This window comes from Psychrobacillus sp. NPDC096623, assembly GCF_044762655.1.
Classification (GTDB): domain Bacteria; phylum Bacillota; class Bacilli; order Bacillales_A; family Planococcaceae; genus Psychrobacillus.
The window spans coordinates 115,343-173,013 of the sequence record NZ_JBIWER010000008.1 but is presented as its reverse complement, the minus strand read 5'-3'; the positions used below and the strand labels follow the sequence as shown (position 1 = coordinate 173,013).

The following is a 57,671-nucleotide window of genomic DNA, read 5'->3' as shown; positions in this document are numbered from 1 at the left end:
AATATAGCGAAGTGAAGGACGTTCGTATCGGAAAATTTTTAGAGCTTCAAATTGAAGAGGGAACTCGTGATATAGATACAGTAGTTAAGGAAATGTGTGAAAAACTTTTAGCAAATACGGTAATCGAAGACTATCGCTATGAAGTTGAGGAGGCTGTAAGCAAATGAAGTTTGCAGTAATCGTATTTCCAGGATCGAACTGTGATTTAGATATGTATCACGCGATTAAAGACGAGCTTGGGGAAGAAGTAGAATACGTTTGGCATGATGAGAAGGATTTAAGTGGATTTGATGGTATTTTATTGCCAGGAGGGTTTTCATACGGAGATTACCTACGCTGTGGAGCTATGGCTAAACAATCTAACGTAATGTCAGAGGTTGTAAAAGCTGCTGAAGCAGGTAAGCCGGTGCTTGGTATTTGTAACGGTTTCCAAGTGTTAACAGAGGCAGGATTACTACCGGGGGCACTACTACAAAATAAAAACTTGAAATTCATGTGCCGTACCGTCGATTTAAAAGTGGTGAACAATGAAACACAGTTTACGACTGGATATGAAAAAGACCAAGTAATACAAATTCCAATCGCACATGGTGAGGGAAATTATTATTGCGACGATGAAACTCTTGCTAGATTAAAAGAGAATAACCAAATCGTTTTTAAATATGCTTCAGAAGGCCCTAATGGAAGCATCGAAGATATTGCAGGTATTGTTAATGAAAAAGGAAATGTCCTTGGTATGATGCCTCATCCAGAGCGTGCTGTACATGAACTTATAGGTGGCTCGGATGGACTAGCGTTATTCAAATCAATAGTGAAACAGTGGAGGGAAACTCATGTCAGTCATGCTTGAACCAAATCCAACGCAAATTAAAGAACAAAAAATATATGCTCAAATGGGAATGTCAGATTCAGAATTTGAAATGGTAGAGAAAATACTAGGACGTCTTCCGAATTATACAGAGACTGGATTATTTTCAGTTATGTGGTCTGAGCATTGTTCTTATAAAAACTCTAAACCAGTATTACGTAAGTTTCCTACAAAAGGTGCGCATGTTTTACAAGGACCAGGTGAAGGTGCCGGAATCGTAGATATTGGCGATGGGCAAGCAGCTGTATTTAAAATGGAATCTCATAACCATCCTTCTGCAATCGAGCCTTATCAAGGTGCAGCAACGGGCGTAGGCGGAATTATTCGTGACGTTTTCTCAATGGGAGCTCGTCCAATTGCATTGCTGAATTCGCTTCGTTTTGGAGAGCTAAAGACTCCGCGTGTGAAATATTTATTTGAAGAGGTAGTAGCAGGTATTGCCGGCTATGGTAACTGTATCGGAATTCCAACAGTAGGCGGAGAAATTCAATTCGATGACTGCTACGAAGGAAATCCACTTGTTAATGCAATGTGTGTAGGGCTGATCAATCATGAGGATATTCAAAAAGGCATAGCAGCTGGTGAAGGTAACACAGTTATGTACGCTGGAGCAAAAACTGGTCGTGACGGTATTCACGGTGCAACATTCGCATCGGAAGAATTGACAGAAGCTTCAGAAGAAAAGCGTCCTGCTGTTCAAGTAGGGGATCCATTCATGGAAAAACTTCTATTAGAAGCTTGTTTAGAAGTGATCAAATCGGATGCATTAATCGGTATTCAAGATATGGGTGCAGCAGGATTAACTTCTTCATCGGCTGAGATGGCGTCAAAAGCTGGTTTTGGTGTAGAGATGAACTTAGATTTCGTGCCACAGCGTGAAACTGGCATGACTGCATATGAAATGATGCTTTCTGAATCACAGGAGCGTATGCTGATCGTTGTGAAAAAAGGCCGTGAGGATGAGATTGTTAAAATCTTTGAAAAATATGACTTAGATTGTGTAGCGGTTGGTAAAGTTACAGGCGATAAAATGCTTCGTTTAATCCATAACGGAGAGGTAGTTGCGAATGTTCCTGCAGACGCACTTGCAGAAGAAGCGCCAGTTTACTATAAACCTTCATCTGTACCTGCTTACTATACAGAATTTCAAGCGATGGAAAATGTAGAGCCTGCAGTTTCAGATTATAAGGAGACACTACTTAGCCTACTTCAACAACCTACAATAGCTTCTAAAGAATGGGTTTATGATCAATATGACTATCAAGTACGCACAAGTACAGTTGTAACGCCCGGTTCGGATGCCGCAGTAGTTCGAGTTCGTGGTACGAATAAAGGCTTAGCGATGACAACAGATTGTAATTCTCGTTATATCTATCTCGACCCAGTAACTGGCGGTAAAATTGCAGTTGCAGAGGCTGCTCGTAATGTCGTTTGTTCAGGTGCGAAACCACTTGCTATTACGGATTGCTTAAACTTTGGTAACCCAGAGAATCCAGAGATCTTCTGGCAAATTGAAAAATCTGCGGATGGTATTTCAGAAGCTTGTATAGCATTAGAATCACCAGTTATTGGTGGAAACGTTTCGTTATATAACGAGCGTAGCGGAACTGCGGTTTATCCTACACCAACAATTGGTCTAGTAGGGTTAGTAGAGGACCTTGCACATGTAACTACTCAATCAGTCAAACAAGCTGGAGATATCGTGTATGTGATTGGAGAAACAAAAACAGAATTTGGTGGCTCTGAGCTTCAAAAGTTAGTGGAGAAACGTATTTTTGGACAAGCACCGTCTATTGACCTAGAAGTAGAGGCTGCACGTCAAAAAGCTTTATTAACAGCGATCAAAGCTGGTGTTGTACAATCTGCACATGATATTGCAGAAGGCGGTTTTGCAGTAGCTTTAGCTGAAAAAGCATTCGGTGCAAGTGGTCTTGGAGTAGAAGTAACGATTACTGGTTCTGCTATTACAGCGTTATTCAGTGAATCTCAATCACGCTTTATCATAACGGTAAAACCAGAGCATGCTAGTAAGCTTGAAGAAATCGTAGCAGATGCTGTACAAATTGGTACGGTAACTGATTCAAATAATGTCATTATCTCACATGAAGACGGAACTCCATGGATTAGCGGTTCTGTCGATGAATTCCGTTCCGCTTGGAAAGGAGCAATATCATGCTTGCTGAACTCAGAGGCTTAAACGAAGAATGTGGTGTATTCGGAATTTGGGGACATCCAAATCCTGCAGCTATGAGTTATTACGGATTACATGCTCTTCAGCACAGAGGACAAGAAGGTGCTGGAATTATTGTTACGGATGGCAAGTACCTACGCGCAGTAAAAGGGGAAGGCCTAGTAAATGATGTATTCAGTAACGGAAAGTTAGAGAAATTAGAAGGTCATGCAGCAGTGGGGCATGTTCGCTATGCTACTTCTGGTGGTTCGGGAATTGAAAATGTCCAGCCGTTATTATTTAACTCGACAACTGGTGGTCTTGCGATTGCGCATAACGGGAATATCGTAAATGCAACGCGTTTAAGACGCAATTTAGAACAACAGGGGAGCATTTTCCAAACTACTTCTGATACAGAGGTTCTTGCACATTTACTGAAGAAGAGCAAATTTGCTTCATTTGAGGAGCGTGCAAAAGAAGCATTACGTTTGTTGGATGGTGCTTTTGCAGTTATTATCATGACCGAGCATGCGATGTATGTGGCACAGGATCCACAGGGCATGCGTCCGCTTTCTTTAGGAATGCTAGACGGCGCCTGGGTAGTTGCTTCTGAAACAAGTGCATTTGATTTAATAGGAGCGGAGCTAGTTCGTTCAATTGATCCTGGAGAGTTATTAATAATAAATGATGAAGGTTGCCGTTCAGAGCGTTATGTAGAAAAAAAAGATCGAGCTATTTGTACGATGGAATATGTGTATTTCTCTCGTCCAGATTCAGATATTGATGGCATTAATATCCACATGGCTAGAAAACGTCTTGGTAAGCAGCTTGCGAAAGAATTATCTATTGATGCAGATGTAGTGACAGGCGTTCCTGATTCTAGTATTTCTGCTGCAATTGGTTTTTCTGAAGCAACTGGAATTCCATATGAGCTTGGTCTTATTAAAAATCGTTATGTGGGAAGAACATTTATACAGCCATCACAGGACTTACGTGAGCGTGGAGTGAAGATGAAGCTCTCACCTGTTCGCCAGGTTGTCAATGGCAAGCGTGTAGTTATGGTAGATGATTCGATTGTTCGTGGAACTACTTCTCGTCGCATTGTGAAAATGTTGAAAGATGCTGGAGCGACAGAGGTTCATGTTGTGATTAGCTCCCCACCTTTGAAGAATCCTTGTTTTTACGGTATTGATATAAGTACAGATTCAGAGCTAATAGCTGCTAATAATACAGTGGATGAAATGCGTGAACTGATAGGAGCAGATTCGTTAACATTCTTATCAGTTGAAGGAATGGTAGAAGCAATTGGAAGATCCGATGCTGAAAAAAATTGTGGACAATGTTTAGCATGCTTTACTGGAGAATATCCGACAAGTATTTATGCAGATACGAAATTACCACATGAAAAAGAGCTTGTTCGATAGGAGGATTTTACATGTCAAAAGCATATGAAAAAGCAGGCGTGAATATTGAGGCAGGATATGAAGCCGTGCAGAGAATGAAATCACATGTCGAGCGTACAGCTAGAAAAGGAATCATGGGTACTTTTGGTGGTTTCGGTGGAATGTTCGATTTATCTTCATTGAATTATAAAGAGCCTGTTTTGATATCTGGAACAGATGGTGTTGGAACAAAATTGAAGCTTGCTTTTATGACTGACTCACACGATACAATCGGTGTGGACTGTGTTGCAATGTGTGTTAATGATATCGTAGCACAGGGTGCAGAGCCGTTATTTTTCTTAGATTATGTAGCTGTAGGTAAAGCTGTTCCTGAACGAATTGAACAAATCGTTAAAGGTGTGGCAGATGGCTGTGTACAATCTGGGGCAGCATTAATCGGTGGAGAAACAGCAGAAATGCCTGGTCTTTACGAGGAAGATGAGTATGATCTTGCTGGATTTGCAGTTGGAGCTTGCGAAAAATCGAAAATTGTAACAGGTGAGAATATTGCAGAAGGTGATGTGCTTGTAGGTATTGCTTCAAGTGGTGTTCACTCGAATGGATATTCACTTGTACGTAAAATTGTATTTGAAGAGCAAGGTTACTCTCCTAGTGATGTCGTCCAAGGATATGAAGCGTTAGGTGAAATTGGTAAGGCACTATTAACACCTACGAAAATTTATGCGAAGCCAGTAATGGAAATGCATCAAGAGCTTTCTATTCACGGGATGGCTCATGTGACGGGCGGAGGTTTTTATGAAAATCTACCACGCATGATGCCCGATGGTTTAGCTGTTGAAGTGGATTTAGGTTCATGGGAAGTACTTCCTGTATTTGATTTGTTAAAAGAAAAAGGCGAGCTAGCGGACCGTGATTTATATAACGTATTTAACATGGGAATAGGCTTTGTTCTTGCACTTTCTGCAGATGCAGCAGAGAAAGCAATTGCTATTGCAGAGGCACATGGTGAAAAAGCCTATACTATTGGCAGTGTTGTGAAGGGTGAAGGTGTTATCTTCAACGGAACACATGACGGGAGCCTAGTGTAATGACCGGAGTAACGAAATTTGCTGTGTTTGCATCAGGTAGTGGTACGAACTTCCAAGCCATTTATGATGCAGTACAGGTAGGGAATCTTGCTGGAGAAGCAGTGCTCGTAGTTTCTGATAAGCCTGGATCTTTCGTAGTCGAGCGTGCCGAGAAAGCGGGCATCGAGACACTTGTTATTAAACCAGCCAGTTTTCCCTCCAAAGCAGCTTACGAACAAGCAATTTTAGAAAAATTGAATGAACTAGACGTTGAATGGATTGTCCTTGCTGGTTATATGCGGCTAATCGGAGATGTACTATTAGAAGCTTTTTCGAATCGAATTATCAATATCCACCCTTCGTTACTACCTGCATTTCCGGGAAAAGACGCCATTGGACAAGCAATGGATCACGGTGTGAAGGTTACCGGAGTGACGGTTCACTATGTAGATGCTGGGATGGACACTGGTCCTATCATTGCACAGCAGGCAGTAGAAGTGATAGAAGGAAATAGAGAGAAAACCGAGGAACGTATCCATGCAGTAGAGCATGCATTATATACTCGGGCTTTACAACAGTTGTTTAGCCGATAATTCGGTGCCTTACTCTCGTTTGCGAGAGGAATATTCTCACTGACATTTATTTTACTCTCGTTCACTCTTTGTTTACTCTCGCTTAAGTTAAATTTACTCTTGAAACGGGAAAAATATCCATATATCACGCTGTGTAGCTGTCTTGCTCATCGGCACAGGCAGCACACATTAATTTTTAAATATATAAAACACAACTAGATCTACCAATCTAAGGAGGAATTATGGTGTCAAAACGTGCGTTAATTAGTCTTTCAGATAAATCAGGAATTCTCGAGTTTGCAAAAGAGCTGGAACTACTTGGCTATGAAATTTTATCAACTGGTGGAACAAAAGCATTTTTAGAACAAAATGGAGTGGCGATTACATCAGTAGACCAAGTAACAAACTTTCCAGAAATTTTGGATGGTCGAGTAAAAACATTAAATCCAATGATACATGGGGCTTTATTGGCAAAGCATGACGATCCTTCTCATCAAGCACAACTAGAAGAGCATCAAATAACTCCTATACAGGTAGTCTGTGTAAATTTATATCCTTTCCGAGAAACAATTTCTAAGCAAGATGTAACGTTTGAGGATGCTATTGAAAATATTGATATCGGTGGTCCATCTATGCTACGTTCTGCTGCGAAAAATCATCAATACGTAACAGTTGTAACAGATGCATCTGACTATGATGAAGTACTTGCTCAGTTAAAAGAGACTGGTGAGACGACACTTGAAACACGACGAAAACTTGCTGCAAAAGTATTCCGTCATACAGCTGCATACGATGCGTTAATCGCAGGGTATATGACTGATTTAGCTGGGGAAGAGTTCCCGGAATTATTAACACTTACATATGAACGTAAGCAATCTTTACGTTATGGTGAAAATCCACATCAACAAGCAGCTTTTTACAAACGACCACTTGGATCTGATTTCTCGATTGCCTCTGCCACTCAATTACATGGTAAAGAGCTATCCTATAATAATATCCAAGATGCCAATGCTGCTATTCAAATCGTAAAAGAATTCAACCTTCCAGCTGCAGTAGCTGTAAAACATATGAATCCATGTGGTGTTGGAACCGGCGAAACAATTTCGGATGCTTTCAACAAAGCGTATGAAGCAGATCCGACGTCTATTTTCGGTGGAATTGTAGCTTTAAATCGTGAAGTAGATGCAAAAACTGCAAAAGTATTAGCAGGTATTTTCTTAGAAATCATCATAGCTCCTTCATTCTCTGAAGAGGCAATTGCAATGCTAACAGCGAAGAAAAACATTCGCCTTCTAACTATTTCTTATGAGCAAACGAAAAAGGATGCTTGGAACACAGTATCTGTAGAAGGTGGATTACTCGTTCAATCCCCTGATGCATTCGGATTAAAAGATGCAGAGGTGAAAGTCGTTACTGACCGAGAGCCAACTGCTGAAGAATGGAAAGCATTAGAGCTTGGCTGGAGCGTAGTTAAACACGTAAAATCAAATGCAATTGTAGTAGCGACTGAGGATATGACGATCGGTGTTGGAGCAGGACAGATGAACCGCGTAGGCTCTGCTAAAATTGCTTTAGAGCAAGCTGGAGAGCGTGCACAAGGAGCAGGTCTTGCTTCAGATGCATTCTTCCCAATGAATGATACGGTGGAAGTGGCAGCAAAAGCAGGAATTACAGCTATTATTCAAACAGGTGGATCAGTGAAAGACCAGGATTCTATCGACAAAGCAAATGAGTATGGTATTGCAATGGTATTCACTGGCGTACGTCATTTCAAACATTAAGGAGGAAATTTCTAGATGAATATTCTCGTAATTGGTAGTGGCGGCCGTGAGCATGCAATCGCCAAGCAATTCATAGATTCACCTACAGTTGAAAATGTATTTGTAGCTCCGGGTAATGACGGAATGTCAGGAGGAATTAAGGTTGTTTCTATTAATGTAATGGCTTTTGAAGAGCTTGCAGCATTCGCAAAGAGTAACAAAATAGACCTAACATTTGTTGGACCTGAGCAACCTCTCGCAGCTGGCATTGTGGACTATTTTGAAGCAGAAGGATTACGTATATTTGGACCAACAAAAGCTGCTGCTCAGATTGAAGGTAGTAAGGCATTTGCTAAAGAAATTATGGAAAAATATAATATTCCAACTGCCACTTATGCAACGTTTACAGAAGTAGAAAAAGCAAAGGCGTATATTGAAAAGCTAGGAGCTCCAATCGTAGTGAAAGCAGATGGGCTTGCAGCAGGTAAAGGTGTCGTAGTTGCCATGACTGAGGAAGAAGCAAACCAAGCGGTGGAAGACATGATTGGCAATCAACTATACGGTGAATCGTCGTCTCGCGTAGTCATTGAGGAGTATTTAGACGGGGAAGAATTCTCCTTTATGTCATTTGTACATAAAGGTCAAATTTACCCAATGGTAATTGCGCAGGATCACAAGCGTGCCTATGATGGTGATAAAGGACCGAACACTGGCGGTATGGGTGCCTATTCACCTGTACCACAAATCTCCTCGGATATTGTAGATTTAGCATATGAAACAGTGGTTGTTCCAACAGTACAAGCAATGACAGCAGAAGGAATCCCCTTTACTGGTATACTTTACGCAGGACTTATTTTAACAAATGAAGGACCAAAAGTAATCGAATTCAACGCGCGGTTTGGAGACCCAGAAACGCAAGTAGTACTGCCACGAATGACGAGTGATTTTGGAAAGTTCATGACAGCATTAATGGACGAAAAGCCATTTGAATTGTCCTGGTCTGAACAAGCCATGCTTGGTGTGGTAATCGCTTCGGAGGGTTACCCTGTCGATGTAAAAAAAGGTGCAAAGCTGCCAGAACTAAGTTCATTAACTGATGCTGGCTTACACGTTTTTCATGCTGGTACAAAAGTGGAAGGCGAAGATTTTATCGCAAATGGTGGTCGCGTCATACTAGTGGCGGCGAGCGAGTCTTCGTTAAAGGAAGCACAACAAAAAGTATATGCAGGTCTATCTAAGCTAAAATGGGATGGTCTATTCTTCCGCAAGGATATCGGCTGGAGGACATTTCTAAACTAAAAACGTGAATTCGGTGACTTCATTTCACGTTTTTCTCTTTATTTTGGGAATATAGAACCTTTATATTCTGGGTGTTTTACGTTGCGGCAATGGCTCCTGGGGAAAAAAAACGAGCGAGATACTACGGCTCGAGCCAGGGGGCAACCGGAAATCGTTCGCCGTAACGGAAAACTACTCTAGTGGAAACCCTAATAGAAAGCCCCAAAAACTTTACTAATCGTAAAATTTTCGGGGCTTATTATTTTGGTAGAAAGTTTTGTTACCGCCTCTTTTTGGGTTGTTAGACTTCAAGTTTTATTCTGTAAAATTTCTATGAAATTACAATTCAACACTTTGCTTTACTAAAGCACTATGCTAATATTATTTTTATGAGTAAACAAAAAGAAAGGAGAATGGATGGAATGCAATATCCCATTTGGAAAATTGAAGAAATAAGGCATCAGATTGATGTAGTCAACGGAACACAGTCTCCGGACATTGTCATTACAAATGCAACATTTCTGCATAGTCATTTAAAAAAATGGATCACAGGTAACATCTGGATTGTAAAAGATCGTATTGTTTATACGGGTTCTGAGATGCCATTAATTTCAGACCAGACAGAGGTATATGATGCGACGGGACAAAAAATTGTACCTGGCTATATAGAGCCTCATGTACATCCATTCCAACTTTATAATCCACAAACATTCGCAGATTATGCTGCTCAAATAGGAACGACTACATTTATCGCAGATAACTTAACATTATTTTTGATGCTTGAAAATAAGAAAGCGTTTTCATTGATGGATGAACTAAATAAAATGCCATTTTCTTTCTATTGGTGGGCACGTTTTGATTCTCAAACGGAGCTAGAAAATGAAGAAGAATTATTTACCTCTAAAACGATTGGAGAATGGATCAATCGCCCTGATGTTATTATGGGTGGAGAGCTAACTGGTTGGCCGCGTTTGCTATCTGGTGATGATCAAATGCTTTACTGGATGCAGCAAGCCAAGACAAACGGCATGAAAATTGAAGGGCATTTTCCTGGAGCTTCTGAGCGGACGCTTGCAAGGATGAGATTATTAGGAGCGGATGGAGATCATGAGGCGATGACTATTGAAGAAGTAGAACGCCGTATTCTTCATGGGTATGCGGTAACACTACGCCATTCGTCCATTCGTCCAGACTTACCCCAACTATTAAAGGATATTTTAGAAAAGGATCTTCATATTTTTGATCATTTAATGATGACAACAGATGGAGCTACACCTTCTTTCCATGTGGATGGGGTCATGGATAAATGTATTCAAGTTGCGTTAGATACAGGTGTAAAACCGATTGATGCCTATTTGATGGCATCCTTTAATGTAGCGAAATATTATAACTTGTCTAATTTACATGGTGTGATTGCAACTGGTCGTTATGCAAATCTCAATTTCTTAAAAGATGAGCAAAGTCCTGTTCCAGTAAGTGTGTTATCTAAAGGAGTTTGGTTGAAAAAAGAGCAGCAAAAGACGACTGCATTGGAGCCAATTGATTGGTCATCTATGCCAGACTTAAACCTGTCATTCGAAGTATCGGATGCAGATTTTCAGTTCTCGATACCTTTTGGAATAGAAATGGTAAATGATGTTATAACAAAACCATATTCCATCAGCCTTGATACAACAGACAACGAGCTATCTAAAAATCATGACGAAAGCTTTCTATTGCTAATAGATCGAAACGGAAAATGGAAGGTGTCCACACTTATTAAAGGGTTCGCAAACTCTCTAATGGGCTTCGCTTCCTCATATTCCAATACGGGAGATATTATACTTATAGGGAAGAACAAAAAAAGCATGCAGCAAGCCTTCCAGGAAGTCAAAAAAATGAATGGTGGCATTGTCATTGTAGAGGACGAACAAATCATCTGTTCTATAGAACTCCCAATTGGTGGAGTACTTTCTGATAAGCCTGTAGAACAATTAATAGAAGAGGAGCTAGTATTAAAAAGAGAACTAGCTAATAGAGGATTTAAACATGGGGATGCAATATACACATTATTATTCCTTCAGGCTACTCACTTACCATATGTGAGGATTACACAAAGAGGGATTTTTGATGTGATGAAAAAACAGGTACTATTTCCAGCATTAATGCGGTAGGGGGACGTAAGTTGTGTTCAAACGTTGGGGGATATTATTGGTCGCAAGTATACTGCTTGTAGCTTGCACCAAAAAAGAAGAAGGGCAGGAAGTAAATCCTGTAGAAGAAATAATAGATGAAATTGTGGAAGAAGTAGAAGTACCAGTAGAAGGAGCAGTACTACCTTATACGTCACCATTCACTGGAGTTGCTTCAGAAAAAGAATTGACACAAAGACCCGTACTCGTTACCATAAACAATCATCCGCTTGCTCGTCCACAGTCGGGAATCGCAAATGCGGATGTAATTTATGAAATGCTAGCAGAAGGCAGTGTGACAAGATTTTTAGCATTGTACCAAAGTGAGATTCCAGAAAAAGTTGGACCTGTTCGAAGTGCTAGAGACTACTTTGTAAATATCGCTAAAGGATTGGATGCATTTTATATAGCGCATGGGTATAGTCCTGATGCTCAAAAGATGTTGAATGCGGGTGTAGTGGATCACATAAATGGAATGCAATACGACGGCATATTATTTGAGCGATCGAGAGAGCGAAAAGCTCCACATAATTCGTATATTACGGAAGAAAATATTATAGCAGGTGCAGAAAAAGTAGGAGCTTCGATGGAAATTAGCAAATTACCAAGGTTTTCTTTTTTTGAATCCGTTGAAGGGGTAAAAATCGGTAACCCAGTATCTAATTTTTCAGTCCATTACGGTTCAGGCTCTGCATTTGAAAATGAGTATACGTACATTCCTGATGAAGGTACTTATGAAAGAGAGACTGCTGGAGTTTTAACAGTTGATAAAGAAACAGACAAAGCGATTAAAATTGCAAATATAATATGTATGGAAATGCCACATAAAGTGATTGATAGCTCTGGTAGACTTCAGTTATCGTTAGATGGTGGTGGAAGAGCGTATATTTTCCAAGCTGGTATTATGAAGGAAATCGAGTGGGAAAATATCGATGGAATGCTTATGCCGATGGAAAATGGAGTTCCTGCCAAATTAGTACCCGGTCAGACATGGATCAGTTTTATACCAACCAATCCAGGGTTAGAGAAAATGATAACGTACTTGCCTTAACAATCCAAATCAAAATATAAAGGAGATAACCCAATGCAAATAGAAAAAATAAAAGGTAATCAAACGGAACAGCTGTTTAAAGCAGTATTAGAACTTAAGGATATGGAAGAATGCTATCGATTTTTTGATGATCTATGTACGATAAGTGAGATTCAATCCTTGGCACAGCGTTTCGAAGTAGCTCATTTATTGCGCTTGAAAAAGACTTATGAATCTATCAAAAAAGAAACTGGGGCAAGTACAGCAACAATTTCACGTGTAAGACGTGCATACGACTACGGAAATGGTACTTACGATGAAATGCTAGGACGTTTATATCCAGAAGAAAATCCAGTACCAACGATAAAAGAGTAGGAAGAAAAATATAAGTATTGAAAATATGTAGGAACATGTACTGAACAGCAATGTCTGTTCAGTTTTTTTGTTATAATAGGGGAATGTTAACTAATTAGATGTAGGTGAAAAAATGGAATATAAAGATTGGCGACATATATTTAAGTTAGACCCAGCAAAAAACATTGAAGCAGACGCTCTTGAACAGATTTGCGAATCTGGTACAGATGCAATTATTATTGGCGGATCAGATAACGTGACGCTTGATAATGTGATAGATTTGCTTATGCGAATTAGAAGATATGCAGTTCCAGTGGCGTTAGAAGTATCTACGATTGAATCTATCACGCCTGGATTTGATTATTATTTTATACCGAGTGTGTTAAATAGCTCTGAAACAAAGTGGGTTAAGGATTTACATCATGCGGCTACAAAGGAATACGGAGAAGTGATGAATTGGGAGGAGATTATCCCAGAAGGTTATTGTATTTTAAATCCTGATTGTAAAGCAGCGAAACTGACGAATGCAGTACAGCCTAGCAGTGAAGAAGATATTATTGCCTATGCAGAAATGGTGGAACATTTATTTAAATTTCCTATTTTCTACATGGAATATAGCGGAATGTATGGCAATGTTCAGACGCTGCAAAAAGTAAAGAACCGTTTAAAAAACACAAAGCTATATTATGGTGGAGGTATTCAAACGGAGGAGCAAGCAAGACAGATGGCTACCTATGCGGATACAATCATTGTGGGTGATCATGTATATGACAACTTGGCAGAAGCGTTAAAGACAGTTCAAGCTGTAAAGAACATTGAGTAAACAATAGAATTACGATATGATAGAACAAATGTTCTAGGAAGGGAAGTGCACTATGGAAATCATCGCGAAAAACTTATTGAATGGTATGAATAAAGAACAAGAAGAAGCCGTGAAGACAACAGAAGGTCCACTTCTAATAATGGCGGGTGCAGGTTCAGGGAAAACACGAGTATTAACGCATCGAATTGCCTATTTAATCGTGGAAAAGGAAGTCTATCCATCGAAAATTTTAGCCATCACTTTTACCAATAAAGCAGCAAGAGAGATGAGAGAGCGTATAGATGGCTTGTTAGGACCAGGAACGGGAGAAAGAATGTGGGTCTCTACATTTCACTCGATGTGCGTACGTATTTTAAGAAGAGATATTGATCGAATTGGTTACACCAAAAACTTTTCGATCCTTGATACAAGTGACCAATTGACGGTTATTAAAAATGTATTAAAAGAACAGAACATTGATTCAAAACAATATGACCCGCGCTCTATGCTTAATGCGATTAGTAGTGCCAAAAATATTTGTATTGATTCGGATATGTATCGTGCTCAGATGAATGAGATGAATCCCTTTGAGAAGACAGTTGCCAATGTTTATCAAAGCTATCAAAAAAAATTGAGAAAGAACCAATCCCTCGATTTTGATGATTTAATCATGCTGACATTGACATTGTTCAAGCGAGTTCCTGATGTACTTGAATTTTACCAAAATAAATTCCAGTATATCCATGTAGATGAATATCAGGATACGAACAAAGCACAGTATGAATTAGTACAGATGCTTGCTAAAAAGTTCAAAAATATCTGTGTTGTTGGGGATTCCGATCAATCAATTTATCGCTGGCGTGGAGCAGATATTCAGAATATCCTGTCGTTTGAAAAGGATTACCCGAATGCAAAAGCAATTATGTTAGAGCAAAACTATCGTTCCTCTCAACGAATCTTACAGGCGGCAAATGACGTCATTGGTAATAATACGAGCAGATATCCGAAGGTTTTACGAACGGAGAATCTAGAAGGTGAAAAAGTTGAATTATTCCGTGCGATGAATGAGCATCAGGAAGCGCAATACGTCGTTCAAAAAATCCAAGAGTTAATGGAATTAGAACATCGTACATTAAATGATTTTGCTATTTTGTATCGAACAAATGCCCAGTCTCGTGTAATGGAGGAAGTACTCGTTAAATCGAATATGGCCTATACAATCGTTGGCGGCACAAAGTTCTACGACCGCAAAGAGATTAAAGACCTGCTTGCTTACCTTCGTTTAATCGCCAATAACGATGATGACTTATCACTAGCTCGAATTATTAATGAACCTAAACGAAATATTGGAGCAACGTCATTTGAACGTATGGCCCTTTATGCCATAGATCAGGACCGCTCTATTTTAGATGCATTAAAAGAAGTCGACTTTATGGGGATACCAGCACGTGCTGTAAACTCTGTTATTCAATTCCAAGGGTTAATCCAAAACTTGACCCAAATGCAGGAGTTTTTGTCTGTTACCGAAATTGTCGAGCAAGTACTTGATAAAACTGGCTACCGAACAATGTTAAAAAATGAAAAGACAATTGAAGCGGAAAGTCGTTTAGAAAATATTGAAGAGTTTTTATCTGTAACGAAAGCCTTTGAGGAAAAAAGTGATGACAAGTCGTTAGTTGCATTTTTGACAGACTTAGCTCTTATTTCTGATATAGATAAATTGGATGAAGATGAAGATGCATCTAAAGGGAATATTATATTAATGACGATGCATGCGGCAAAAGGCTTGGAATTCCCGGTTGTATTTATCATTGGAATGGAAGAAAATATCTTCCCGCATTCACGTTCCCTTGGTGATGATGATGAAATGGAAGAGGAACGTCGCCTTGCTTACGTGGGAATCACACGAGCAGAAGAAAGACTTGTAATAACGTGCGCGCAGTCTCGAACAATCTTTGGACGCGGTAGCTTTAATAGCCCATCTCGTTTTATCAATGAAATTTCGGATGATATTATAGAGGTCGTTGGTTGGACTAAAGACATCGGCAAAAATCCAGAAAGACATGCAAAGGCTACGGGTAACACTCGTAGATCAGTTGTTACGCGTCCGCTATACAACGAGTCTGGTGGAGAAAAAATGGGCTGGCAGGTTGGAGACAAAGCCACTCATAAAAAATGGGGTGAAGGTATGGTTGTCAGTGTTCGTGGCGAAGGTGAGAATACCGAGCTAGATATTGCATTTCCAAGTCCTACAGGTATTAAGCGCCTGCTCGCTAAATTTGCCCCAATCGAAAAAGTTTAACCACAACAGGAGGAATCTTGGATGGATCAGTTAGAACAACGAGTACAGGAACTGCACAAGCTGTTAAATGATTATGGACATGCCTATTATGTATTAGATGATCCGATTGTTCCTGATGCCGTGTACGATCAATATTTACATGAACTAATAGCTTTGGAGGAACAAAATCCAGATTTAATATTACCGGATTCCCCTACTCACCGCGTTGGTTCCATCGTAAGTGAAGGGTTTAAAAAAGTAACGCATGCAAATCCAATGCTTAGTCTATCTAATGCTTTCAATGAAGAGGATTTACGTGATTTTGATAAACGTATTCAAGGCATTATTGATGAATCACCAACGTATATATGTGAATTGAAAATTGATGGTCTTGCAATCTCTCTGTTATATGAGGATGGACTTCTAGTAAGAGGGGCTACCCGTGGGGATGGTACGACAGGTGAGGATATTACAAGTAATATTAAAACCATTCGCGCCATTCCAATGCGCTTGAAAGAAAATGTAACCTTAGAAGCAAGAGGAGAAGCATATATGCCTAAGTCCTCCTTTGCAAAGTTAAACGAAGAACGTACAGCACAAGCGGAAGTGTTATTTGCCAATCCTCGTAATGCAGCGGCAGGCTCTTTACGCCAGCTCGACCCTAAAATAACCGCTAGCAGAAATCTATCGATGTTCGTTTACGGCATGGGTGGCGACGGTGAGGACCAAAATATTGACAATCATTTAGATGCACTAGGATTTATGAAGAAACAAGGATTACCGACCAATAAAGAAACAAGAAAATGTACTTCTATCGAAGAAGTACTTAGCTTTATAGAAGAATGGACGGAAAAAAGGCATGATATTCCATATGAAATTGATGGAATTGTTATCAAAGTAAATGATTATGCACAACAAGAAGAGCTAGGATTTACCGCAAAGAGTCCAAGATTTGCGATAGCGTATAAATTTCCTGCAGAAGAAGTAGTCACAAAAATTATCGATATCGACTTAACAGTTGGTCGCACGGGTGTTGTCACTCCAACTGCTATTTTAGAGCCTGCACAAGTAGCAGGATCTACTGTACAGCGGGCCACACTTCATAACGAAGATTTAATCCGTGAAAAGGATATTCGTATAGGTGATCATGTCATTATCCGAAAAGCAGGAGATATTATTCCAGAAGTAGTTTCTGTCATTACAGAAGAAAGAAAAGGCACAGAATTACCGTACAAAATGCCAACTAATTGCCCAGTTTGTGAAAGTGAATTAGTTAAAATCGAAGAGGAAGTAGCACTTCGTTGTGTTAATCCACAATGTCCAGCACAAATTCAAGAAGGTATTTACCACTTTGCTTCTCGCAATGCGATGAATATTGATGGTCTTGGTGAAAAAGTGGTAGAACAGTTATTTAGAGAACAACTCATCAAAGATATTTCGGATTTATATACACTGACAGTGGATGATTTAGTAAAGCTTGAGCGTATGGGCTTAAAATCTGCTACTAATTTAGTCGAAGCAATTGAAACATCTAAAGCAAATTCAATGGAGCGAGTATTGTTTGGACTTGGTATTCGTCATATTGGAGAAAAAGCGGCAAAAATACTATCGGAGAATTTTCATAGCTTTGAAGCGTTGATGAAAGCAACTAGAGAAGAGCTTGTCACTATTTTTGAGATAGGGGACAAAATGGCTGATTCATTAGTGACCTATTTTGAGCAGGAAGAGGTCCAACAATTGATCAATCGGCTAAAAGACGCTGGATTGACGCTACAGTATACTGGCCGAATTATTGATGCAGAGGCAATAGAAAATAGTCCATTTGCCGGGAAAATAGTTGTATTAACAGGAAAGCTTTTACAGCTAACTCGGACAGAAGCAAAAGATAAGATTGAGTCTTTAGGTGGTAAAGTTGCTGGGAGTGTCAGTAAGAAAACTGATTTAGTCATTGCCGGAGAAGAAGCAGGATCAAAACTAGAAAAAGCAACAAGTCTTGGTATCGAGGTTTGGGATGAACAAAAATTATTAGACTCCATTGTGGAGTAAGGGAGTGGCGAACATGGCCAAAAAACATATAGGCATGTTGACGCTGGCTTTATTACTAACGGTCTCTGGCTGTACACCTTCTTTGGGTGATAAAACAGAGGTTATACAAAACACTGAAGAAGAAGAGACCAAAACAGTAATAATTCCGAGTTTGCAGCTAGACGAAACATATTATCGAACATTATTACCTTATGAGGCAAGCGCGAGCAGAGGGTTAGTTTTATCGAATTTATCTACTAAATACGATATGAAGGAAGTGGAAAACGGACTTCTTCGAATATCTCAAAATGAGTTCTCGCCGGATAAGTATTTATTCCAAGAAGGGCAGTACTTAGATACGAGCACGTTAAAGGATTGGCTAGCAAGAAGCAATCAAGAAGAAGGTGGGTTAAATCCGAGTGATGAAGGTTTAACTGGAGAAGAAAAGGCGAAAAAAGCACCCGTCTATATATCGCATATTGTGGAACAAAACTATTTGGAAAAAGTAGATAATGCAGTAAGACTATCAGGAATTTCAATAGGACTGGCTCTAAATTCCACGTATTATTACACGAAGGAGCAATATGGTGCTACTTTCGAAGAGAAGCTAACGCAGGCTCAAATTGAAGAGAACGGGAAACGAATTGCAGAAGAGGTAGTTACCCGTCTACGTCAAATGGATGGGCTTGCCGAGGTTCCGATCGTAGTTGGTTTGTTCAAGCAAAATAGCCGCAATGCTGTTGTGCCAGGAACTTATTTTACGTATAGTACAGCACCAGCAGGGAAAAATGTATCTGATTGGAAAGCTATTGACGAGGAGTATGTTCTATTTCCTACAGCAGACTCTCAAGAAAAATATCGTGATTTAGATACAATTTTCCGTAACTTCAAGCAAGATGTAGAAACGTATTTTACCAATTATACAAGTATTATTGGGACAGGCTATTTCAAGGACAAGCAGCTCCAAAAATGGACAATTACTATTCCTATTCAGTTTTATGGAACTGCAGAGGTGATTGGATTTACGCAGCATCTCGCTGGCTTGATAAAAACTCATTTTAATTCTTCGATGAATATCGAGGTTCAAGTCAATTCGTTAGATGGCGCAGAGGCATTGCTTGTGAAGAAACCTGGCGAAGAAGAGGCATATGTGCATATATACACTCAATAAGCGATTGCTACACTCTGTTCAAGCAGAGTGAAAAATGATATGATATTTTTTATGGTTACCTGAATTCGGAGGTGTGATAAATGGCAGAATTAACAAAAGAAGAAGTAAAGCATGTTGCCCATCTTGCAAGACTTGCAATTACCGAGGAAGAAGCAGAAAGGTTTGCGCTTCAACTAGGAGCAATTACGGAATTTGCTGAGCAATTAAAAGAATTAGACACGACAAATGTTGAACCTACTACTCATGTTTTACCGCTAGTAAACGTACTTAGAGAAGACGTAGCTACTAAAGGCTTAGATCGTGAAACAATGATGTTAAATGTAAAAGAACAAGAAGCAGGACAAGTAAAAGTACCATCAATCATGGACTAATAGCTGTAAGGAGGGAAAATCATGACGTTATTTAATCGTTCAGCGAAAGAATTACAAGCGCTTGTACATAGTAAAGAAGTTTCTTTAGTGGATTTAACAAACGAAGCTTTTGACCGTGTAGAAAAACTTGATGGCGAGGTAGAAGCCTTCTTAGCTCTGAATAAAGAAAAAGCACTAGAAAAAGCGACAGAATTAGAAAAAATCCCTTTTGAAGAGCGTGGACCATTATTTGGTTTACCTATCGGAGTGAAGGATAATATCGTAACAGAAGGATTAGAAACTACTTGTGCAAGTAAAATATTACAAGGATTCAATCCAATTTATGATGCAACTGTAGTTAAAAAGCTACGTGAAGCTGGAATGGTTACAATTGGTAAATTGAATATGGATGAATTTGCGATGGGATCTTCTAACGAAAACTCAGCATATAAAACTACTAAAAATCCATGGTCATTAGACCGAGTTCCTGGTGGATCTTCAGGTGCATCTGCAGCAGCAGTAGCAGCCGGGGAAGTACCATTTTCATTAGGTTCAGATACAGGTGGATCTATACGTCAACCAGCTTCTTACTGTGGTGTTGTTGGCATGAAACCGACCTACGGACGTGTTTCTCGTTTTGGATTAGTAGCGTTTGCATCTTCATTGGATCAAATTGGTCCAATTACTCGCAACGTAGAAGATAATGCACTACTTTTAGAAGCAATTTCTGGAGTAGATGCAAATGACTCTACTTCGGCAGATGTTGATGTTCCAAACTTTGCAGCTGCTCTTACAGGAGATATAAAAGGTCTTCGTATTGCCGTGCCTAAAGAATATTTAGGAGAAGGTGTAAGTGAAGCAGTGCGTCAGTCTGTAATGGATGCGTTGAAAGTATTAGAAGCACAAGGAGCTACTTGGGAAGAGGTTTCATTGCCACATTCTAAATACGCTTTAGCTACATATTATATTCTTTCGTCTTCAGAGGCTTCTTCCAACCTTTCTCGTTTTGATGGAATTCGTTATGGTTTCCGTGCTGAAAACGTAGAAAACTTATTGGACCTTTATAAAGAAACTCGTGCACAAGGATTTGGTGACGAAGTTAAACGTCGTATTATGCTTGGTACTTATTCGTTAAGTGCAGGAACATATGATGCTTACTATAAAAAAGCACAACAAGTTCGTACGCTTATTAAACAAGACTTCGATAAAGTGTTAGCGGACTATGATGTAATTATCGGTCCAACTGCACCAACTCCAGCATTCAAAATTGGAGAAAATGTAGAAGATCCATTGACGATGTATGCAAATGATATTTTAACTATTCCAATAAACCTTGCAGGTGTTCCAGCAATTTCTATCCCTTGTGGATTTGAAGATGGATTACCACTTGGATTACAAATTATCGGGAATTATTTTGATGAGTCTACGATTTATCGTGTAGCACATGTTTACGAACAGTCTACTGATTTCCATAAACAAACTCCTCAAATTTGGGAGGGAAAATAATATGAACTTTGAAACAGTTATTGGATTAGAAGTACACGTAGAGTTAAAAACTAACTCGAAAATCTTCTCACCAGCACCCAATCATTTCGGGGCTGAGCCAAACACAAACACAACAGTAATAGACCTAGGATACCCTGGTGTGCTACCTGTATTGAATAAGAACGTAGTAGATTTCGCAATGCGTGCGGCACTTGCATTAAATATGGAAATCGAACAAAATACAAAATTTGACCGTAAAAACTATTTCTATCCTGATAATCCGAAAGCATATCAAATTTCACAATTTGATAAACCAATCGGTAAAAATGGTTGGGTTGAAATTGAAGTTAACGGAGAGAAAAAACGTATCGGAATTACCCGTCTTCATATGGAAGAGGATGCTGGGAAACTTTCTCATGCTGATGGATATTCATTAGTTGACTTTAACCGTCAAGGAACTCCACTAGTAGAAATCGTTTCAGAGCCAGATATTCGTACACCTGAGGAAGCTTACGCTTACTTAGAAAAAGTAAAATCTATTATCCAATATACAGACGTTTCAGACTGTAAAATGGAAGAAGGATCATTACGCTGTGATGCGAATATTTCTATCCGCCCTTATGGACAAGAAGAGTTCGGTACTAAAACAGAGTTGAAAAACTTAAACTCGTTCAACTTTGTACGGAGAGGACTAGAACACGAAGAAGTTCGTCAAGCAGAAGTATTATCTGCTGGTGGAATCATTGAACAAGAAACTCGTCGCTATGATGAAAAAACTGGTAAAACGATACTTATGCGTGTGAAAGAAGGTACGGATGACTATCGTTATTTCCCAGAGCCAGATTTAGTTGACCTAGTAATTGACGATGCATGGTTAGAACGTGTACGCTCAGAAATTCCAGAGCTTCCAGATGATCGCAAACAACGCTATATCGAAGAGTTAGGATTATCTCCATACGATGCACATGTTTTAACATTATCTAAGGATATGGCTAATTTCTTCGAAGCAACCATTGCAGATGGTGCAGATGTAAAACTTTCTGCCAATTGGTTAATGGGTGAGGTTTCTGCTTATCTAAATGCAGACCAAAAAGAGTTGAAGGATACAGGGTTAACTCCAGCAAATCTTTCTGGAATGATTAAACTAATCTCTGATGGCACCATTTCATCAAAAATTGCGAAAAAAGTTTTCAAAGAGCTAGCTGACAACGGTGGAGACGCTGCAGAAGTCGTAAAAGCTAAAGGCTTAGTGCAAATTTCGGACGAAGGCGCTCTACGCGAAATTGTTACAGCAACACTTGATGCAAACCCACAATCTATCGAAGATTTCAAAAACGGAAAAGACCGCGCAATCGGCTTCTTAGTTGGACAAATCATGAAAGCAACAAAAGGCCAAGCAAATCCGCCTCTTGTGAACAAAATCTTAAACGAAGAAATTACAAAACGCTAATTCTCAAGGATGCCCCAAATATGGGCATCCTTTTTGTATGGGATTGTTGCTTTCCCATATAGGAGTGGAGCACTTAGCTTAGCAGGTGATTGCTCTCGTATATAGAGAGAACTTAATACAAATAGTATTTATAGTTTACGGATGATATGATGAAATAATATATAACTAGTACAAATGGGGTGAAGTAACTTGGAGTTATGTTTTATTGGTGGTGGGCATGTCTTAAAAGGTGAGTTGGATGAAGTATTTGAGGAATTATCGAAAAGGATTAAACCTAATTCGAAAATTTTAGTAGTTCCTTTCGCAACGGAAGTTTCTAAATACGATAGCTGGATGGGAAGTCTAGAACAGGCCTTCTCTAACATGATAAATGTGAAGCTAGATATATTACATGAGGACTTTCCCACAAGTGAAATGGTCACGATGATTAATGATAGTGATGTTCTTTATTTAATAGGTGGGAGACCGGAAAAGTTACTCAAGATAATCCAAGAAAAAGAACTTGCAGCGAGTATTAGAAATTATCCTGGTTTAATAATTGGATATAGTGCAGGGGCTTTGGCATTTTGCGAGGACTGTATTTTAACAAAAGACGATGACTATCCAGAGTCCATAGTGATAAAAGGATTAGGTTTAGTTGACTTTAGTGTGGAGGTACATTATACGGAAGCAAACGATGATGAGCTATTTGCGCTTTCCACTGAACGTACTATTTATGCTCTCCCTGATGGATGCGCTATTTTCTACAAAGATGGTAGAATACATAAAAAAGTGAATGATGTAATTTCATTTCTAGAGAATAAAAAAACAATAGAATAAAAAAAGGCTATAGAGCTTGTTTGAATAAGAAATGAAAACACAGTATACTTAGAAAAAAAGGGGGCTACTCACTTGTCTACAGAACAACAATATTTTGAAAAAGCAAAACCACTTACTCAATATATGGACGATATGACTACAAAAAAAGAAGAATCCTTCAGCATTTACAACAAATTTGATGTGCCAGCTGATGATGAATTCATCCAAATATTAAAGGAAAAAGCACCACATATACTAGTTATTACAGAAGACTGGTGTGGAGATGCAATGATGAACAATGCCGTTTTACGTAAAATTGCAGAGGCGGCAAATGTAGAGATTCGTGCTGTTTATCGCGACGAGAATTTGGATTTAATGGATCAGTATTTAACAAATGGCGGGCGTTCAATTCCCGTATATTTATTGTTAAATAAAGACGGTGAAGTAATTTCTAAATGGGGTCCACGCGCAGAACAAGTTCAACAGTTCGTTATGGAAGGTAGAGCAAAATTCCCGGCAAAAGAGGATCCTTCATTTGAAGAAGTGCAAAAAGAATTTTATGCACAAATGTCCAACGAGTTTGTTAACAATCAGGAATTTCACTTAGCTGTATATGAAGCAATTCGCAATACTTGGTTACCAGAATTACAAAAATAATGTGAGTTAAACTAATCCTTAAAGGAGTCGGCTTGAGTCGACTCTTTTAATAGTGGGATGAAACTTTTTGTGAAGAAATATAGTCAATATAACTAGAAAGTACTGTGAAGCAGAAAGGAAATAAGTATGAAACGTGCAAGAATTATCTATAATCCAACTTCTGGAAGAGAACTATTTAAAAAGAATTTGCCAGAAGTGCTAGAAACTCTTGAAATCGCTGGATATGAGACATCGTGTCATGCGACTACTGGTGAAGGTGACGCCCAAACGGCGGCGAAGAAAGCGGTAGAAAATGGCTTTGATATCATCATTGCATCTGGCGGAGATGGCACGCTGAATGAAGTTGTTGCAGGGGTAAGTGCATTCGAGAAGCGTCCTAAAATTGGTCTAATTCCAATGGGAACGACGAATGATTTCGCGCGAGCAGTTCATATTCCAAGAGACATAAAAAAAGCTGTGGAGATTATTGTTAAAGGGGATTCAATTCCAGTCGATGTCGGCATGGTCAATGATCGTTATTTTATCAATATTGCAGGTGGTGGTCGAATTACGGAACTAACCTATGACGTTCCGAGTAAGCTTAAAACAATGCTCGGGCAACTTGCTTATTATTTAAAAGGCATTGAGATGCTACCATCGATTAAATCGACAAAAGTCAGAATTGAATATGATGGGGAAGTATTTGAAGACGAAGCGATGATGTTCTTAGTTGGTTTAACGAATTCCGTTGGTGGATTTGAAAAGCTTGCCCCAAGCTCGAGTATTAACGATGGCTTGTTTTCTTTATTAATTTTGAAAAAGTTGAACATAGCGGAGTTTATTCGTGTGGCATCTTTAGCTTTACGTGGTGAGCATTTGACTGATCCACATGTTATTTTTAAAAAAGCAAAACATATTAAAGTAACGTCTGAGGATAAGGTTCTTCTTAATTTAGATGGTGAATACGGTGGGGATATCCCAGCAACATTCCAAAACTTATACAGACATATAGAGGTTTTCGTACCAATCGAAGAAATTCGAGAAGAGGATAGACCGTAAGCAAGTGCTCAGCATTTTATATGTTGAGCTTTTTTTATTTCTTTGGAAACTCCTTTTGAAGAAAGTTCAACATTTTGAATTTTGGGTAGTATGTTAATAAAGGAGTGAAGCGCATGTATAAGAAACAGGAAAAGTATTTAATGTGGCTAGCTTTTGTTGTGGCAGGAATCATGATGCTATCAATAGTGGGGAGAATATTTGGGAATTAGGATGGGGGAAGAATGATGAATGAAGAATCCGTATTTTTTAGCCGTATGCTGACCGAATTGACCTTATCGTTTCATATTATTTACGCAACAATTGGTGTTGGAGTTCCTTTAATGATAATGATTGCCCAGTGGGTAGGTATTAAAAAGAATGATGAGCATTACATATTATTAGCGCGTAGGTGGGCAAGAGGATTCGTAATTACGGTAGCGGTAGGGGTAGTGACAGGTACTGCAATTGGTATGCAGCTTTCCTTACTATGGCCGAACTTTATGGAGCTTGCTGGGAATATTATTGCACTTCCGCTATTTTTGGAGACATTTGCTTTCTTTTTTGAAGCAATATTCCTTGGTATTTACTTGTATACATGGGATCGATTTGAGAATCAAAAAAAGCATCTACTGTTACTAATTCCCGTGGCCGTTGGAGCATCTTTTTCTGCCGTTTTTATCACAATCGTAAATGCGTTTATGAATGCACCCCAGGGGTTTGATGTAGTAAACGGGGAGTTAGTAAATATTAGTCCCCTCCTAGCGATGTTCAATCCTGCCATGCCAACGAAGGTAGCGCATGTAGTGGTAACTGCATACATGACTTCAGCATTTGTGCTAGCGGCAATTGCAGCTTTCCGTTTATTGAAAGGTTCTAATCATATATATCATAAAAAAGCATTATTCTTAACGATGAAGGTGGGGTTAGTATTTTCAATCGCTACGGCCATTATAGGAGATTTCTCTGGAAAATATTTAGCTGAATATCAGCCAGAAAAGCTAGCAGCTGCAGAATGGCATTTTGAGACAGAAGGTAGTGCTCCGCTGGTTATGTACGGAGTATTAGACGATGGCGAAGTGAAGTATGCATTTAAAATACCATTTGCACTAAGTATCTTAGCTCATTCTAACCCAACCGCAGAAGTAATTGGTTTAGATCAGTTCCCGGAGGATGAAACACCACCTTTATATATTCACTATTTATTCGATATTATGGTGACGATTGGTATGTCGATGGTGGTGCTTTCTGGACTATACTGGCTCGGTACAAAGCTAAAATGGGCATTTGTCAACTCCAGATGGTATCGATGGCTCATTGTATTAGGTGGACCTGCATCTGTTCTAGCGATAGAAGCTGGCTGGTGGCTGGCAGAGGTGGGTAGACAGCCCTGGATATTAAGAGGACTCATGCGAGTAGAGGATGCTGCTACAACTAGTGGACATGTAGATAAGATGCTTATTTTATTTGCAGGTCTTTACCTCATTTTAGGTGTTGGAAGCGTAGTAGTGCTTACTCGTATGTTTAGAAAAAATCCAGTAGAGCGTGAAATAGAAGATCGAAATGTGGAAAAAGGCGGTGATATTTTATGACATTAGAAATTATCGGGATTTTTGTATTGTGGACGTTTCTATTTGGTTATTTGATAGTGGCATCTATTGACTTTGGAGCAGGGTTTTTTAACGCTTATAGTTTGCTTACTGGAAGACAACGAATATTAACAAATATTATACAACGATATTTATCACCAGTCTGGGAGGTTACGAATGTATTTCTCGTATTTTTCTTTGTTGGTATTGTAGGTTTTTTTCCAAAAACAGCGTTTTATTTTGGAACGATTTTACTAGTGCCCGCAAGTATTGCTATAATATTGCTCGCTATTCGGGGATCTTACTACGCTTTTGAAACATATGGCTTTAAAGGTCATAAAGGATATGCATTTATGTACGGGATGGCAGGTTTTTTCACTCCAGCTGCACTGTCGATCGTACTAACTATTTCAGAGGGCGGCTTCGTTCATATGGTCAATGGCTTACCTTCATTAGACTATGGAGCATTATTTACAAGTCCTCTCACCTGGTCAATTGTAGTGCTAAGCCTTTCCTCGGTGCTCTATATTTCAGCAGTATTTTTAACCTGGTATGCAAACAAAGCAGGAGATTTAGGCGCAACAAGGCTGATGAGAAGGTATGCGCTCATTTGGGCACTCCCAACCATTATTACAGCCGGTGGAATTATGGTAGAGTTACGTTCTCATAATCCGGAGCATTATGAAAGCATGCTCAATATTTGGTGGGCATTTGCATTGTCGTTATTGCTCTTTATCGGTTCGGTATGGTTACTATGGGCGAAACATAGTTACGGATTGGCATTTGGTTTATTGGTAGGTCAATTTCTAATAGCATTTTTTGCCTACGGGTTTTCGCATCTTCCATACTTACTCTATCCTTACTTAACGATTTATGACAGCTTTACAAATGAAGCAATGGCTATCGCTCTCATAATCGCTTTCATAGCTGGTCTTGCTCTGTTAATCCCATCTCTGTATTTATTACTAAGATTATTTTTGTTCAATAAAGACTATGTACGTGGAAAAAAAGAAGATAACCATGCATAAGGAGGAGCTAAAATGACAGAGTTTATGATATTTTATGCACCATTCATCGTATTAATCGGCTCCATTATCGTAGCCTTTTGGGCTGCTTCTAAAGACGGAGCAGTGAAGGAGCAATAAATCCAAGTGACCTCGATCGTGCAGATTGAGGTCATTTTAAGATAGACCTCTAAAAATTAAAAAATAGCCCATAAATCAAAAAGTCTCCCCTATAAACTACAATATGACCCTTAAATATAGCCCATAAAATCTTAATCTGCTACACTTATAAGAACAGGAAAGGGGCGATTTAGATGAGATATGATGTCTTACTATTTGACTTAGATGATACTTTGCTCGATTTTGGAATGACTGAACATAATGCATTCCGCCTTTTATTTGAAGAGTATGGATTGCCGAATGGTTTAAATGATTATCTAGGTAGCTATAAAGCCATTAGTAAGATTTTGTGGGATGACCTAGAGACTGGACGCACAACCTTATCAGAATTGAAAGTCGAGCGTTTTAAACGATTATTTTTAGAACATTCCTTGGACATTGACCCAGTAATATTCGGCCAGAAGTACATAGAAAATTTAGGGAAAGAAGTTCATATGATTGAAGGCGTGGAGGAAATGTTTGAAAGCTTAAAAGATTTCCGAATTGCACTCCTTACAAATGGATTTAAAGATGCGCAACATGCTAGAGTAAATGGATCTGCATTAAAAAATCTTTTTGAAATCATTATTACTTCAGAAGAAACAGGTTTTCAAAAACCGCAGAAAGAAATTTTTGCATACGCCTTAGAAAAACTTCAAATTTCTGATCCAGCTCGTGTATTAATGATTGGTGACTCACTTACATCAGATATCCAAGGTGGCAATAATTTCGGAATTGATACTTGCTGGTTTAATCCAACAAGAAAGCCAAACGAAACAGATATCCAGCCTACATTTGAAATTCATACATGGAATAAGTTAGCGGAAATTGTTAACACACAATTAGCGGAAGTAAAATAATTAACCATGACCTCTAAATGAGGTTCTTTTTTTTGTTTAATAGTTCCGTTCAAATGTACTACAATGCACAAGCAGTTGAAACGACGAGAGTTTGTTCAATTGAAGGCTACAAGTTGAAAGAACTAATGACAACGTAATCCGACAATTATTTTTCTTATATTGGAGAAATAACAAATAGACTGGATAAGGCAGAAAACCTTATTGAAAATATTAATCTACATTCCGTTGAGCATAGATTAGCTCCAGCTTTATTTGAAATGGCAGATGATACAAACGTGGTTTTATTGAAAACAACAAAGGCAGTGCTTGCTTCTCAGTTAGGGATGTCTCAATAAACATTAAGCAGAAAGCTAACGGTATACCAGGAAAAAGGCTATATTGAGCTAGAAGGCCAACGCAAAATAACCCTTTTGAACATCCAAGCTCTTAAAAATAGTTGATAATGCGTATGGGTCAGCAGACTTGTACGCATTCTTTTTGGTATAATGAAGCAATCACAACTAGAACGGAGATTAACATTGAATACACCAGTACAAAAAAATGATCAGTTAACAGTCCATATTGAAGATTTAACACATGACGGAGCAGGAGTCGCAAAGGTCGACGGCTACCCATTATTTATCGCAGGTGGATTACCGAACGAAACTGTAGAAGTCCATGTGCTAAAAACATTAAAAAACTATGGCTTTGCCAAGTTAAAAAATATCGTAGAACCTTCGCCATTTCGTGTAGAAGCACCATGTCCAGTTTTCTACGAATGTGGAGGCTGTCAGCTTCAGCATATGACATACGAAGGGCAGCTTGCATGGAAAGAAAGTATGGTTCGTAATGTCATGAAACGCATAGGAAAAATAGATGCGCCTGTACTTCCGGTAAAAGGCATGAACAAACCATGGGAATACCGCAACAAATCTCAAATTCCATTCGATTTAGAAAATGGTCAAGTAATTGCAGGATTCTATCAAGCTAAATCTCATCGAATTGCAGACACTAATACATGTTTAATTCAAACAGATGAAGCAGATCGCTTACTAAGAGCAGTAAAAGAAAATGCCTTGAAGCTAGATTTAATCCCATACAAGGAAGAAACAAAAAAAGGACAGCTACGCCATTTAGTCGTTCGTAAAGGTCGAGCAACTGGAGAAGTGATGGTTGTACTCGTAACGAAGCACGCTAAATTATCGAAGCAGGAAGAGATTATTGAGTTCATTAGAGAAGTGGAACCGAATGTAAAATCAATTGTTCATAATGTGAATAACCGAAACACAAACGTGATCTTTGGAAATGAAACAAACGTGATCTGGGGCAAATCAGTTATTGAAGACTTAATCGGAGATGTTCGCTTTGAAATTTCAGCTCGCTCCTTCTATCAAGTAAATCCTGAACAAACGGAGGTTCTATACAAACAAGCACTGGATTATACACAACTAACAGGTGAAGAAACAGTAATCGATGCCTACTGCGGTATTGGTACGATTTCCTTATTCTTAGCTCAAAAAGCTAAACAAGTACTCGGAGTGGAAATCGTTCCGCAGGCAATTGAAGATGCGAAACGAAACGCCGAGTTAAACGGATTCACAAACACTTACTTCGAAGCAGGACCTGCAGAGGAAGTTATTCCTAAATGGTACAAAGAAGGTAAGGAAGCAGATGTCTTAGTAGTTGATCCACCAAGAAAAGGCTGCGATGAGGCGTTACTTGCGACTATCATTGAACAGCGTCCAAAGCGTGTAGTGTATGTATCTTGTAACCCTGCAACGCTTGCTCGTGATTTAAGAATTTTGGAAGATGGCGGTTATAAAACAAAAGAGATTCAACCCGTTGACATGTTCCCACAGACAACTCATTGCGAAGCTGTCGCTTGGTTGGAGTTAGTATAATGAAAGAAGAACGAATTTCCGTTGTATGGAATTCGTTCTTTTTTCTTGTTGTTGTAAAAAAGATTAAATAATTTTTAAAGGTAAGTCCTTGAATACACCCTTTGACTATTAATCAAAGGGTATAAGAAAACTTCCGATTGCACTATCTGTCCCCATCCTCACACTTTATTAATGAATGTCTTGAACTACTTTTTCTAGGAATTCACCCATCCCCTTAACGGCTGCCTCTGAAAAATCAAAAATGACCCCAGCTTCTTTATAAATTGCTGCGATGGATTGATTGTTATCCGCACTTGCACCTTTTTTAAAGGATTCGATAGCTTTCTCTGGGTTGTTTCGATAATTCTCCAGTATTTGTAGAGCACCAAGCATCGACATGGAGTATTCAATAGTATAGAAAGGAACTTGGAAATAATGAAGGGTTCCTGCCCAACTCATCCCAATTTCCTCCTCATACCCAGAAGTATCGACTGGGTTTAAACCAAAACGTTTTGAGATTTCAAAGTATTTTTCATCACGCTCTTTGGCAGTGTGCTTAGGATTCGTATACATCCAATGCTGGAAGAGGTCCCCTGACAATGGACCGAATAACATTGTGAATGCCCTTCTAAGCTCTTCCCGCTGTGCGCTTTTAAATTCTTCTTCTTCTGGATAAAATTGATCCAGCTTATCCAATAAGAGCAATTCCATCCCATGAGAGTACAGTTCAGCAACTTCACTTCGGTCTTGGTGTTCCTCCAAAGGACCGTGCTCCGAAAACACAAGGTACGCATTTACCGCATGACCCATTTCATGAATTAATGCGATAAGAGAGAAAAAGGATGGACTAAGGTTCGCAAAAACAAAAGTATCTTCGGAAACTGGTAAGATGGTACAGAAACCACCTGGGCTTTTCCCTTTCCGATCTCCAAGATCTAGTAACTTATGCTCTCTCATGTAATCAAAACGGTCTGCAAAATATGGGTCGGTCTTCCCTAACATCTCAGAAACGCCATCCATAAGAGTAGACACCTCGGTGTATGGTGGGTTTTTCAAAAGTTTAGCGGTGTTATCCCAAGGGCGATAAGTATCGACACCAAGCTTGGACTTAAAAACCTCTGCGAGTCGGTTCCAAGCTGGAATAATATGTTTCTCTACATTTTCATGAAAGTCATAACAATCTTGGATGCTATAATCACGATTTTTGACCACAAACATATAATCACGATAATTTTCAAAACCAGCATTTAAAGCAATTTGATGGCGTAGTTGAATGAGCTCATCCATAATGGCATCCATATCGGGCTTAATTTGACGATAGGCTGATATCATTGCGTGATAAGCTTTTTCTCGCACGGCTCTGTCTAGGTTATCGAGTTGGGATTCGATAAATGGAAAAGGCTTTTCCTCCCCCTCCCATTCAACTGTTAGTCCACCCATAATTTCACTATACTTAGTACAGAGTTCTTGTTCTTTTACAAGCAATGGAATGTTTTCTTCTCGAAACAGTTTAATTTTGGACTCACGAACGCGTCGCATTAAGCCGTAACGGTTTTCATCTAATTGATTTACATAAGGAGACTTACAACATTTCTCATTCAGTTTTGCTTCATATTTCATTAAAAGTGGTTGAACGACTTGTTGATCGTGTAGATAAGTTGACTTGATAACCGCATCCTCTGTGTTTCGGTAGAAGTCGACTTGGTGACCTGTCATCGCCTCCATAATTTTATTGATTAAATCTTTTTCATCCCTTAGCCACTTTTCTAGGTCAGAAATGGATTTAATCGGAACCTCAAGTAAACCTTGAAAATGAGCTTCGACACCTTCTACATCTTGCAAATCAATTAATTCTTTATAATAATCCTGACTTATATTTTGTGACATGTATAATTCTCCTTCTATAATATAATTATTTTGATTATTAAAATAATTATATTATAGATTGCTAGTTAATAACCCTGTTTTTAATAATAATTCACAAAGTATGCCTTAAGGGAATGTGTTAGAATTTGCGTTCTTAAAAGTAAAAGTTTATAAAACGACTGTAAACCCAGTAACACCCTTGTAGTGCCACATACACTCTACACATGTTGAGAGTGTAGTAATGTAAAAGCGAAAATGAATAATTAAACCAAGACTCCAAGCGAATTAAAAAAAGGGCAGTTTTAGGTCGTTGATTTTTTTAAAGATAATAGGGTATAGATGAACAATTGATAAAAATACATTATTGCACAGAAAGGATAGTAAAATGTTGGAAAGAAAAGATGAAATAATCTTAAGAGGGCTTAAAGAAAATAATCTCAAAAGTGTAGATTTAAACATACCTAAAGAAAAAATCATCGTATTTACTGGTCTTTCAGGATCAGGTAAAAGCTCAGTCGTTTTTGATACGTTAGCAACAGAAAGCAGAAGACAAATGACTTTGAACTATCCTCTCTATGTTAGAAATCAAATGCCAAGGTACGAAAGACCTCACGCTGATCTTATGCAAAACTTAAGTCCGGTCATAGTTGTAGAGCAAAGACCTATAGGAGGCAATTCCCGTTCAACTGTAGGCACCTATATGGATATAGATCCACTAATTAGACTTTTATTTTCGAGAATAGGACAACCACCGATAGGTTCTGCTAACGATTTTTCGAGTCAAAGTTCATTTGGTAGATGTCCAGAATGTGGTGGATTTGGGGAAGTGATTGCACCAGATGTAAATAAGTTGATTGATTTTGATAAGTCACTTCGGGAATATGCTGTTAAATTTAAGCCTTTATCTCCTTCAGGTTGGCAAGGAAATTGGATGATGACCTGCGGATTATTTGATCCAGATAAACCCATAAAGGACTACTCAGAAGAGGACCTTCACCTGCTAATATATGGTCCCCGGGAAGGTGAAAGAGCTTATGCGCCGTTTCACACAAAAAATGGACCGCACAATGCAGAGTGGGATGGGTTATTGCCCAGATTTACGCGTGTCTATATCAATAGAGATATCTCAAAACTAAAACAAGTATCCCAAGATGATGTATTAGCAGTGTCAAAACATTCATTATGTCCAACATGCCAAGGTTCAGGCCTAAACCCAAAGGTATTAGAATGCAGAATAAATGGCTTAAATATCGCAGAATACGATCAATTAGAGCTTCCAGAAATACTTGAAGAACTAAAGAAAATAAAAGACCCTATGGGAGTATCGATAGCCAAACAAGCAATCCCCTATATAAAACTATTAGTCGACATGGGATTAGGGTATTTGAGTCTGACAAGAAAAATGGGCACCCTTTCCGGTGGTGAAGCTCAACGGGTAAAAATTACCCGTCATTTAGGAAGCAGTTTAAATAATATTACCTACATTTTCGATGAACCAAGTGCAGGGCTCCATCCAGAAGAAGTGAATATGTTAATTCAAATGCTAAAAAGGATAAAAGAGCAACATAATACTGTAATCGTAATCGAACACAATCTATCAGTAATAAAAGTAGCTGATGAAATAATAGAGATGGGTCCAGGTGCAGGTGTGAATGGAGGAAAAGTTGTCTACCAAGGACAATTAGAAGGATTAAAAAACTCTCCAACTGCAAACGCCTTAAAGCACAAACTAAAAATAAACAAAAGCACCAGAGATAGTAAAAGTTATTTTACAATAAGAGGTGCAAAGAACAACAACTTGAAAAATGTGAATGTAGATATTCCTAAAGAAGTCTTAGTCTCTGTTTGCGGGGTTTCTGGTTCAGGTAAAAGCTCCTTAATATTGGAAGCATTCAAGGAAAGATATCCAGAATCCATAACGGTAGGTCAAGGTGTTATCGGAATTTCCAACCGTTCCACCATGGCAACATACATGGGCATAATGGATGACATTCGCGCAGCATTTGCAAAAGCAACGAGACAACCGGCAGGATTGTTCAGTTTTAACTCCTTAGGAGCATGTCCTGTCTGTAAAGGAAAAGGAGTTCTTACACCAGAGGTAGCATTTGCAGATCCAGTAACAATTCCATGTGAAGCATGCGGTGGTACGAGATACTCAGACGAAGCACTGTCATATCGATATCAGGATAAAAATATAATTGAGATATTACAATTAACAATAGATGAAGCTGCTGATTATTTTATACAGCAAAAAATCCTAAAAAGAGTAAATACGCTAAAGAACGTAGGGTTAGGGTACTTGACCTTAGGACAGACAACAAGTTCTTTGAGCGGAGGAGAAATCCAACGTCTAAAACTCGCAAGCCAATTACAAAAGGAAGGTCAAATCTACTTGTTAGACGAACCATCCTTAGGATTACACGCAGAAGATAATGAAAAACTTTTGGAAGTATTTCAAAAGCTGGTGAACAGAGGCAACTCTGTCATAGTAATCGAACACAATTTAGACTTTATAGCGGCGAGCGATTGGATAATAGAAATGGGTCCGGGAGGAGGAAAGCAAGGCGGTGGGCAAATTATTTTCGAAGGCGCACCAAAAGAAATGCTAAACGCAGAGACAGTGACTGCGAAATGGTTAAAGGATGGAGTTAGACAAGATCTCACTTAAAGTGTGGAGCTATTATTTGAACCTTTCCCTGCCTTTATCGTAATGGGTAGAAGTCTATACATAGGTTCAGGAGGTAGAAAGTATACTGAAGCTAAAAAGAAAATCTAATTCAAAAAGCCAACTATTAATTGGGAATAGTTGGCTTTTAATATTAGATAAATATCAGCTTAATCTTTAAACAGCACTTTTTTAAATGGATGTATATTCATTAGCAGTAAGCTTACAATCATCAATGGCAGGCCTATTGCAATCCCTAGATGGTATGACTCTTGCAAAAAGAAAATACCTAAAGCTATCGTAATAAAGGGAATTATAAATGTAACCATTGACGCAAGGAGAGGTCCTCCCGTTGAAACGATTTGAAAAAAAATAACATAACCAAGACCAGAGCTAAGGCATCCTAAAATTAGAAGAGGCAATATAGTTTCCCATGTCCCAAGATGGACATATGCACGCGGTTCCGTAATGATACTTATTAATCCATTAAAAACTGCTGAGATGAGGAGGGTCCAAAAACCTAATAAGACAACAGGAATATTTGTGTAATACTTTTTTATCCAAATAGAATTTAGAGCATATGACATAGTAACAACGAGCATAAGAAGAGCATGAAAAATAGAAAACTGACTACCTGAAGCTTGACCAGAAAAAAACATTAAAATAATAACGGCTAAAAATCCAATTAATAGACTAGTAGTTTGGTTCCAAGAAGGTTTTGTTTTCAGAATAAGTATGGAGAATATTAAAGCGAATAAAGGAGTAGTTGCATTTAATATTCCACTTAAACTTGTTTCGATCTTTTGAATTGAGATAGACATAATAGTCCATGGAATCGCAGCTCCTAAAGCCAAGACGAATAAAAGAAATGGGCGAATTTTTATTTGCATCCGATTTCTTTTTAAGAATACAAAAGGAAAAAGCACGACTAAACCAAATAAACAACGAAAAAACACAATGGTAGGGGGCTCAAAGTAATCTAAAAGTTCTTTCGTCCATAAGAACGAAGAACCCCATAACAAACTAAGAATGAATAAATAAATGATAGATTTTATCATTTATTTATTCGAAAAGATGTGGGAATAGCAGGTTGTGCTCCCATTTGAGTGACAACGTATTCAGCTACTTTAGATGCATATAAAATGCTTTCTCGCAATGAGTTTCCACGACACAAGCCTACTGCTAAAGCTCCATTAAATGCATCTCCAGCTCCAGTTGTATCTTTTACTTCTACTTGATTTGCTTGCACATGGCCTCGTTCATTTTGATTCAAATAATAGGAACCTTTTTCACCTAATGTAACCACTACTGCCCCAACTCCTTTTTGAAGTAGCAAGGAGCATGCTTGAAACAGATCTTCCTCAGTTTCTGTTTTTAAATTAGTTAGCATCGCTAATTCAGTTTCATTTGGTGTTAATATGGAGACTTTACTTAATAATGAATCACTTATTTGCTGTGCAGGTGCTGGATTTAAAATAATATGTACCCCTTTTTGTGCGGCAATATTAGCAGCAGCCTCGACCACTGTCATTGGAATCTCTAACTGTAAAAGAAGAACATCACTTTTTTCTATTCTTTCTTTATCTGCTTGTATTTGTTCTGCTGTAACAAGAAAATTTGCACCAGGGAATAACACGATGGAGTTCTCACCAGAATCCGCCACTTGAATAATTGCTTGACCAGTCAATCCCACTTTTTGTACAGCGGAAGTATTTACTCCTTTATCTTGTAAATTTCGTTTTACTTGTTCTCCGAAATCATCGGTTCCAACATTTCCTATGAAATCAACATTTGCCCCTAATTGACTAGCAGTTACTGCTTGATTTGCTCCTTTTCCCCCAAAAAACAGCTCATGTTTTGTGCTGTGTAATGTTTCGCCAGCCTTTACGATATGTGGAACGAGGTATACAAGGTCCATATTGATGCTTCCTACGACTGTGATATTCATGTATATTCAGCTCCTTTCATTAAATGCGCCTAGCTAAAATCGCTTTGATTAATTGACCCTTTGATAAAATCCCAGAGGGGAAGTCAAGTAATTTTGCCATTTGAGCAACAGCGGGAGGCTTTAACATACTTTTTTCTAGAACTTCTGTATTATAAAATACTTTTTGCGCATTTTCATCTACTACTAATTGTCGGTTCGCCATTACAACAATGCGTGTAAAATAGTCCGTTACGAATTCCATATCATGAGTAATCGTAATAACAGATTTCTGCTTTTCTTCTAATACTTGAAGTAAATTACCGAGTACCTGCAATCCAATTTTATCTTGTCCCGCGGTAGGTTCATCTAAAATGATAATGTCTGAATCCATTGCTAATACCGATGCTATCGTTACGAATTTTCTAACAGAATACGGTAAGTTATAAGGGTTTTCTAATGCAAATTCAGATATCCCACATAACTTCATAGCCCAATCAGTAAATTCGTCTACCCGTTCAGGAGCAAATCCCATATTTTTGGGACCAAAACGAACCTCTGACTCTACATCATTATGGAATATTTGATCATCTGGATTTTGGAATACATAGCCTACTTTTCTTGAAGTTTGTGCTGTCGTGTAGTCCTTTGTATCCCAATCTCCAATTAATACAGTACCTTCCGTAGGTTTCAGTAAACCATTCATTAACTTTACTGCAGTTGTTTTGCCAGCTCCATTTTGCCCTACAATTGCTACACGCTCCCCAGTAACGATGGAAAGAGTGAGATTTTCAAGCGCTTTTGTTCCGTCGGGATATGAAAAGCTTACATTATTTAAATGAAGTTCAGTCATGTATCATCACTCCAGTCATATTTAATGCTTCAGCTAGTTCTTCATCACGAATTGGAAGGAAAGCAAGAGGTGTACCCAATTTTTGTAATTGAAGTGCAATTTCCGTAACATGTGGGTACTGAATTTGGTATTTTTCAAACTGTGGGTTAGCGAATACTTCCCGAACAGGCCCTTGCATAACTAACTCACCTTCGTGCATGACAAGTAAATCATCTGCATATTCAGCGATTAAATCCATTTTATGTTCCACTAAAATAATAGTCTTTCCACGATCCTTCATCAATCGAATAATATCAAAAATCTGTTCCGTACCAACGGGGTCAAGTTGGGAGGTTGGTTCATCAATTACTAAAATTTCCGGATCCATTACAATAATAGATGCAAGTGCTACACGTTGTCTTTGTCCACCAGATAGTTCGAATGGATTTTTGTCACGTAAATGTTCAATTTTAACCAGTTTTAATATTTCTTCTACGCGAACTGTAATCTCTTCCACTGGAACGCCTAAATTTTCTAAGCCGTATGCTACTTCTTCAAATACATTGTCTTTTACACCTGATACTTGAATAAAAGGATTTTGGAACACATATCCCACTTTTTCTCCAAGTTGCCCTAGTTGATAATCTAATATTTTCGTTTGATCTACAATAACGTCACCTTCTAAATCTCCCTTATAAAAATGGGGAACAAAACCGCGTATTGTATTGCATAAGGTTGTTTTTCCAGAACCATTATTACCGATAATAGCTGTGAATTTACCTTTTTCAATAGAAAATGAAACATTTTTCAAGGCGAAATCATCGCTCACAGGATATCGATAAGATACATTTTTCAAATCAATCATAATTGTCATAAGAAAAACCTCCATACTAAGAGACCAATAATAATGAGCACATATACTATCGGAAGTACTCGATCCACATTACCCTTCGTTAATTGGTGTAAGCTTGTCTTTTTAACTGGTGCTGAAAATGCTCGAGATTCTAGTGTTATTGCTCGTTCTTCTGTACCAGCAATGGAGGATAGAATAAGGGGTGTTAATGTCGGTATAAACGCTTTCGCGCGGATAAGTAAAGAGCCTTCTGTTTCGACACCACGAGTTTTTTGGGCCTCCATTATTGTTTTTGCTTGGCGCTTCATTTCTGGAATAATTTGAAGTGTAGATAATACAACGTAAGCTCCCATTGGTGGTAGCCCTTTGTCTTCCAATGATTTAACAAAATCGCGCACTTTTGTCATACGGAAAAATAAGATAAAAGCAGATCCAATTGCAAGAATTCGAGATGTTAATAAAAGACCGTAATTTAACCCTTCTTGCTTTATAGAAAATATTCCCCAACTCCACAATACATGATCTCCAGGGTAAAAAAACATTTGCATAATGAATACAATGATTAGTACACTAAGTAGTGCTTTTAATACGATACTAAGAAACTCTTTCGATACCCCTGCAAGCACTGCGATAAGTACTAAAACAGGGAAGATAGCAAAAGCAAATGAATATCCAGGTATAATGAGTACTACTCCTAAAATAAAAAGAGAGAAATAGAACTTTGTCATCGGATGAAGTTGAAGTAATATATTCTGTTTCATATTAAATGCGCCCCCTTATACAAATAATCTCTTCTCGTTCTGTTGTTGTGCTCAACGGGTTGAACGAGAAGAGAAGGAATTATTGCTTGTTATTTCGTTTCATATACAAATGACCATAATTCATCTTAGACAAATAGCGGTCTGACATCCCTTTGACGATGAAATAAACAATTAATACGGAAACAACTTTATCTGCAATCTCTGTGATAAAACTGGAAGAGAATACAGCCGTCCATAATTCTTGACCAGAAGCTAAGAAAGTTGCCGTAATAAGAGAAGAAGTATTTCCTGTTGCGCCTCCAAATACAAGCACAGTGATTGGAGCAGAGACAATAACAGCTATAAAAGTGATAATGATACCGGAAACAATGGTTTTTGGTAATTTTTTGAAAAATCCATATTTAGATAGATAACCTGCTCCAACTCCAATTGCCATAGACGTTAATGCATAAGGTAAATAAACAGGGTTAAAGATTGCATTGATTAAATTTGTAATAAGTCCTGCTAGTAGCGCAACCCAAGGACCTGCAATTACACCTACTAGAATTGTTCCGATTGTGTCTAAGAAAATTGGTAAGCGAAGTACATTGGCTAGCTGAAAGCCTACAAGGTTAACAGCTACCGCAATAGGAATAAGTAACATCGCCATCATATTAAAATCATCTTTAAAACTACGTTTCATACATTTCTCCCCCTTATCATTTTTAGCCGATGTGACGGCTCATTGTTTTAACGGCATCCAGAAATTGTTCGACGAATTTCTCTCTGTCAACCGTATGTAATACTTTCACATTATGCGGAAGCCCAGTTCGTTGTTCATAGTCTACAACAGTTGTTCCAGCAGTAAGTTTGCCCTCAAGTTCCACTGCAACATGACAGTCATCGCCTTCAAATAGTTCAGGTGTTAACACATAAGACACTGCACAGAGATCGTGTAAACGGATGCGACTTTTGAATTCAGGACCGTGGAAAGCTGTTTGTTTAGCGGCGTGTACGTAAAAACGAAGCATTTTCACTACTTTATGCGCAAAATCAGAACCAATTGCCTCTATTTCATTTAATTCTTCCAGTGTGACAAAAGATTTATGAGTGACATCTAGACCACTCATTATTATAGGAATTCCAGAACGAAAAACAATATCTGCAGCATGAGGATCTACATATACATTAAATTCAGAAGTAGGTGTCATATTTCCTCCGACAGCCGCACCACCCATATAAGAGATATATTTAATTTTCGATTTAACCTCTGGATGTGCTAAAAGAAGAGCGCCAACATTTGTTAGTGGTCCTGTCGCAATAAGTACGATTTGTTGATCACTAGATAATAGTGTTTCTTTCATCGCTTCAATTGCAGTTCGAGTACTTAATTGAATAGTTGGCTCAGGAAAATCGACATTCCCAAGTCCGTTGTCACCATGCACTTCATCAGCAATTTCAAGTTGGCGGAAAAAGGGATTATCTAGTCCTCTAGCAATCTCAATATCTTGTTTCATATAACTAGTAAAAGCTAGAGCATTATATATCGTTTTTGCTTGAGTCTGGTTACCAGGCTCTGTTGTGATTAATTTGATATCGAGTTCCGGATGTGCAAAAGCAAGCGTTAATGCCATAACATCATCTATTCCTGGATCACAATCGATAATAACTGGTATTGTCATAGATCTACACCTCTTTTTAATTTTTTCGTACTTTCTCTGACGATTAAAGTAGGTTCAAAGACTACTCCTTCAGATGATTTATTTTCAATTTCATTTATGAGTAGCTCTATGGCTTTTCTTCCCATTTCATATGTACCTTGTCTAATCGTAGTTAGTTTTGGGATTAAAGCAGTAACTAAAGGAATATCATCAAAACCAATGATGGATAGTTGATCAGGTATTTGAATTCCTAATTCATGAGCTGCTTGATAAATGCCGCAAGCCATCAAGTCATTACAAGCAAATATTGCACTCACGGTGTTATTCTGTAGAAATTCTTTTGCTAATCGATAAGCTGTTTCCATTTGAAAATCACCAATTAGAACGAATGATTTAGGAAGTTCAACGGAGGCCTCCTTTAAGGAGCGTCGAAATCCTAAAAGTCTTTGTTGTGAATTTAGAATTTCAGTTGGTCCAGTCATACATGCAATTTGGGTGTGGTCTAAATCGGTCAGATGCTTTCCAGCAAGATATCCACCCTGTTCGTTATCTAAAAAAACACCAGATTGGTTACTGGCTTCTTCTCCACGGTCAAACAATACGTATGGAATTTTTCCACTTTGTAATTGGTTTTTACTAGTCTTTGAGAGTCGATTCTTACTTGAAAGTAAAATTCCGTCCACCTGTTGTTCTTGTAACAATCGTAAATATTTTTCTTCTTTTTGAGATTGATCATCTGAATTACAAATAATAAGACTATAGTTTTTTTTATTTGCCTCATCCTCAGCGCCTCTGCAAAGCTCTGGGAAAAACGGGTTGGAAATATTAGGTACTATTAACCCGAGCATATTGGATCGTTTAGTTACTAAACCACGTGCTAGTTTATTCGGCTGATAATTTAGCTCTTCCATTACCCGCAGAACCTTTTCACGAGTTTTTTGAGACATACCTTCTTCTTTATTATTTAACACTCGTGAAACGGTAGTTATGGAAACACCTGCCTCCCTTGCAATGTCTTTAATCGTTAACTTCACCATACATTAATCACCTGTTCCTACAGTTAAAGAAAACGTTTTACGAAAACGTTTAACTAATTTTCAGATTATTGTAAACGGTTTCATTTGTCAATGATTATTTTTTTATTGTAAGTAAGTGTAAAGGGGAAGCCTATTAGCCTTGAATCCAATGAAAAACAAAAGAAAAGGGAACGGATTTTGAATTCATTCTAGTAAGTATCGTAGAGTTAATTGGAGATAGAATAGATGATTTTACATTACTCGTTACCGAGAAGCTTTATTTGTCTAACTTATTATTGCCACTACACCTTTGGAATTGTAGTAAATTATCAATATTTTTTGCTCAGTTAATTGTTGAGATTCCTTTACTTGTGGAAATTTTCTGATTAATATAATGGATAATTTCCCCTTCTAGTGTATATTTAGGATAAATAAAATAAATAAGTACGCAGGAATGGCTGTGCTATTTGAAAGGAATGTACAATGAGAAGGATTATTTTATCGACAGAGAGTGGAGCGGATTTACCTAAGGACCTGGTAGAAAAATATCAAATTCAAGTAGTACCTATGCATGTCATCATGGATGGGAAGGATTATTTAGATGGGGAGCTATCTGTAGAGGAGGTTTTTGATTATCATAGTCGCACCAAAAAAATACCCTCTACTACAGCAACGAATGTACATGAATATCATGAACTTTTCACAAAAATTAGAAGAGATTTTCCTGATAGTATCATTATTCACATTGGTTATACGTCAAAAGCATCTGCTTCCTTTCAAAGTGCATTAATAGCAGCTGAAGATTTTGAAGATATTTTCTTAATTGATGCACTAAACGTTACAGGTGGATTAGCTTTAATCGTCATGTATGCGGTTGCTATCCTTGAAGAAGAACCTTCTATTGGTCATGTAGAATTAATAAAAAAAATAGAATCCGTAGTTCCTAAAACAATGTTGGCTTTCCTTCCCGGCAGTTTAGACTTTCTCAGGGCAGGAGGGCGGGTAAGTAACGTTGCTTATATTGGTGGGGCGTTGTTAAAAATAAAGCCTTGCATTGAATTAAAAGAAGGAAAGCTCGTTTCCACTAGAAAATATCGTGGGAATATGGGCATAGTTGCGGAAAAGCTCATGCGAGATTACTTAAATCAATACGATATTGATAGAAAACAGCTATTTTTGATTTACTCTATCGGACTTGATGAAAGTATTAAGAAAAGAATGGATGAAATCGCAAAGGAAACAGGTTTCGAAAATGTAACATGGATGCAAGCAGGTGCAATGATCTCTACCCATGCTGGACCTGGAGGTTTTGGGATTGCAGGAATAGAATATTAGAAAAAGGTTTGAAAAAAACATCTTTAACATATCGCATGGTGTACTAATAAATATTAGCTCGGTGTCAAAGAATATTATTAAACATAGCAATTAGAGAATAGTGAATAATCCTAATTAAATCTAGACATAAAATCTACCAACACAATGTGTTGCCACATAAACTCCCCACATTGTGAAGCAGTCGCGTGGTTGAAGTTAGCATAATAATTAAAAGAACGAGTTCCGATTTTGGTGGAATTCGTTCTTTTATGCTTGTTAAGGTGAGTGTATTTACCAACTAATAAAGTGTGAATAGTAAATTGTTTAGACTATGTTTGCTATATTAACCATGTGACCTTATCGATACTAATATTAAAAGGAAAATTGTATAGAAGAAAAACTTCGTAATTTAATAGTTATCTCGTAAACAACATGTGAAAATAAATATTTCCAAAATTTGTTAGGTGTCATTTTCTTTTATGACAAACCCATTTGCAAAGGTATTAAAAATATGTATGAAACGTTTAGTCATTTCACTTGGTGTCACATCAAAATCCTTCGTAATCCAGTCCGTTATTAACCCCGCCGTACCATAAGCCATATATCGTTTTTGGGAATGATCATCCACAAAAGATGCTCCGTATTGAATATCAAATTTAGATGTTAATAAGTTAAAAATTGCTTCAGGCAATTGCTGGTGCATGTGTGGCAATGTATCTTCTAAAAGTAATAACGTGAAGTAATCACGGTGATCGTAAACATAATACAACAAATCGAAGGAGTTTGTTGTCAACTCTTTTACTGTTACTCGGCTATCGCTTTGGTATTTAGACATGCTGTAATACTGTATGGCTTCAAACTTTTCATCCATTAACTCTTCTACCAGTTCGTAAATGTTTTGATAATACACATAAAAGGTTGTTCGATTATATTGAGCATAATCAACAACGTCCTTCACCGTAACAGCACTAAATCCCTTTTTATGTACCATTTCAATAAATGCCTTTTTTAAGAAATTTTTTGTACGCAAAGCTTGGGAAGAATTGGATTTCATCATATTCCTCTCCTATTAGACAGATTTGATGAAAGTGTTGGTTTCCTCAACATTATAGCAAATATTAAGGATGGTTTACAGAAAGAGAAACCTAGTAAACTATAAATGTAGCTAGAATTATTTTGGGAGTTACAAAAAATGAGATTTGAATAATTTGGAGGCGATTGTATGAAAGGCTGGCTATTTTCAGGTACAAATAAACCACTAGAACTTATTGAAAAAGAAGATCCAAAAGCTATACCAGGTCATGTTGTTATAGATGTGAAAGCTGCTGGTCTATGCCATTCGGACGTTGCAGCATTACAAGATCCAGGTTGGATGCCACTTTTCCCAAATGGTCCTGTTATTATGGGGCATGAGTTTGCTGGGGTAGTTATTGAAGTGGGTGAAGGTGTTGAAGATATTAAAGTTGGGGACCGCGTTGGGGCTAACCCAATGGATCGAGAAACGAAAATAACTGCTGGGTACACCTATGACGGAGGTTATGCAGAGAAAGTGCGTGTTCCTGCTCAGCAATGTGTAGTCATTCCTGAAAGCGTTTCCTTTATAGAAGGAGCAGCTTCAACAGATGCAGGAATCACAGCTTACCGTGCTCTTTTTAGTATTGGACAAGCCAAAGAAGGTACAAAATTAGGAATTATCGGTATTGGTGGACTTGGTCAATTCGCTCTACAAATGGCATTAATTAAAGGATGCGAAGTGTACGCTACAGATGTTTCTGAAGGCGCACGAAAACTTGCAGAAGAACTAGGGGCTCATAAAGTATTTGATACTGTTCTAGATATGAAAGAAGCAGAATGTGATGTCATTGTTGACTTTGCTGGTTTTGGACAAACAACTTCAGATGCACTGGAAGCTGTAAGACCACAAGGAACAGTTGTAATTGTTGGTATGGGTAAATTAGAATCGAATATCAATACTTATTTAATGATTACAAAAGAAATTAAGCTTTTAGGAAGTAATGGTGGGTCAGTAGAAGACTTAAAAGGTGTATATGATTGTTTCGCTACTGGAAAAATGAGTCCAAATCTGATCACAATTCCATTTGAAGAGATCGACAAAGGTATAGAAAAACTGAAAAATCATGAAGTAAAAGGCCGCTTAGTAGCCGTATTTGAATAAATGTAAGTTTTCTTTAAAAGGTAGAGGTTGGTATAAAACAATCCTTTAAAATGAAAAAGCCTGTGAAATTTTGTCGTAAAATTTCACAGGCTTTTATATTTGAAGCTAGTTATGTCCCAGCCTGGTTTTATTGTTAAATATTTGTGAAATATATGTATTAGAAAAATAGCTAGACTCCACTGAAATAGGAACCCAACTATTTAATTAAACCTACCTTGTGTTGCCCCTACACTCCGCACATGTAGAATGTGTGGCTTGGTTTAAACATAGAAAAACCCCCATTTGGTAGTAGTTTATGGACAATCTACTATACCAAATGGGGGTTATCACGAACCGTATAAACGTTTCCAAACTATTACCTTATTATTTTTTTATAGAAGGCATTTTGATATATCCAATGTTTCCAGGATTTTGAGAACCTACCATTAAGTAGGCATGTCCATTTAAATCATCAATGGCTTGAATACCGGTTACTTCACCGCCATCTGGAGCAGAAATAATTCGAGAAAGTTTTTTTGTATCCACGTTATAAGCCCAGCCAACATTATTTATATGGTTGCCGGTGTCTTCAGCAATAAACAAAGTTCTCAAGTTTTCAGAGTAGACAATATTGTCCGGATTTGCGATTTGATCAAGATGTGCTTTGTTACCTTCGGCATCTTTCGGGATGTCTTTACCGACTAAAAGGGCTGACATACTAGTAACCACATAATCACTATCAATTGCTGTACCTTCACGGTCCGTTTGTCCTTCAGCTATATCCATTTCATAAATGCCGCCAGCGTTAATCTTTGGTAAGCGAATATCGTCTACAGGATCAAGTGGATTTTCCTCCATGGCTTTTGCAATTGTAGACATAGCCATGTATATTTTGTTATCTCCTTTGTTGAATGTGAGTGTTTCCATCTTATTAAACTCAGAAGTTGCTCCAAGTATAGCACCATAACGGCGGGATTCAAGGAAAGCTGCTGCATTTTCCATACCTGGTTTGACTTTCAAATACTCTTCACCAGCTGAAGTTTTAATATGGCTGAATCCATTGGCTTTTGCATAAGTAGCATCAGTGGTCGTTTCAAAAATATCACTAAAAGTAAGATTTTCAGCTAATTCTTTAATTTCTTCATCGTTTGCATGTCCTAATTTAATCCATTTCATATTACCAGCACCGCCGTTTTCAGCACTGGTTTGCTCAAATTTTGCCGCATATAACGTACCGGCTGATAAATCCTTAGCTTCGTCTGCAATATACATAAAGGACATCACATAGTCGCCGTCATCTCCATAATAAACCGTGCGATTATCTGGTGCGACTGTTACATTTTCAAAAGATAAGCGCCCCATACTGTGGTGTTTAACCGCATTTGTTTTTCCATTTGGATGAACGGATACTTCTGTTGTATAGCCGTAAAGGTAAGGGTTTCCAATTGCATTTGGATTTTGATAATAGTTGCGAGCAAATTGCGTTACACTGGACTTTTCTGGATTTGCTTCATGGGCACGAGCATTCGGTTCATATTCTTCACTGCCTAAATGAGTATTCCAAGGTGATAAGATTCCAGCACAAGGTGTCCAAACTCCTCCGTAAGCTGAAAAATCAATTGGCTCGATATCGGTGATTTTCATCTCGCCGGTTTTCTTATCCTGCTGGACTGTATTTAAATATAACGCTCTTGGGACTGTTCCAATTTCATTATTTGGCATACTTTCAAAATGACTGATCATGTGTAATTTGCCACTTTTTCCATTTACACTGAGGAGTGAGTTAGCGTCTGGTGAAGTGGAAACCATAGGTTCGCCCTTTGCATTTGTAATGATATTGCCGTTGACGTCGTATGCGGCCCCTAAAATTTTACCGTTAATGACATCTCCAGGCTGTGCTAGTGGAGTGTAATCCAAATTTAACGTTTTTTCAGTACCATCATTTAATGTAACCTTTACGTTAGCTTCACTGTACATCTTTGATTTTTCCGCATTAGTAGCAGGTACAGGCATGCTGATAAATTCAACCGATTTTACAGTATCAATTGGTTTATTTGGTTCGGCCAACACATTGGCAGCAGAAGGAAATAGAATTGCTGCACTTAATAGTGGAATGATGATTTTTTTCTTGTTCATTAAATTACCTCCAATAGGGTTAGTTAATTTTAGTTCCACCTATGATGCTAAATTTGTAATATTAAGGAGCTATTAAAAAATTGTAAAATTCTTAGATTATAATAAAAACAAAACTATGTTCCTATGTTTTGAGAGGAAAAAAATATAATAATATAGGCCTTTTAACATATTTAATCTTTATATTGAAGGTTTACAACATCTGAGCGTATTGATATATTAAGTGTTAATACCAATAAATAATAAATATAGATGAGGGAAAAGGGGTTTGAAAATGGATGTAAGATACCCAATTGGAGAATTACAAGTTCCTGAAAAAGTTACATTAGAAAATATTCAAGAATGGCTAAAGGAAATCGAAACGTACACGGTGCGACTTAGAGAAACTGTTGACACTCTAAGTGATGAGGAATTAAACAAAACGTATCGTGAGGGTGCCTGGACAGTTCGCCAGCTTGTTCATCATATTGCAGATTCTCAGTTGAACATGTATCAGCGTTTGAAGCTAGCTTTAACTGATGAGAATCCATTAGTACCAGGTTTTAATGAAGAAAAGTGGGCTATTCAACCGGATACATTGCTTCCAGTAGAAAGTTCTATTAAAATGCTAGAAGGAATAAATGAGCGTATCTTATCTTTAGGGCAAAGTTTAATGGAAGAGCAATTAGATCGAGTATTTACTCACCAAACAAACGGCGAGATAAAAGTGGCCAAAAAAGTGGCAAAATTAGCTTGGCACGAAGAGCATCACTTAGCACATATAAAAATCGCAATATCAAAATGAAATAATATATATAGAAGTTTTACTTAACTAAATAGTGATAAAATATAAAAAGCAGACGGTATAGAAGTGCGATAATGCATTTCTAATTAACCGTCTGCTTTGCTTCTGTTTTTCGAGTAGCAAACATGGTAGAAGAAAAAATAAAAAAGCTAGGTTATACTATAATAATGACTTTATTATTTTAACCAACAGATACACCATAGTGAGAGGATTTGAATTTTTATATGATAGATAATTTTTGGCGTGATTTACCACGACCTTTTTTCGTACTTGCACCAATGGAAGATGTGACCGACGTTGTTTTTCGTCAAGTCGTAAGTAAAGCCGGTAGACCGGATGTGTTTTTTACAGAGTTTACAAACTCAGATAGCTATTGTCATCCAGAGGGCATGAAAAGTGTGCGTGGTCGCTTAATATTCACCGAAGATGAACAGCCAATGGTGGCACATATTTGGGGGGATAATCCCGAATATTTCCGTCAAATGAGTATTGGTATGGCAGAGCTAGGGTTTAAAGGTATCGATATTAATATGGGTTGCCCTGTACCGAATGTGGCAACCAGAGGAAAAGGGAGCGGACTGATCCTCCGTCCAGACGTTGCAGCAGAACTTATACAAGCCGCAAAAGCTGGAGGTTTGCCTGTTAGTGTGAAGACAAGACTTGGTTACACAGAATTAGAAGAGTGGCAGGACTGGCTAACACATATATTAGAGCAAGACATCGCGAATCTTTCCATTCATCTACGCACAAGGAAGGAAATGAGCCAAGCTGATGCGCATTGGGAGCTTATTCCGGAAATTAAAAAATTGCGAGATCGTATTGCACCAAATACTTTGCTAACTATTAACGGTGATATACCTGACCGTCAAAAAGGGTTGGAGCTTGCTGAAAAATACGGTATTGATGGGGTTATGATTGGTCGTGGTATTTTTAAAAATCCTTTTGCTTTCGAAAAAGAACCGAAAGAGCATACTACTAAGGAATACTTGGATCTTCTACGATTGCAACTCGATCTTCAAGATCAATATGCAGCAGATTTGCCACGCTCCATCACTGCACTGCATCGCTTTTTCAAAATTTATGTCAAAGGGTTCCGTGGAGCCGGTGAACTAAGAAATCAATTGATGAACACAAAGTCAACTGATGAAGTGCGTGCATTGCTCGATAGTTTTGAGTCAAAGAATGCTGATGAGACACAAGAATAATTATAATGAAAAAACAGTGAGTAGAATTCCAACTCACTGTTTTTTTTATCTTGATATCAATCAAAAATATAACTGATGACATCTATTGCTTGATCAACGGTTTCTACGGTTACATTTGCCTTGTTTGATAGCTCTTTTAATGGGTGTATTAATGATTCAGGTCTAATGATAATCGTCGGCTTGTTCATGGCAATGGCCGTGCTGGCATCCATTGCTGTATTCCATTGTTTATATTTTTCTCCGAATAAGGCTATGACGATATCGGCTTTTTGCATTAATACTTGTGTTCTGAAGTTGTTTATATTTGATGCTGCATCATCTTTATAAAGGTTTGACGGCTGTTTTCCTAAAATTTCTTCGCCGATATTGTCTGAACGATCATGGTTTGTTTGCGGAGATACAAATAAGAGAGGAAGATTTTTTGCTTTTGCTTTTTTTGCAACTTCTTCTCTCCAATCATCATGAATCTGACCAGCTAAATAAACAGTAAGTTCCATTTTAATTCCTCCAATATTATTTGACTTTCCTTATATTGTATCTAATATAAGGAAGTTTTCAAAGTAAGCGTCAAAGAGGACGTAACATGAAAATATGTTATGTCCTCGATTCTTCATTTTCTTTTCGTCGGTACTTATAAGAACAGTTTTTCTAATTCTAATGGTTCGATATATTCTCCGTCTTTATAAGCACGCATATTACCACCAGAGATTTCATCTATCAGAACAATTTGTTTATCTTCACCAGTACGTCCAAATTCAAGTTTAATATCGTATAACTCAATGTCTTTCTTCGCTAGCTCTTCTTTTACGACATTACTGATTTGCGTTGTAAGTTCTTTTAAAACTTTATATTCCTCTTTAGATAATATTCTAAGCATATCTAAAGCATCTTCACTAATTGGAGGGTCTTCGCGCTCATCGTCCTTAATAGTCACTTCGACAAAAGCATCGAGTGACTGCCCTTCTTCCGCGTATAATCCATATCTACGCAAAAAACTTCCTACAGCACGGTATCGGCATATGACTTCAAGCCCATTTCCGAAAACTTCAGCAGGCTTTACAGTCATCGTCGCCTTTTCAATATCAGCATTCACATAATGAGTTGGGATTTCCTTTTCCTTTAATACTTCAAAAAAGTATTTTGTAAGCTTTAAGCCTGAACGACCAGCACCTTCAATTGTCAAACCAACTGTGTTGGCACCTGGATCAAACACACCGTCAACCCCAGTAACATCATCTTTGAATTGTAGGAGATAGTTGCCATCCTCTAATGCATAAACATCTTTTGTTTTTCCTGTATAAACATGCTTCATGTCAAAACTCCTTTATGATTTTAGCCATAATATTGGATTATCACGCTTTATAGTCATATTAAATGAAATAAATATAGTTGTACATGTATTCTATCGGAGCACCTTAATTTACAGTATCTATTTACATGGAAATACATTAATTGCAGAAACTACTACGACTGCAGTGAAAGTTGGTTCGAGTGAAGGTGGAACTGTCCATTTAGTGTAGGCTTGAACTGAACACAAAACTATGTGAAGATAAATAAAAAAGCGCTTGCTACACAATTAGGAGGAATTACTTTGCCAAAGAATAAAAAGGAACTGCTTGCAGAAGAACGAGAAGAATTGCTTGATATATTGAAGGAACGGTTTGAGAAATATATGGGTCGTCATACTGGTATGGAATGGGCTAATGTCCAAGCAAAGTTAGAAGCAAATAGTGAAAAACTTTGGTCGCTTCATGAGATGGAGAAAACCGATGGTGAGCCGGATGTGGTTGGGTATGATGAGGCAACGGGTGAATATATTTTCTTTGATTGTTCAGCAGAAAGTCCAAAGGGTCGCAGAAGTGTTTGCTTCGACCAGGAAGCTCTAGAGGCTAGAAAAAAACATAAACCTGAAAATAGCGCTGTTAATATGGCAGCTTCTATGGGCATTGAACTATTAACGGAAGAGCAATATCGGGAGTTGCTGAAACTAGGGAAGTTCGATATGAAAACGTCGAGCTGGGTGCAAACACCTGAAAATATTCGTAAATTAGGTGGAGCTATTTTTTGTGATTATCGTTATGATACTGTCTTTGTGTATCATAATGGAGCAGATTCCTATTATGCTGCAAGGGGATTCCGGGGCTCTCTAAGGGTTTAGATATTGTAGGTTATAAATTTGGATTAAGGTGCCAGCTTCTAAAACAATTCAAATTGTATTAGGTCTGACACCTTTTACTATGTACAACAGTTAATAATTAATATATAAATGAGGGTAGTTATGAAAGTTGAAGTTGAAAATACTATGATTAATTTTAATGTTCAGTATGGAAATGGGAAGAAGCTGTCTATACATATAGATTCGGTGGGGTTCATTACTGTAAAAGCGCCAAAAGACAACGGTAAAGAAATGATTATTAATGCAATAGAAAGCAATGGCAAATGGATACTAGAAAAACTCGAGGAAATTGGAAAAGCTCGAGAATTACCTCAGGAAAGAGAGTATCATGCTCATGGCAAGTTCTTGTACATGGGAAAAGAAAGATTTCTTCATGAATTAATAAATTGTAGTGATGTAAATGAAGAGGTACTTAAAAAAAATCTCAAGAAGTTTTATATGACTAGATGTAAGGAAATTGTAGAGAAACGTATAAAAATATATCAAAAACAGCTGAAAGTAAAGCCTAAAATCATTGAAATAGTAGAATCTAAAGTCAAGTGGGGTAGTTGTAGTTCGGATAAAAAGATTACGTTTAATTTTCGTCTTGCTATGGCTCCAATAGAAGTAATCGATTATGTGATAATTCATGAATTATGTCATATAACTCATATGAATCACGATCGATCATTTTGGAGACGTGTTGGGAGTGTTATGCCGGATTATAAAGAGATGGAAGAGTATTTAGCAAGGCACAGTCATTCGATGTTACTTTAAAACAGTCACATTTCTTAAAAAAATGTGGCTGTTTTTTTATTAAAATCTTGCTTTAGAATCATTCACGTTAATTCAAACAAAAGTGAATTTTGTGGTTTCATGTTTGTTTCTGACAAAGGATACGTTATAAATTAATCTCGAATTTTAAGGAGATTATCCAATTTGATGAACAATCTATTATTAACTAAAGATAATCTTTTTTTCACATATTCAATTTTCATCTGCAATACAAATCTAACTAATAATATTCATTGTGCCTTTATCCTCCGTGTACCTTATTTGTTGGCATATTTTAAAGAGAGGGGAAAATTTATATTAATTGGCCTCTTTGATTAATTTATAGGGGGGAGGAATGGACATGCTGTTTTTTGATAATGAAATACAGAAAGTAAGTAAAAAAGTGGGACAGTCGGAATGGAATATAATGCGATTACAAGACCCTCGCATTAATGGACAATTGCTGAAGGATATGATTGCCAGGAAGACGAGAGCAGATGAAGAAGAGATTAATAGAAATCGCTTATTGAACGGAGATAACTGAGTAGTATAAAAAGATGTTGCTTCACCTGGAAAGGTGTGGCTACGTCTTTTTGAAACTATAAAATGCAATCTAGAAATATTTAAAATAAATATCAGTAGAATTCAATTGATTTTTATTAACGAAGAAGGAATAATGAATAGAAACAGCGAATGTTGAGAGACTAGCAAAGAAAAGGAGTGGATATAATGGGCACTAGTAATTCTGCTATTACAGTTGAGGCAATAGTACAAGCACCAGTTGAAAAAGTATGGGAATATTGGACAGAGCCAGAACATATAACAAAGTGGAATAATGCTTCTGAAGATTGGCACACACCACACGCCGAAAATGATTTAAGAGCCGGTGGGAAATTTGTAACTAGAATGGAAGCGAAGGATGGCAGCTTTGGTTTTGATTTTGGAGGGATTTACGATGAAGTGCGTAACCATGAATTTATTTCTTATAAATTAGAGGATGGAAGAGAAGTAGAAATCACTTTTATCCCACAAGGAAACGACACGAAAGTGGTAGAAGTTTTCGATCCAGAAACAACGAATCCAATCGAAATGCAGCAGGAAGGCTGGCAAGCCATTTTAAATAACTTCAAAAAACACGCGGAACAACAATAATTAAAAAAGGTGCCTGGTTCTAATACAATTCTGTATTTAGAGACAGGCGCTTTTTACTAAAGGAGGGGCAAAACATTAGATCTTCAAAGCAAATGATGGAATTAATTTTGACCTATGCAGAAAATGACGAAAGAATTCGAGCAGTTGGACTAAATGGTTCTCGGGCTAACCCGAATGCTCCAAAGGATGTATTCCAGGATTTTGATATTGTTTATCTTGTATCAGATATGAAATCATTTATAGAAGACCGAGAATGGATAGATGTATTCGGGAAACGAATCATTATGCAAACTCCCGAGGAAATGTCCATGTTCCCCCAAACTTTAGGTGGTAGATTCTCCTATCTCATGCTGTTTACGGACGGAAATCGACTTAATCTAACACTTGTTCCGTCAGAGGAAGCAGATAAGTATTGTAAAGAGGATAAGTTAACGGTTATTTTGCTGGACAAGGATGACTGTTTACCAGAAGTTGCATCACCAACAGATGAGGATTATTGGGTAAAGCGTCCTTCTGCTGAATATTTTGCAGATTGCTGCAATGAATTTTGGTGGGTCACTACATATGTGGCAAAGGGACTATGGAGAAGCGAAATTCCTTATGCTCACGAGCATTTAAATACTATTCTTAGACCAATGCTCATCCAAATGCTTGAATGGAAGGTTGGCATAGAACAGGATTATTCCGTTAGTATAGGTAAAAGCGGTAAATACTTGGAGAAATATCTTTCAGAAAAAGAATGGCAAGAGCTCCTCTCTACATTTGCAAGTGGAAGCTATGAAGATGTTTGGAGCGGATTATTTGCAATGGTAAAACTATTTCGAGCTACAGCCGAATTTGTTGCTGATAGATTTGAATTTTACTACTCAAGTGAAGAGTATGAAAAAGTTACTACTTATCTAATGCATATTAAAAACTTATCCCCTACCGCAACGGAAATTTATTAATGAAATCTAAATCTAAATCTAAAGCAAGAAAGTTCAGCAGTGAATTTTCTTGCTTTTATTATTTATCTAAATGATTTTAGCTCGGTAGTAATATATACGAGAAATTATACGCATCCTAATTTAACTTCCATAATCATAATTTTCACAATTTTTTACACTAAACAGCTTGTTTTTAATAAAATTTACAAAACCTTTACAAATGAAGTAGCTAAAATTTACACTAGGCATATATTCTACAATTAGACAAATTTCGTCATCAGAAAATACCTAACATATTTTTTTGGAGGTAAGAAATGATCAGCTTGAAAAAAGTAAAAATCGGACTATTAACACTGTCACTGTCTATACTTACTGTACTATCAGCATGTACGAACGACAATAATGATACACAAGACTCAGGGAGCAATCATGCTACCGTATCTATTTCAGGATCGACATCTGTTGGACCGTTAGCTGAAAAGCTAGCAGCAAAATATACAGAAGAAGACGACACGAATATTGAGATAAATCAAATCGGTTCCTCCGCTGGAATTACGAACGCAATTAGTGGAGTGTCCGAGATTGGGATGTCCTCGCGAGATTTAAAGGACGAAGAAAAAGAGAGTGGCTTGCAAGAAACAGTTATTGCTTACGATGGAATTGTAGTAGTAACTCATCCAACAAACAAAGTTAAAGACCTAACGATGGAGCAGGTTAAACAAGTGTTCACTGGAAAAGTGACAAACTGGAAAGAACTTGGCGGTAAGGATATGGAAATCGTAGTTGTTTCTCGAGAAGATGGATCAGGTTCACGAGATGCGTTCCAAGAAATCGTAGACTATAGCTCTGGTGAGTTAATCAGAAACGCAATCATTGCTAGCGGTAATGGGAATATTAAAACGACCGTTGCAAACAACAAGCATGCAGTTGGTTTTATCTCCTTTGAATATATAGATGAATCCATTTCAACAATCGATATTGATGGAGTAGCAGCTACTGCAGAAAATGTTCTAAAAGAAAAATACAGCCTGTCTAGACCATTTTTGTTTGTTCATAAAGAAGGAAAATTAACCGATGCAGGACAACGTTTTATAGACTTTATCCTAAGTGAAGCTGGACAGAAAATCGCAGCAGAAGCAGGAGCGATTCCAGTACAGTAAATTCAATTTAACAGGAAGACAACAACATAATTTTTGACTTAATTTTGGAGGAATAAGAGTGTCTATCCCAACAACTAACAAGCAAGCAATAGAAATCGGCAAAGCAAACAAAAGGAAATATATGCTTGAGAAAATGTCGCAGCGAGTATTCTTAATCTGTGCGCTTCTCTCTGTAGTAACTTTATTGTTAATCATTGGATTTGTATTTTATAAAGGAGCTCATCCTTTTGTAGCGGAGGGCTATAGCTTTATAGACTTTATATTTGGCAGTGATTGGGTACCGAGTGAAGATAAATTCGGTATATTCCCAATGATTGTTGCATCCATTTTTGCAACAATCGGAGCGCTAATCATTGGTGTTCCAATTGGCTTATTTACTGCTATTTTCTTAGCTGAAATTGCCTCAAGTAGAATCGCCAAAATTATTTCACCAGCTATCCAATTGTTAGCTGGTATCCCATCTGTTTTATACGGGGTATTTGGACTAGCTATTATCGTACCGTTTTTACAAAATACTTTCGGTTTAGTAAAAGGACAAAGCTTAATAGCTGTTATTCTTGTTCTTGCTATCATGATGCTTCCTACTATTGTGACTGTAGCTGAGACAGCAATTCGCGCTGTCCCACAAACCTATCGTGAAGGATCATTAGCTCTTGGAGTATCTCAAATAGGGACTATTTTTAAAGTAATTGTACCAGCAGCTAAATCCGGTATTATGACCGCAATTGTATTAGGCCTAGGTCGTGCAATTGGAGAAACAATGGCAGTTATTTTAGTTGCTGGTAATAGCTTAATCGTACCAACGAGCCTAGGAGATAGTGTTCGACCGCTTACGACGAATATAGCATTAGAAATGGGCTATGCATTTGGGACACATCAGGAAATGTTATTTGCAACCGGTATTGTTTTATTCTCATTTATCTTAATACTAAATTTTGTATTAGCGAAAATAAGTGCAAAGGGAGGTAACTAAGATGAGACAATTTAAAGATAACTTGTTCCGTGGACTTTTATGGTTATCCGCTATCTTATCCGTTGCCGTCCTCGTGATGATTGTTGGGTTTATCTTTTATAAAGGTATTGGCTTGATAAGCTTCGATTTCATCTTTGGTGATTATTCACCAGCTGGTGGTGGTGGTATTTGGCCAATGATTATAACAACTATTTACACAGTTCTAATTTCGTTAGTTATTGCAACGCCAATCGGAATTCTAGCAGCGGTTTATTTGCAGGAATACGCTAAACAAGGGCGATTAGTTAGACTAATACGCTTTGCAACAGAGAGTTTAACAGGGATTCCATCCATCATCTATGGATTGTTTGGAGCCGTATTCTTTGTTACAACCTTAAAATTGGGTATGTCGATTTTAGCAGCTTCCTTGACCTTAACGATTATAGTACTACCTGTTATCATTCGTACAACAGAAGAAGCTTTAAAAACAGTGCCACGTTCGTATCGTGAAGGATCCTTAGCACTAGGGACAACCAAACTACAAACACTATATAAAGTAATATTACCAAGTTCCATGCCGGGGATTTTATCTGGGATTATCCTTTCCGTTGGACGAATCGTTGGAGAATCAGCTGCCATATTCTTAACTGCAGGTACAGTAGCAGCTATGCCAGATAGCATTCTATCTTCAGCTAGAACGTTAACTGTTCATGCATATTTAGTTACACAAGAGTCTGGAGACATTGAACTTGCAGCAGCAGTAGGTATTGTGTTAATCGTAATTATTTTAGCAATCAATCTTTCCGCAACATATATATCGAAAAAATTTAACAAAGCAACCAATAAGTAAGAGTATGTTAACGAAACCACAGCAAAAGAACATGCTGAGCTAACGACCAAAAAAATCGAGTGGGGAAGGTATTTTAGCATATGGAGCAACGTAAACAAGATACAGCAATTATTAATGTAAGAGATTTGAATTTATTCTATGGGGAAAAACAGGCATTATTCGGAGTAGATCTTGCTATTTCTGAAAAAGAGGTTACTGCTTTAATCGGTCCTTCAGGCTGCGGTAAATCTACTTTTTTACGTACATTAAATCGTATGAATGATTTAATCGACGGTGTGAAAATTACAGGAGATGTCGTTATTGATCATGAGAATATTTATAAATCCAATGATGTGATTAAGCTACGTACAAAAGTTGGAATGGTATTTCAAAAGCCA

General features: G+C 37.8%; 53 protein-coding genes (2 of these 53 running past the window's edge). 40 read left to right on the top strand and 13 right to left on the bottom strand.

The features are described from left to right. The 26 genes from purS to rlmD all read left to right on the top strand — a co-directional run. Positions 1-167 carry the 3' portion of a phosphoribosylformylglycinamidine synthase subunit PurS gene (purS, locus tag ACIQX2_RS18260; RefSeq protein ID WP_402853764.1) on the top strand. 88 nt of this gene lie to the left of the window's left edge, so the window shows 167 of its 255 coding nt (coding positions 89-255); the start codon falls outside the window, past its left edge; the stop codon is at positions 165-167. Next, the gene (gene purQ / locus ACIQX2_RS18255) at positions 164-850 is read left to right on the top strand and encodes a phosphoribosylformylglycinamidine synthase subunit PurQ (protein WP_402853761.1); all 687 of its coding nucleotides are present in this window, start codon (positions 164-166) and stop codon (positions 848-850) included. The genes purS and purQ overlap by 4 nt, the downstream gene beginning before the upstream one ends. After that, positions 834-3,065 (top strand): phosphoribosylformylglycinamidine synthase subunit PurL, encoded by a 2,232-nt coding sequence (purL, locus tag ACIQX2_RS18250; protein ID WP_402853758.1) that lies wholly within the window; start codon positions 834-836, stop codon positions 3,063-3,065. Before purQ ends, purL begins: the two co-directional genes overlap by 17 nt. Further along, positions 3,041-4,462, top strand: a complete 1,422-nt coding sequence (gene purF, locus ACIQX2_RS18245; RefSeq protein ID WP_402853755.1) for an amidophosphoribosyltransferase — start codon at positions 3,041-3,043, stop codon at positions 4,460-4,462. Before purL ends, purF begins: the two co-directional genes overlap by 25 nt. An 11-nt stretch (positions 4,463-4,473) precedes the next feature. Then, entirely contained in the window at positions 4,474-5,529 is a 1,056-nt protein-coding gene (gene purM, locus ACIQX2_RS18240; protein WP_402853752.1) for a phosphoribosylformylglycinamidine cyclo-ligase, read from the top strand. After that, positions 5,529-6,101, top strand: a complete 573-nt coding sequence (gene purN, locus ACIQX2_RS18235; protein ID WP_402853749.1) for a phosphoribosylglycinamide formyltransferase — start codon at positions 5,529-5,531, stop codon at positions 6,099-6,101. The genes purM and purN overlap by 1 nt, the downstream gene beginning before the upstream one ends. 224 nt (positions 6,102-6,325) lie before the next feature. Then, entirely contained in the window at positions 6,326-7,861 is a 1,536-nt protein-coding gene (gene purH / locus ACIQX2_RS18230) for a bifunctional phosphoribosylaminoimidazolecarboxamide formyltransferase/IMP cyclohydrolase (RefSeq protein WP_402853746.1), read from the top strand. A gap of 15 nt (positions 7,862-7,876) precedes the next feature. After that, positions 7,877-9,139, top strand: coding sequence for a phosphoribosylamine--glycine ligase (gene purD, locus ACIQX2_RS18225; RefSeq protein ID WP_402853742.1), 1,263 nt, complete (start codon positions 7,877-7,879; stop codon positions 9,137-9,139). A gap of 401 nt (positions 9,140-9,540) precedes the next feature. After that, positions 9,541-11,271, top strand: coding sequence for an adenine deaminase C-terminal domain-containing protein (locus ACIQX2_RS18220; protein ID WP_402853740.1), 1,731 nt, complete (start codon positions 9,541-9,543; stop codon positions 11,269-11,271). A gap of 13 nt (positions 11,272-11,284) precedes the next feature. Then, entirely contained in the window at positions 11,285-12,340 is a 1,056-nt protein-coding gene (locus ACIQX2_RS18215) for a DUF3048 domain-containing protein (protein WP_402853737.1), read from the top strand. Between the two features lie 33 nt (positions 12,341-12,373). Beyond that, positions 12,374-12,694, top strand: coding sequence for a YerC/YecD family TrpR-related protein (locus tag ACIQX2_RS18210; protein ID WP_402853734.1), 321 nt, complete (start codon positions 12,374-12,376; stop codon positions 12,692-12,694). Between the two features lie 112 nt (positions 12,695-12,806). Next, positions 12,807-13,496 (top strand): heptaprenylglyceryl phosphate synthase, encoded by a 690-nt coding sequence (gene pcrB / locus ACIQX2_RS18205; protein ID WP_402853732.1) that lies wholly within the window; start codon positions 12,807-12,809, stop codon positions 13,494-13,496. 52 nt (positions 13,497-13,548) lie between these two features. Further along, positions 13,549-15,777, top strand: a complete 2,229-nt coding sequence (gene pcrA / locus ACIQX2_RS18200; RefSeq protein ID WP_402853729.1) for a DNA helicase PcrA — start codon at positions 13,549-13,551, stop codon at positions 15,775-15,777. Between the two features lie 21 nt (positions 15,778-15,798). Next, positions 15,799-17,802 carry an NAD-dependent DNA ligase LigA gene (gene ligA, locus ACIQX2_RS18195; RefSeq protein WP_402853726.1) on the top strand — a complete coding sequence of 668 codons (2,004 nt, stop codon included), beginning with the start codon at positions 15,799-15,801 and terminating at the stop codon, positions 17,800-17,802. A gap of 13 nt (positions 17,803-17,815) precedes the next feature. Next, positions 17,816-18,952 carry a CamS family sex pheromone protein gene (locus ACIQX2_RS18190; protein WP_402853723.1) on the top strand — a complete coding sequence of 379 codons (1,137 nt, stop codon included), beginning with the start codon at positions 17,816-17,818 and terminating at the stop codon, positions 18,950-18,952. An 80-nt stretch (positions 18,953-19,032) separates the two neighbouring features. Continuing rightward, entirely contained in the window at positions 19,033-19,323 is a 291-nt protein-coding gene (gene gatC / locus ACIQX2_RS18185; RefSeq protein ID WP_093063149.1) for an Asp-tRNA(Asn)/Glu-tRNA(Gln) amidotransferase subunit GatC, read from the top strand. 21 nt (positions 19,324-19,344) lie between these two features. Continuing rightward, complete coding sequence (gene gatA, locus ACIQX2_RS18180; protein WP_402853719.1) at positions 19,345-20,808, top strand: Asp-tRNA(Asn)/Glu-tRNA(Gln) amidotransferase subunit GatA; 1,464 nt, start codon at positions 19,345-19,347, stop codon at positions 20,806-20,808. Position 20,809: 1 nt separating this feature from the next. After that, positions 20,810-22,237: an Asp-tRNA(Asn)/Glu-tRNA(Gln) amidotransferase subunit GatB gene (gatB, locus tag ACIQX2_RS18175; RefSeq protein WP_402853716.1), complete on the top strand. Its 1,428-nt coding sequence runs from the start codon at positions 20,810-20,812 to the stop codon at positions 22,235-22,237. Positions 22,238-22,426: 189 nt separating this feature from the next. Next, a complete protein-coding gene (locus ACIQX2_RS18170) occupies positions 22,427-23,056 on the top strand; it encodes a Type 1 glutamine amidotransferase-like domain-containing protein (protein ID WP_402853713.1) in 630 nt (209 codons plus the stop codon). A 72-nt stretch (positions 23,057-23,128) separates the two neighbouring features. Beyond that, positions 23,129-23,692: a thioredoxin family protein gene (locus ACIQX2_RS18165; RefSeq protein ID WP_402853711.1), complete on the top strand. Its 564-nt coding sequence runs from the start codon at positions 23,129-23,131 to the stop codon at positions 23,690-23,692. Between the two features lie 126 nt (positions 23,693-23,818). Beyond that, a complete protein-coding gene (locus ACIQX2_RS18160) occupies positions 23,819-24,730 on the top strand; it encodes a diacylglycerol kinase (RefSeq protein WP_402853709.1) in 912 nt (303 codons plus the stop codon). Between the two features lie 221 nt (positions 24,731-24,951). Then, positions 24,952-26,298, top strand: coding sequence for a cytochrome ubiquinol oxidase subunit I (locus tag ACIQX2_RS18155; RefSeq protein WP_402853707.1), 1,347 nt, complete (start codon positions 24,952-24,954; stop codon positions 26,296-26,298). Then, complete coding sequence (locus ACIQX2_RS18150) at positions 26,295-27,323, top strand: cytochrome d ubiquinol oxidase subunit II (protein ID WP_402853704.1); 1,029 nt, start codon at positions 26,295-26,297, stop codon at positions 27,321-27,323. Before ACIQX2_RS18155 ends, ACIQX2_RS18150 begins: the two co-directional genes overlap by 4 nt. Positions 27,324-27,335: 12 nt before the next feature. Further along, on the top strand, positions 27,336-27,440 hold the full coding sequence (gene cydS / locus ACIQX2_RS18145) for a cytochrome bd oxidase small subunit CydS family protein (RefSeq protein ID WP_402853701.1): 105 nt from the start codon (positions 27,336-27,338) through the stop codon (positions 27,438-27,440). A 173-nt stretch (positions 27,441-27,613) separates the two neighbouring features. Then, entirely contained in the window at positions 27,614-28,318 is a 705-nt protein-coding gene (locus ACIQX2_RS18140) for a YjjG family noncanonical pyrimidine nucleotidase (RefSeq protein ID WP_402853698.1), read from the top strand. A 518-nt stretch (positions 28,319-28,836) separates the two neighbouring features. Continuing rightward, on the top strand, positions 28,837-30,198 hold the full coding sequence (gene rlmD / locus ACIQX2_RS18135) for a 23S rRNA (uracil(1939)-C(5))-methyltransferase RlmD (RefSeq protein WP_402853696.1): 1,362 nt from the start codon (positions 28,837-28,839) through the stop codon (positions 30,196-30,198). Between the two features lie 168 nt (positions 30,199-30,366). Here the strand turns inward: rlmD and ACIQX2_RS18130 are convergent, their stop codons facing one another. After that, positions 30,367-32,064: a M3 family oligoendopeptidase gene (locus tag ACIQX2_RS18130; protein ID WP_402853693.1), complete on the bottom strand. Its 1,698-nt coding sequence runs from the start codon at positions 32,062-32,064 to the stop codon at positions 30,367-30,369. Positions 32,065-32,428: 364 nt separating this feature from the next. Here ACIQX2_RS18130 and ACIQX2_RS18125 point away from each other — a divergent pair, with 364 nt between their 5' ends. Then, a complete protein-coding gene (locus ACIQX2_RS18125; RefSeq protein WP_402853690.1) occupies positions 32,429-34,711 on the top strand; it encodes an ATP-binding cassette domain-containing protein in 2,283 nt (760 codons plus the stop codon). Between the two features lie 167 nt (positions 34,712-34,878). Here ACIQX2_RS18125 and ACIQX2_RS18120 read toward each other — a convergent pair whose 3' ends face one another. The 8 genes from ACIQX2_RS18120 to ACIQX2_RS18085 all read right to left on the bottom strand — a co-directional run bounded on the left by ACIQX2_RS18120 (position 34,879) and on the right by ACIQX2_RS18085 (position 41,755). Further along, complete coding sequence (locus ACIQX2_RS18120; protein WP_402853685.1) at positions 34,879-35,766, bottom strand: DMT family transporter; 888 nt, start codon at positions 35,764-35,766, stop codon at positions 34,879-34,881. Next, a complete protein-coding gene (rbsK, locus tag ACIQX2_RS18115) occupies positions 35,763-36,656 on the bottom strand; it encodes a ribokinase (RefSeq protein WP_402853682.1) in 894 nt (297 codons plus the stop codon). Before rbsK ends, ACIQX2_RS18120 begins: the two co-directional genes overlap by 4 nt. A 19-nt stretch (positions 36,657-36,675) precedes the next feature. Continuing rightward, positions 36,676-37,485, bottom strand: a complete 810-nt coding sequence (locus ACIQX2_RS18110; RefSeq protein ID WP_402853679.1) for an energy-coupling factor ABC transporter ATP-binding protein — start codon at positions 37,483-37,485, stop codon at positions 36,676-36,678. Beyond that, on the bottom strand, positions 37,478-38,338 hold the full coding sequence (locus tag ACIQX2_RS18105) for an energy-coupling factor ABC transporter ATP-binding protein (RefSeq protein WP_402853677.1): 861 nt from the start codon (positions 38,336-38,338) through the stop codon (positions 37,478-37,480). The genes ACIQX2_RS18110 and ACIQX2_RS18105 overlap by 8 nt, the downstream gene beginning before the upstream one ends. Beyond that, positions 38,335-39,078: an energy-coupling factor transporter transmembrane component T family protein gene (locus ACIQX2_RS18100; protein WP_402853674.1), complete on the bottom strand. Its 744-nt coding sequence runs from the start codon at positions 39,076-39,078 to the stop codon at positions 38,335-38,337. Before ACIQX2_RS18100 ends, ACIQX2_RS18105 begins: the two co-directional genes overlap by 4 nt. A 79-nt stretch (positions 39,079-39,157) precedes the next feature. After that, positions 39,158-39,760, bottom strand: coding sequence for an ECF transporter S component (locus tag ACIQX2_RS18095; protein ID WP_402853672.1), 603 nt, complete (start codon positions 39,758-39,760; stop codon positions 39,158-39,160). A 22-nt stretch (positions 39,761-39,782) separates the two neighbouring features. Next, positions 39,783-40,739, bottom strand: a complete 957-nt coding sequence (locus ACIQX2_RS18090; RefSeq protein WP_402853669.1) for a nucleoside hydrolase — start codon at positions 40,737-40,739, stop codon at positions 39,783-39,785. Then, positions 40,736-41,755 carry a LacI family DNA-binding transcriptional regulator gene (locus ACIQX2_RS18085; RefSeq protein ID WP_402853666.1) on the bottom strand — a complete coding sequence of 340 codons (1,020 nt, stop codon included), beginning with the start codon at positions 41,753-41,755 and terminating at the stop codon, positions 40,736-40,738. Before ACIQX2_RS18085 ends, ACIQX2_RS18090 begins: the two co-directional genes overlap by 4 nt. 462 nt (positions 41,756-42,217) lie before the next feature. Between ACIQX2_RS18085 and ACIQX2_RS18080 the strand changes: the two genes are divergently transcribed. Further along, positions 42,218-43,069, top strand: a complete 852-nt coding sequence (locus ACIQX2_RS18080) for a DegV family protein (protein ID WP_402853663.1) — start codon at positions 42,218-42,220, stop codon at positions 43,067-43,069. A 439-nt stretch (positions 43,070-43,508) separates the two neighbouring features. On the opposite strand, the gene ACIQX2_RS18075 is transcribed toward ACIQX2_RS18080, so the two are convergent. Continuing rightward, on the bottom strand, positions 43,509-44,102 hold the full coding sequence (locus ACIQX2_RS18075) for a TetR/AcrR family transcriptional regulator (protein WP_402853660.1): 594 nt from the start codon (positions 44,100-44,102) through the stop codon (positions 43,509-43,511). A gap of 168 nt (positions 44,103-44,270) precedes the next feature. Here ACIQX2_RS18075 and ACIQX2_RS18070 point away from each other — a divergent pair, with 168 nt between their 5' ends. Further along, the gene (locus tag ACIQX2_RS18070; RefSeq protein WP_402853657.1) at positions 44,271-45,224 is read left to right on the top strand and encodes a zinc-binding dehydrogenase; all 954 of its coding nucleotides are present in this window, start codon (positions 44,271-44,273) and stop codon (positions 45,222-45,224) included. 363 nt (positions 45,225-45,587) lie between these two features. Here the strand turns inward: ACIQX2_RS18070 and ACIQX2_RS18065 are convergent, their stop codons facing one another. Then, the gene (locus ACIQX2_RS18065) at positions 45,588-47,339 is read right to left on the bottom strand and encodes a PhoX family protein (RefSeq protein WP_402853654.1); all 1,752 of its coding nucleotides are present in this window, start codon (positions 47,337-47,339) and stop codon (positions 45,588-45,590) included. Between the two features lie 271 nt (positions 47,340-47,610). Between ACIQX2_RS18065 and ACIQX2_RS18060 the strand changes: the two genes are divergently transcribed. Beyond that, positions 47,611-48,120: a YfiT family bacillithiol transferase gene (locus ACIQX2_RS18060; protein WP_402853651.1), complete on the top strand. Its 510-nt coding sequence runs from the start codon at positions 47,611-47,613 to the stop codon at positions 48,118-48,120. A 224-nt stretch (positions 48,121-48,344) separates the two neighbouring features. Further along, on the top strand, positions 48,345-49,325 hold the full coding sequence (locus ACIQX2_RS18055) for a tRNA dihydrouridine synthase (RefSeq protein ID WP_402853649.1): 981 nt from the start codon (positions 48,345-48,347) through the stop codon (positions 49,323-49,325). Positions 49,326-49,381: 56 nt separating this feature from the next. On the opposite strand, the gene ACIQX2_RS18050 is transcribed toward ACIQX2_RS18055, so the two are convergent. Both ACIQX2_RS18050 and ACIQX2_RS18045 read right to left on the bottom strand, forming a co-directional pair. Beyond that, the gene (locus ACIQX2_RS18050) at positions 49,382-49,822 is read right to left on the bottom strand and encodes a YtoQ family protein (protein WP_402853646.1); all 441 of its coding nucleotides are present in this window, start codon (positions 49,820-49,822) and stop codon (positions 49,382-49,384) included. Between the two features lie 134 nt (positions 49,823-49,956). After that, entirely contained in the window at positions 49,957-50,637 is a 681-nt protein-coding gene (locus tag ACIQX2_RS18045) for a phosphoribosylaminoimidazolesuccinocarboxamide synthase (RefSeq protein ID WP_402853644.1), read from the bottom strand. A 279-nt stretch (positions 50,638-50,916) separates the two neighbouring features. Here ACIQX2_RS18045 and ACIQX2_RS18040 point away from each other — a divergent pair, with 279 nt between their 5' ends. The 9 genes from ACIQX2_RS18040 to pstB all read left to right on the top strand — a co-directional run. Beyond that, positions 50,917-51,483, top strand: a complete 567-nt coding sequence (locus ACIQX2_RS18040) for a DUF4256 domain-containing protein (protein ID WP_402853642.1) — start codon at positions 50,917-50,919, stop codon at positions 51,481-51,483. 120 nt (positions 51,484-51,603) lie between these two features. Further along, positions 51,604-52,257, top strand: a complete 654-nt coding sequence (locus ACIQX2_RS18035) for a M48 family metallopeptidase (RefSeq protein ID WP_402853640.1) — start codon at positions 51,604-51,606, stop codon at positions 52,255-52,257. Between the two features lie 352 nt (positions 52,258-52,609). After that, positions 52,610-52,798 carry a hypothetical protein gene (locus ACIQX2_RS18030; RefSeq protein WP_402853637.1) on the top strand — a complete coding sequence of 63 codons (189 nt, stop codon included), beginning with the start codon at positions 52,610-52,612 and terminating at the stop codon, positions 52,796-52,798. Positions 52,799-52,983: 185 nt separating this feature from the next. Further along, a complete protein-coding gene (locus ACIQX2_RS18025; RefSeq protein WP_402853634.1) occupies positions 52,984-53,406 on the top strand; it encodes an SRPBCC family protein in 423 nt (140 codons plus the stop codon). Between the two features lie 74 nt (positions 53,407-53,480). Then, positions 53,481-54,353 (top strand): aminoglycoside 6-adenylyltransferase, encoded by an 873-nt coding sequence (locus ACIQX2_RS18020; protein WP_402853787.1) that lies wholly within the window; start codon positions 53,481-53,483, stop codon positions 54,351-54,353. A gap of 293 nt (positions 54,354-54,646) precedes the next feature. Further along, positions 54,647-55,492 carry a phosphate ABC transporter substrate-binding protein gene (locus ACIQX2_RS18015; RefSeq protein WP_402853631.1) on the top strand — a complete coding sequence of 282 codons (846 nt, stop codon included), beginning with the start codon at positions 54,647-54,649 and terminating at the stop codon, positions 55,490-55,492. A 58-nt stretch (positions 55,493-55,550) separates the two neighbouring features. Then, positions 55,551-56,465 (top strand): phosphate ABC transporter permease subunit PstC, encoded by a 915-nt coding sequence (gene pstC, locus ACIQX2_RS18010; RefSeq protein ID WP_402853628.1) that lies wholly within the window; start codon positions 55,551-55,553, stop codon positions 56,463-56,465. Between the two features lies 1 nt (position 56,466). After that, entirely contained in the window at positions 56,467-57,294 is an 828-nt protein-coding gene (pstA, locus tag ACIQX2_RS18005; RefSeq protein ID WP_402853625.1) for a phosphate ABC transporter permease PstA, read from the top strand. Between the two features lie 80 nt (positions 57,295-57,374). Continuing rightward, positions 57,375-57,671: the 5' end (the start) of a phosphate ABC transporter ATP-binding protein PstB gene (pstB, locus tag ACIQX2_RS18000; protein WP_402853622.1), read on the top strand. It continues 474 nt past the right edge of the window; 297 of the gene's 771 nt are visible here — the first part of the coding sequence; its start codon is at positions 57,375-57,377; its stop codon lies beyond the right edge, outside the window.

Bases quoted from the DNA above. Each gene is read 5' to 3' on its own strand.
- ACIQX2_RS18125 (WP_402853690.1), top strand. From the start codon at position 32,429: ATGTTGGAAAGAAAAGATGAAATAATCTTAAGAGGGCTTAAAGAAAAT.
- ACIQX2_RS18190 (WP_402853723.1), top strand. From the start codon at position 17,816: ATGGCCAAAAAACATATAGGCATGTTGACGCTGGCTTTATTACTAACG.
- ACIQX2_RS18075 (WP_402853660.1), bottom strand. From the start codon at position 44,102: ATGAAATCCAATTCTTCCCAAGCTTTGCGTACAAAAAATTTCTTAAAA.
- ACIQX2_RS18030 (WP_402853637.1), top strand. From the start codon at position 52,610: ATGGACATGCTGTTTTTTGATAATGAAATACAGAAAGTAAGTAAAAAA.
- ACIQX2_RS18085 (WP_402853666.1), bottom strand. From the start codon at position 41,755: ATGGTGAAGTTAACGATTAAAGACATTGCAAGGGAGGCAGGTGTTTCC.
- ACIQX2_RS18050 (WP_402853646.1), bottom strand. From the start codon at position 49,822: ATGGAACTTACTGTTTATTTAGCTGGTCAGATTCATGATGATTGGAGA.
- cydS (WP_402853701.1), top strand. From the start codon at position 27,336: ATGACAGAGTTTATGATATTTTATGCACCATTCATCGTATTAATCGGC.
- ACIQX2_RS18100 (WP_402853674.1), bottom strand. From the start codon at position 39,078: ATGAAACAGAATATATTACTTCAACTTCATCCGATGACAAAGTTCTAT.
- ACIQX2_RS18210 (WP_402853734.1), top strand. From the start codon at position 12,374: ATGCAAATAGAAAAAATAAAAGGTAATCAAACGGAACAGCTGTTTAAA.
- purD (WP_402853742.1), top strand. From the start codon at position 7,877: ATGAATATTCTCGTAATTGGTAGTGGCGGCCGTGAGCATGCAATCGCC.
- ACIQX2_RS18095 (WP_402853672.1), bottom strand. From the start codon at position 39,760: ATGAAACGTAGTTTTAAAGATGATTTTAATATGATGGCGATGTTACTT.
- gatA (WP_402853719.1), top strand. From the start codon at position 19,345: ATGACGTTATTTAATCGTTCAGCGAAAGAATTACAAGCGCTTGTACAT.
- ACIQX2_RS18105 (WP_402853677.1), bottom strand. From the start codon at position 38,338: ATGACAATTATGATTGATTTGAAAAATGTATCTTATCGATATCCTGTG.
- pcrB (WP_402853732.1), top strand. From the start codon at position 12,807: ATGGAATATAAAGATTGGCGACATATATTTAAGTTAGACCCAGCAAAA.
- ACIQX2_RS18060 (WP_402853651.1), top strand. From the start codon at position 47,611: ATGGATGTAAGATACCCAATTGGAGAATTACAAGTTCCTGAAAAAGTT.
- ligA (WP_402853726.1), top strand. From the start codon at position 15,799: ATGGATCAGTTAGAACAACGAGTACAGGAACTGCACAAGCTGTTAAAT.
- ACIQX2_RS18045 (WP_402853644.1), bottom strand. From the start codon at position 50,637: ATGAAGCATGTTTATACAGGAAAAACAAAAGATGTTTATGCATTAGAG.
- ACIQX2_RS18055 (WP_402853649.1), top strand. From the start codon at position 48,345: ATGATAGATAATTTTTGGCGTGATTTACCACGACCTTTTTTCGTACTT.
- purM (WP_402853752.1), top strand. From the start codon at position 4,474: ATGTCAAAAGCATATGAAAAAGCAGGCGTGAATATTGAGGCAGGATAT.
- pstA (WP_402853625.1), top strand. From the start codon at position 56,467: ATGAGACAATTTAAAGATAACTTGTTCCGTGGACTTTTATGGTTATCC.
- ACIQX2_RS18025 (WP_402853634.1), top strand. From the start codon at position 52,984: ATGGGCACTAGTAATTCTGCTATTACAGTTGAGGCAATAGTACAAGCA.
- ACIQX2_RS18065 (WP_402853654.1), bottom strand. From the start codon at position 47,339: ATGAACAAGAAAAAAATCATCATTCCACTATTAAGTGCAGCAATTCTA.
- pcrA (WP_402853729.1), top strand. From the start codon at position 13,549: ATGGAAATCATCGCGAAAAACTTATTGAATGGTATGAATAAAGAACAA.
- ACIQX2_RS18015 (WP_402853631.1), top strand. From the start codon at position 54,647: ATGATCAGCTTGAAAAAAGTAAAAATCGGACTATTAACACTGTCACTG.
- ACIQX2_RS18035 (WP_402853640.1), top strand. From the start codon at position 51,604: ATGAAAGTTGAAGTTGAAAATACTATGATTAATTTTAATGTTCAGTAT.
- gatB (WP_402853716.1), top strand. From the start codon at position 20,810: ATGAACTTTGAAACAGTTATTGGATTAGAAGTACACGTAGAGTTAAAA.
- rbsK (WP_402853682.1), bottom strand. From the start codon at position 36,656: ATGAATATCACAGTCGTAGGAAGCATCAATATGGACCTTGTATACCTC.
- ACIQX2_RS18140 (WP_402853698.1), top strand. From the start codon at position 27,614: ATGAGATATGATGTCTTACTATTTGACTTAGATGATACTTTGCTCGAT.
- purF (WP_402853755.1), top strand. From the start codon at position 3,041: ATGCTTGCTGAACTCAGAGGCTTAAACGAAGAATGTGGTGTATTCGGA.
- ACIQX2_RS18080 (WP_402853663.1), top strand. From the start codon at position 42,218: ATGAGAAGGATTATTTTATCGACAGAGAGTGGAGCGGATTTACCTAAG.
- ACIQX2_RS18150 (WP_402853704.1), top strand. From the start codon at position 26,295: ATGACATTAGAAATTATCGGGATTTTTGTATTGTGGACGTTTCTATTT.
- gatC (WP_093063149.1), top strand. From the start codon at position 19,033: ATGGCAGAATTAACAAAAGAAGAAGTAAAGCATGTTGCCCATCTTGCA.
- ACIQX2_RS18110 (WP_402853679.1), bottom strand. From the start codon at position 37,485: ATGACTGAACTTCATTTAAATAATGTAAGCTTTTCATATCCCGACGGA.
- ACIQX2_RS18090 (WP_402853669.1), bottom strand. From the start codon at position 40,739: ATGACAATACCAGTTATTATCGATTGTGATCCAGGAATAGATGATGTT.
- ACIQX2_RS18155 (WP_402853707.1), top strand. From the start codon at position 24,952: ATGATGAATGAAGAATCCGTATTTTTTAGCCGTATGCTGACCGAATTG.
- ACIQX2_RS18160 (WP_402853709.1), top strand. From the start codon at position 23,819: ATGAAACGTGCAAGAATTATCTATAATCCAACTTCTGGAAGAGAACTA.
- ACIQX2_RS18120 (WP_402853685.1), bottom strand. From the start codon at position 35,766: ATGATAAAATCTATCATTTATTTATTCATTCTTAGTTTGTTATGGGGT.
- purL (WP_402853758.1), top strand. From the start codon at position 834: ATGTCAGTCATGCTTGAACCAAATCCAACGCAAATTAAAGAACAAAAA.
- ACIQX2_RS18070 (WP_402853657.1), top strand. From the start codon at position 44,271: ATGAAAGGCTGGCTATTTTCAGGTACAAATAAACCACTAGAACTTATT.
- ACIQX2_RS18130 (WP_402853693.1), bottom strand. From the start codon at position 32,064: ATGTCACAAAATATAAGTCAGGATTATTATAAAGAATTAATTGATTTG.
- purN (WP_402853749.1), top strand. From the start codon at position 5,529: ATGACCGGAGTAACGAAATTTGCTGTGTTTGCATCAGGTAGTGGTACG.
- ACIQX2_RS18220 (WP_402853740.1), top strand. From the start codon at position 9,541: ATGCAATATCCCATTTGGAAAATTGAAGAAATAAGGCATCAGATTGAT.
- purQ (WP_402853761.1), top strand. From the start codon at position 164: ATGAAGTTTGCAGTAATCGTATTTCCAGGATCGAACTGTGATTTAGAT.